Source organism: Campylobacter sp. (genome assembly GCF_052170435.1).
Taxonomy (GTDB): Bacteria; Campylobacterota; Campylobacteria; order Campylobacterales; family Campylobacteraceae; genus Campylobacter_A.
The window spans coordinates 1-49783 of record NZ_JBQNAN010000016.1; the positions used below are offsets into that span (position 1 = coordinate 1).

Annotated in this window: 42 protein-coding genes and 1 pseudogene; 17 read left to right on the forward strand and 26 right to left on the reverse strand. The window is 43.5% G+C overall.

Annotated elements, in window-relative coordinates:
* Window positions 1–63: 63 nt before the first annotated feature.
* Window positions 64–801, reverse strand: coding sequence for a YaaA family protein (locus tag ACTTJF_RS07215; RefSeq protein WP_442551366.1), 738 nt, complete (start codon window positions 799–801; stop codon window positions 64–66).
* A gap of 126 nt (window positions 802–927) precedes the next feature.
* Between ACTTJF_RS07215 and ACTTJF_RS07220 the strand changes: the two genes are divergently transcribed.
* Window positions 928–3186: a flagellin N-terminal helical domain-containing protein gene (locus ACTTJF_RS07220; RefSeq protein WP_442551367.1), complete on the forward strand. Its 2259-nt coding sequence runs from the start codon at window positions 928–930 to the stop codon at window positions 3184–3186.
* An 823-nt stretch (window positions 3187–4009) separates the two neighbouring features.
* Window positions 4010–5473: pseudogene (locus ACTTJF_RS07225) on the forward strand (DNA translocase FtsK); the annotation flags it as partial.
* 208 nt (window positions 5474–5681) lie between these two features.
* On the opposite strand, the gene ACTTJF_RS07230 reads toward ACTTJF_RS07225, so the two are convergent.
* The 8 genes from ACTTJF_RS07230 to glmU all read right to left on the reverse strand — a co-directional run bounded on the left by ACTTJF_RS07230 (window position 5682) and on the right by glmU (window position 13624).
* Window positions 5682–6626: a DUF3137 domain-containing protein gene (locus tag ACTTJF_RS07230; RefSeq protein ID WP_442551368.1), complete on the reverse strand. Its 945-nt coding sequence runs from the start codon at window positions 6624–6626 to the stop codon at window positions 5682–5684.
* The gene (gene truA, locus ACTTJF_RS07235; RefSeq protein WP_442551369.1) at window positions 6626–7579 is read right to left on the reverse strand and encodes a tRNA pseudouridine(38-40) synthase TruA; all 954 of its coding nucleotides are present in this window, start codon (window positions 7577–7579) and stop codon (window positions 6626–6628) included. The genes ACTTJF_RS07230 and truA overlap by 1 nt, the downstream gene beginning before the upstream one ends.
* The gene (locus ACTTJF_RS07240) at window positions 7580–8605 is read right to left on the reverse strand and encodes an LptF/LptG family permease (protein WP_442551370.1); all 1026 of its coding nucleotides are present in this window, start codon (window positions 8603–8605) and stop codon (window positions 7580–7582) included.
* On the reverse strand, window positions 8598–9404 hold the full coding sequence (locus tag ACTTJF_RS07245; protein ID WP_442551371.1) for a prepilin peptidase: 807 nt from the start codon (window positions 9402–9404) through the stop codon (window positions 8598–8600). Before ACTTJF_RS07245 ends, ACTTJF_RS07240 begins: the two co-directional genes overlap by 8 nt.
* Window positions 9405–9762: 358 nt before the next feature.
* On the reverse strand, window positions 9763–10464 hold the full coding sequence (gene uppS, locus ACTTJF_RS07250) for a polyprenyl diphosphate synthase (protein ID WP_442551372.1): 702 nt from the start codon (window positions 10462–10464) through the stop codon (window positions 9763–9765).
* A 1-nt stretch (window position 10465) separates the two neighbouring features.
* Window positions 10466–11146 carry a hypothetical protein gene (locus tag ACTTJF_RS07255; protein ID WP_442551373.1) on the reverse strand — a complete coding sequence of 227 codons (681 nt, stop codon included), beginning with the start codon at window positions 11144–11146 and terminating at the stop codon, window positions 10466–10468.
* Complete coding sequence (coaBC, locus tag ACTTJF_RS07260; RefSeq protein ID WP_442551374.1) at window positions 11143–12318, reverse strand: bifunctional phosphopantothenoylcysteine decarboxylase/phosphopantothenate--cysteine ligase CoaBC; 1176 nt, start codon at window positions 12316–12318, stop codon at window positions 11143–11145. The genes ACTTJF_RS07255 and coaBC overlap by 4 nt, the downstream gene beginning before the upstream one ends.
* Window positions 12305–13624: a bifunctional UDP-N-acetylglucosamine diphosphorylase/glucosamine-1-phosphate N-acetyltransferase GlmU gene (gene glmU / locus ACTTJF_RS07265; protein ID WP_442551375.1), complete on the reverse strand. Its 1320-nt coding sequence runs from the start codon at window positions 13622–13624 to the stop codon at window positions 12305–12307. Before glmU ends, coaBC begins: the two co-directional genes overlap by 14 nt.
* A gap of 148 nt (window positions 13625–13772) precedes the next feature.
* Here glmU and ACTTJF_RS07270 point away from each other — a divergent pair, with 148 nt between their 5' ends.
* The 10 genes from ACTTJF_RS07270 to ACTTJF_RS07315 all read left to right on the forward strand — a co-directional run bounded on the left by ACTTJF_RS07270 (window position 13773) and on the right by ACTTJF_RS07315 (window position 27571).
* Window positions 13773–14921 carry a PepSY-associated TM helix domain-containing protein gene (locus tag ACTTJF_RS07270; protein ID WP_442551376.1) on the forward strand — a complete coding sequence of 383 codons (1149 nt, stop codon included), beginning with the start codon at window positions 13773–13775 and terminating at the stop codon, window positions 14919–14921.
* 262 nt (window positions 14922–15183) lie between these two features.
* Complete coding sequence (locus tag ACTTJF_RS07275; protein WP_002950161.1) at window positions 15184–15951, forward strand: motility protein A; 768 nt, start codon at window positions 15184–15186, stop codon at window positions 15949–15951.
* A 5-nt stretch (window positions 15952–15956) separates the two neighbouring features.
* A complete protein-coding gene (locus tag ACTTJF_RS07280; protein WP_314089458.1) occupies window positions 15957–16727 on the forward strand; it encodes a flagellar motor protein MotB in 771 nt (256 codons plus the stop codon).
* An 11-nt stretch (window positions 16728–16738) separates the two neighbouring features.
* Entirely contained in the window at window positions 16739–17470 is a 732-nt protein-coding gene (gene fliP, locus ACTTJF_RS07285) for a flagellar type III secretion system pore protein FliP (RefSeq protein ID WP_376826371.1), read from the forward strand.
* A gap of 142 nt (window positions 17471–17612) precedes the next feature.
* Entirely contained in the window at window positions 17613–18929 is a 1317-nt protein-coding gene (locus ACTTJF_RS07290; RefSeq protein WP_442551377.1) for a TolC family protein, read from the forward strand.
* Window positions 18926–20095, forward strand: a complete 1170-nt coding sequence (locus ACTTJF_RS07295; RefSeq protein ID WP_442551378.1) for an efflux RND transporter periplasmic adaptor subunit — start codon at window positions 18926–18928, stop codon at window positions 20093–20095. The genes ACTTJF_RS07290 and ACTTJF_RS07295 overlap by 4 nt, the downstream gene beginning before the upstream one ends.
* Complete coding sequence (locus ACTTJF_RS07300) at window positions 20088–23108, forward strand: efflux RND transporter permease subunit (protein ID WP_442551379.1); 3021 nt, start codon at window positions 20088–20090, stop codon at window positions 23106–23108. Before ACTTJF_RS07295 ends, ACTTJF_RS07300 begins: the two co-directional genes overlap by 8 nt.
* A 339-nt stretch (window positions 23109–23447) precedes the next feature.
* A complete protein-coding gene (locus ACTTJF_RS07305; RefSeq protein WP_442551380.1) occupies window positions 23448–24521 on the forward strand; it encodes a PepSY-associated TM helix domain-containing protein in 1074 nt (357 codons plus the stop codon).
* Entirely contained in the window at window positions 24518–26656 is a 2139-nt protein-coding gene (locus ACTTJF_RS07310) for a TonB-dependent siderophore receptor (RefSeq protein ID WP_442551381.1), read from the forward strand. Before ACTTJF_RS07305 ends, ACTTJF_RS07310 begins: the two co-directional genes overlap by 4 nt.
* Before the next feature lie 297 nt (window positions 26657–26953).
* On the forward strand, window positions 26954–27571 hold the full coding sequence (locus ACTTJF_RS07315; protein ID WP_442551382.1) for a tetratricopeptide repeat protein: 618 nt from the start codon (window positions 26954–26956) through the stop codon (window positions 27569–27571).
* A 222-nt stretch (window positions 27572–27793) separates the two neighbouring features.
* Here the strand turns inward: ACTTJF_RS07315 and ACTTJF_RS07320 are convergent, their stop codons facing one another.
* Window positions 27794–29338, reverse strand: a complete 1545-nt coding sequence (locus ACTTJF_RS07320) for an inorganic phosphate transporter (protein ID WP_442551383.1) — start codon at window positions 29336–29338, stop codon at window positions 27794–27796.
* A gap of 130 nt (window positions 29339–29468) precedes the next feature.
* Between ACTTJF_RS07320 and ACTTJF_RS07325 the strand changes: the two genes are divergently transcribed.
* Window positions 29469–29906: a GatB/YqeY domain-containing protein gene (locus ACTTJF_RS07325; protein ID WP_442551384.1), complete on the forward strand. Its 438-nt coding sequence runs from the start codon at window positions 29469–29471 to the stop codon at window positions 29904–29906.
* Window positions 29907–30338: 432 nt separating this feature from the next.
* Here the strand turns inward: ACTTJF_RS07325 and ACTTJF_RS07330 are convergent, their stop codons facing one another.
* The 15 genes from ACTTJF_RS07330 to ACTTJF_RS07400 form a co-directional block, all read right to left on the reverse strand.
* Window positions 30339–31601 (reverse strand): methyl-accepting chemotaxis protein, encoded by a 1263-nt coding sequence (locus tag ACTTJF_RS07330; protein ID WP_442551385.1) that lies wholly within the window; start codon window positions 31599–31601, stop codon window positions 30339–30341.
* Between the two features lie 10 nt (window positions 31602–31611).
* Window positions 31612–32115: a PAS domain-containing protein gene (locus ACTTJF_RS07335; RefSeq protein WP_442551386.1), complete on the reverse strand. Its 504-nt coding sequence runs from the start codon at window positions 32113–32115 to the stop codon at window positions 31612–31614.
* Between the two features lie 20 nt (window positions 32116–32135).
* Window positions 32136–33386, reverse strand: a complete 1251-nt coding sequence (locus ACTTJF_RS07340; protein WP_442551387.1) for a type II secretion system F family protein — start codon at window positions 33384–33386, stop codon at window positions 32136–32138.
* Window positions 33383–35140 (reverse strand): GspE/PulE family protein, encoded by a 1758-nt coding sequence (locus tag ACTTJF_RS07345; protein ID WP_442551388.1) that lies wholly within the window; start codon window positions 35138–35140, stop codon window positions 33383–33385. The genes ACTTJF_RS07340 and ACTTJF_RS07345 overlap by 4 nt, the downstream gene beginning before the upstream one ends.
* Before the next feature lie 109 nt (window positions 35141–35249).
* Entirely contained in the window at window positions 35250–36155 is a 906-nt protein-coding gene (locus ACTTJF_RS07350; protein WP_442551389.1) for a transformation system protein, read from the reverse strand.
* Window positions 36148–36969: an AAA family ATPase gene (locus ACTTJF_RS07355; RefSeq protein ID WP_442551390.1), complete on the reverse strand. Its 822-nt coding sequence runs from the start codon at window positions 36967–36969 to the stop codon at window positions 36148–36150. Before ACTTJF_RS07355 ends, ACTTJF_RS07350 begins: the two co-directional genes overlap by 8 nt.
* Window positions 36959–38560 (reverse strand): pilus (MSHA type) biogenesis protein MshL, encoded by a 1602-nt coding sequence (gene mshL, locus ACTTJF_RS07360; protein ID WP_442551391.1) that lies wholly within the window; start codon window positions 38558–38560, stop codon window positions 36959–36961. The genes ACTTJF_RS07355 and mshL overlap by 11 nt, the downstream gene beginning before the upstream one ends.
* Window positions 38538–38960, reverse strand: coding sequence for a hypothetical protein (locus ACTTJF_RS07365; RefSeq protein WP_442551392.1), 423 nt, complete (start codon window positions 38958–38960; stop codon window positions 38538–38540). The genes mshL and ACTTJF_RS07365 overlap by 23 nt, the downstream gene beginning before the upstream one ends.
* The gene (gene pilO, locus ACTTJF_RS07370; RefSeq protein WP_442551393.1) at window positions 38939–39601 is read right to left on the reverse strand and encodes a type 4a pilus biogenesis protein PilO; all 663 of its coding nucleotides are present in this window, start codon (window positions 39599–39601) and stop codon (window positions 38939–38941) included. Before pilO ends, ACTTJF_RS07365 begins: the two co-directional genes overlap by 22 nt.
* Window positions 39601–41112 (reverse strand): hypothetical protein, encoded by a 1512-nt coding sequence (locus ACTTJF_RS07375; protein WP_442551394.1) that lies wholly within the window; start codon window positions 41110–41112, stop codon window positions 39601–39603. Before ACTTJF_RS07375 ends, pilO begins: the two co-directional genes overlap by 1 nt.
* Before the next feature lie 109 nt (window positions 41113–41221).
* Window positions 41222–42091 carry a GTPase Era gene (era, locus tag ACTTJF_RS07380; RefSeq protein WP_442551395.1) on the reverse strand — a complete coding sequence of 290 codons (870 nt, stop codon included), beginning with the start codon at window positions 42089–42091 and terminating at the stop codon, window positions 41222–41224.
* On the reverse strand, window positions 42088–43410 hold the full coding sequence (gene hslU, locus ACTTJF_RS07385) for an HslU--HslV peptidase ATPase subunit (RefSeq protein ID WP_314889679.1): 1323 nt from the start codon (window positions 43408–43410) through the stop codon (window positions 42088–42090). Before hslU ends, era begins: the two co-directional genes overlap by 4 nt.
* A 7-nt stretch (window positions 43411–43417) precedes the next feature.
* Window positions 43418–43951, reverse strand: a complete 534-nt coding sequence (hslV, locus tag ACTTJF_RS07390; RefSeq protein ID WP_002947707.1) for an ATP-dependent protease subunit HslV — start codon at window positions 43949–43951, stop codon at window positions 43418–43420.
* Window positions 43952–44398, reverse strand: a complete 447-nt coding sequence (gene rplI / locus ACTTJF_RS07395; protein WP_442551396.1) for a 50S ribosomal protein L9 — start codon at window positions 44396–44398, stop codon at window positions 43952–43954. It lies immediately after the preceding gene.
* 13 nt (window positions 44399–44411) lie between these two features.
* Window positions 44412–45635, reverse strand: coding sequence for an argininosuccinate synthase (locus ACTTJF_RS07400; protein ID WP_009494474.1), 1224 nt, complete (start codon window positions 45633–45635; stop codon window positions 44412–44414).
* A 166-nt stretch (window positions 45636–45801) separates the two neighbouring features.
* Between ACTTJF_RS07400 and ACTTJF_RS07405 the strand changes: the two genes are divergently transcribed.
* The 4 genes from ACTTJF_RS07405 to ACTTJF_RS07420 are packed head-to-tail and all read left to right on the forward strand — an operon-like array spanning window position 45802 to window position 48428.
* On the forward strand, window positions 45802–46047 hold the full coding sequence (locus ACTTJF_RS07405) for an RNA-binding S4 domain-containing protein (RefSeq protein ID WP_442551397.1): 246 nt from the start codon (window positions 45802–45804) through the stop codon (window positions 46045–46047).
* Window positions 46044–46445, forward strand: coding sequence for a tRNA (adenosine(37)-N6)-threonylcarbamoyltransferase complex ATPase subunit type 1 TsaE (gene tsaE, locus ACTTJF_RS07410; RefSeq protein WP_442551398.1), 402 nt, complete (start codon window positions 46044–46046; stop codon window positions 46443–46445). The genes ACTTJF_RS07405 and tsaE overlap by 4 nt, the downstream gene beginning before the upstream one ends.
* On the forward strand, window positions 46438–47166 hold the full coding sequence (lptB, locus tag ACTTJF_RS07415; protein WP_002945224.1) for an LPS export ABC transporter ATP-binding protein: 729 nt from the start codon (window positions 46438–46440) through the stop codon (window positions 47164–47166). The genes tsaE and lptB overlap by 8 nt, the downstream gene beginning before the upstream one ends.
* Window positions 47166–48428: an RNA polymerase factor sigma-54 gene (locus ACTTJF_RS07420; RefSeq protein WP_442551399.1), complete on the forward strand. Its 1263-nt coding sequence runs from the start codon at window positions 47166–47168 to the stop codon at window positions 48426–48428. Before lptB ends, ACTTJF_RS07420 begins: the two co-directional genes overlap by 1 nt.
* An 18-nt stretch (window positions 48429–48446) precedes the next feature.
* Here the strand turns inward: ACTTJF_RS07420 and ACTTJF_RS07425 are convergent, their stop codons facing one another.
* Window positions 48447–49676 (reverse strand): hypothetical protein, encoded by a 1230-nt coding sequence (locus ACTTJF_RS07425; protein ID WP_442551400.1) that lies wholly within the window; start codon window positions 49674–49676, stop codon window positions 48447–48449.
* Between the last annotated feature and the right edge of the window lie 107 nt (window positions 49677–49783).

Consider the following 49783-nt stretch of genomic DNA (forward strand, 5'->3'; position numbering starts at 1 on the left):
TACAATAGTTTTTAGCCGAAAATTTAACGAATTTCACGCAAATTTGACAAAAAATGGCGAATTTTAGACGATTTGCACCAAAAACTCGCTTTTTAACCCCGTTTTTTTGACGTCTATGAGGCGAAAATTTTCTATATCCATTTTGTAAAGCTCGCCGAAATTTTTCACTCCGTTTTGCGCAACCTGCCTCAAAACTATCCCGCGGTAAGCTTTGGCGTAGTGACTGACGACTTTACCGTTTTTTAGAAATTTAAAGGTCGCAAACGGTTTTCGTATGCGGTAAAATTTCTCGTAAAACTCAGCCCTAAGGTCTAAAATATCGTCATCCCCCAGCCACTCATCTATCTCGTCACTAAAATTTTGCCTATAAAATTCCTCCAAATTTAGCCCGTTTATGCGCTCGCCTTGCTTTAGTTTGTATTCGGGCAGCATATCCGCTGCAGTCACGGGGCCGAATAAATTTGAAAAAATTAGCGTATTTTTATCTATAAACTCCTGCGGCGCGCTATCAAGGCTGCCGTAGTCAAGGTGCTTGTATGCTACTCCGTCGTAGCGCAGGATGGCTTTTACCGCGCCTTTTTTAAAAAGACTTTCGCGCAAGCTCGGCTCGTCGGTCAAATTTTTTACGCCGAAAAGTTTTGAGATTTTCTCAACGGTAGCCGTTTGTAAAAAATCATCGTAAGTTTTTAAAATTTCGCACCGCTTTTCATATAAATTAGGAAAAACAAAGTCCTTCCTATCTATAAATTTATTTGGACTTACGGCGGTTTTGGCTTCGCTCGGCGAAAAGAGGATTTTCATTTATACTCCTTAAATTTGGCAAAATCATATCTAAAACTAAATAAATTTTGAAATTTGACGATATAGCGAGTGGAACTTTATTTGCTTGTAAGAGCTTGATTAAATTTAAGGAAAAACTCAATGAGAATGACGAATCAGTTGATGAAATTTATGAACAACTACGACTATCAGACTAATATGAAAGCGCTTTACAAGCTAAATAACCAAATGTCAACCGGTTTAAAAATCCAAAATTCTTTCGAGGACAGCAGCGTCTATAACGACGGCATGAGGCTTGATTACGAGGTTGCGACGCTTGAGCAGGTGCAAACGGCGACTTCAAAAGCGCAGCACTTTTCAAAAAATACCGACAAGGCTTTGGGCGAATTTAAGCAGCAGCTTGAGAGTTTTAAAACAAAGCTGGTTCAAGGCGCCAATGAAATCCACTCCAAAACATCGCGCGAAGCCATCGCAAACGACCTTCAAGGCATTAAAAATCACCTAGTAAATATCGCAAACACCTCGATCAACGGGCAGTTTTTATTTTCTGGAAGCGCGATAAATACAAAGCCTATAAACGGCGATACGAACGAGTATTATGGTAATGCGCAAGCGATGAAAACGGTAGGCGGAGCTCAGGTAAATTTGACCTACAACCAAAACGGGCAGGAGCTGTTTTTGGGTAAGGACGGCGATTATAATAAAAAAGTTACATCCAATACGATGCTAAAAGCGCAAAATTTAGACGATAGAAACAAGACCGTTTATATCGATAGCGAGCATAAAATGCGCGATTTAATCGGTTTTAAATACGTAAAAGACGAAAAAACTCTAACCAATCAAGATTTCACGGGTACGGGCGTGAGGCGGTTTCAGGACACGACGTTTTTCTTGCAGGGTAAAAAGCCAAACGGCACTAGCTTTACGAGTAAATTTAAGATGACGTCGGACGCCTCGATAAACGACTTGCTAGAAAAAATCGGCACCGAATACGGCAACACTCCGACCAATAAAGTCGTCGAAGTAACGATAAACAACCAAGGTCAAATCAACGTAAAAGATCTAAGTAAAGGCAATCAGGTTATTGATTTTCACATGATAGCGGCGACGAAAAAGGTGGCAAATGCAGGAGATTTGACTTCGGCAAATATAAATGCAGCCTCAAATGCATTTAATAACATTACGAATCTCACGGGCGGCAATCCTGCAAATTCGCTCGAAGCTAAGGTGCGGTTAAACCCTGATGACTATGAAATCACGGAATTTGTTAAAAGCAAATACGAAGACCTAGGCGGAGCTACCACAAATGCCTACGACTACGACAAGATTAACTTTAAGCAAGAGGGTAGAAATTTAATAGGTACAGTATCGCAAGTAGAACGCGGTAGCGGTAAATTTGCCGACGATAACACGACGTTAAGTCAAGTCGTCGGAGCCAAAAATTTATATGAGGGCGAACGAGAAAAATATAATATAAACGGCCAAGAGCTACAAATGCAAATAAAATCAAAAAGCGGATCTACCTATGATGTGTTCATTAAATTTGGTGCACCTACGCCTCCGGCCACATCGGGAAATGCCACGGTTAATATAGCGCAAGTAACTGATAACAACGGCAATCCAATCGCACCCGTAACTCATTATAACGGACCGGTTTGGGATAGTTTTTATAACGACACCACAAACCCGCCGACGACCGAGGGCAGAGAAACGCAGTCAAAAGATATGACCTTTAGGCAGTTAAACGATATCATCGGTATGGTTGCTAGCGATAGTATGCCCGCCGGTAATACATTTAACGCCTATAAACAAGCCATCGCAAATTCGCAAGGCAGCGTCGAGGCAAATATGGACCATAGGGGCCGAATAAAAGTAACCGACAAACAAAACGCCGTCACTCCGATAAAAGTCGGAATTTACGACAACAGAAATGTCGATAAATTTGCGGGCGACAGCACCGGTACGACTCCTGCAACAAAGCAAGGAGAAGGTTCGCTGTGGAGCTTTTCTGCAAACAACGGTATCGAGATAGATAGCCCGAGCGTGGATATTTTTGATGACTTAGATAGGATGATAGAGGCCGTTAGGAGCGGTCAGTACCGCGCCGATAGCGAGGGCGAGCATCCGCGTAACTCAGGCATCCAAGGCGCGATCGAGAGGATAGATCACATCGCCGATCACGTGAGCAAAATCCACACCAAGGTAGGCGCTCAAAGCGCGGCGCTAGCGGACACCAACACTCGCGCTAGTATCATGGAGGTAAACGTAAAAACCGTCAAAGCCGACATCACAAATGCCGACTACGGCGAGACCTATATGAATCTCATGCAAAAAATGATGTCGTATCAGGCGATGTTGCAGTCCGTGGCGAAGATAAATCAGCTCTCGTTATTAAACTATATGTAAAAACTCGCTATAATCTACCGTTTTATTAAAGTTTCGTTATCAAAGCGTACGGAGCGAAAATGGAGTCAAATTTGATAAATTCGGCTCTAAAATTCGCTCTACCGCAAATTTAAATTTACTAAATTTAAAAGGACGCGCCATTTTAAGAGAATCGGTTTTAGTCGTAGTCGTTTGTTTTTTGATATTTTTCGGGATCGCTACCATAGCGCCTGCGGCAAATTTCGTCGGCAGCTTCGGCAATGCGATCGGGCTTTGGAACTTCAAGCTTTTCGGCTTTATCGCTTATGTTTATCCATTCATTTTCATATTTTTTGCGTATTATATTTACAAATACTTTAACGGCTTTAATGCCGAATTTGCCCAGACGACGCTTGGTGCGACGCTACTGTTTTTGGCGTTTTTGATGTTTCAATCAGGCGCGGACGTTAATTACGGCGGACTGATTGCAAATAGCGCAAACGAGGCGCTAAAAGACGTCGCGGGCGTAATAGGCATGTGGGTCTTTATCGTGATGCTTTTCGTGCTGAGCTTTGGCCTCATCGCGCAGGATAACATCCTAGCTATCCTAAAAAAGGCCTTCGTCGAGCCTAGCGCCAACGAAGATAGGTTTCAAAACGCGGGCGAGATTAAGCCTAAAACGCAAAAAAAGCCTAGGCAAATCAAAAAGCCTAAAGCTCAAAGCGAGTCAAATTTGAGCGAGGAAAACGGTGAAGAGCTAGAGGACGAAGATAGCCAAGACGATGAAGACGAAGCGCAGGATGAGGTCGGGTTAAATTTAGAAGAAAAAAGTACGGTCACGATAAACGGCGTCGAGATCCTAAACGAAGTCGCCGAAAACAAAAAACTACTCGAACAAATGGAAAAAGGCAAGGTCGAAAAGCCTAAGGATTTTGCGTTGCCGCCGCTTAAATTTTTAGCCGATCCGCCTAAAAGATCAAACAGCGTAAACGAAGCCGAGATCGATCAAAAGATCTCCGATCTGCTCGATAAACTGCGCAAATTTAAAATAGACGGCGACGTCGTGCGAACATATACGGGTCCGATCGTTACGACGTTTGAGTTTCGTCAGGCGCCGCATATCAAGGTGAGTAAAATTTTAACCCTGCAAGACGACCTCGCGATGGCTCTGCGCGCTCAGACTATCCGCATCCAGGCGCCGATACCGGGCAAAGACGTCGTAGGTATCGAGGTTCCGAACAAAAACATCGAGACCGTATACCTAAAAGAAATTTTAGATAGCGAAGTTTTTAAAAACTCGAGCAGTCCGCTAACTATCGCGCTAGGCAAGGACATCGTCGGCGCGCCCTTTGTCACCGATTTAAAAAAGCTGCCTCACTTGCTAATCGCGGGCACGACGGGCTCGGGTAAGAGCGTAGGTATAAACGCGATGCTACTAAGCCTGCTATATCGCAACAGCCCGCAGACGCTGCGCCTGATGATGATAGATCCAAAGATGCTTGAGTTTAGCATCTATAACGACATCCCGCATCTACTCACGCCCGTTATCACGCAGGCTAAGCAGGCCATCACGGCGTTATCAAACATGGTCGCCGAGATGGAGCGCCGCTACAAAATCATGAGCCACACGCGTACCAAAAACATCGAAAGCTACAACGAAAAGATGAAAGAAGAAGGCGGCGAGCAGTTTCCCTACATCGTCGTGATCATCGACGAGCTAGCCGATCTCATGATGACTAGCGGCAAGGACGTGGAGCTATACATCGGGCGTCTAGCTCAGATGGCCAGAGCTAGCGGCATACATCTCATCGTAGCCACCCAGCGCCCGAGCGTGGACGTCGTGACGGGGCTAATCAAGGCAAATTTACCTAGCCGCATCAGCTACCGCGTCGGTCAGCGCATCGATAGCAAGGTAATCCTAGATCAAATGGGCGCAGAGAGTCTGCTAGGACGCGGCGATATGCTATTTACGCCTCCGGGAAGCCCCGGCGTCATCAGACTGCACGCGCCGTTTGCTAGCGAAAAAGAGATCGACACGATAGTAAATTTCCTAAAAGCGCAGCAAGAGGTGGTCTATGACGAGAGATTTCTAGCCGAGGATGGTGCTAGCGGAGGTGCTGGCACAGGCTCCGGCGCCGTAGCGGGCGAGCTAGACGAGCTCTATGAAGAGGCCAAAGAGATCGTTTTAAGCGAGCAAAAAACCTCGATCAGCTATCTACAACGTCGTCTAAAAATCGGCTATAACCGCGCTGCTACGATCATCGAACAGATGGAGCAAATGGGCGTACTAAGCCCGATGAACGCAAAAGGACAAAGGGATATTTTGTAATTTGCTCAAATTTACGAGCGAATGCCGGCTGTATTTATTTTTAGGTTAGCGCCGTTAAATTTGAAAATAGGCTTCGCTACGAGCGACCGGCTTTGTGCGGTGCTGTGAAGTTTTGCGCGTTTAGCTAAAATCTATGTTTAAATTTACCGACTGAATTTATGGTTAAATTTTAAGCCCATAGTTAGCTAAATTTACTGCCGAAGCAAAATTATTTATAAACGTCAAGGCTCAAATTTAACTCGTCTATGACGCGTAACAGCCGCAATATCTCGTCTTTTATGGCCTGCGCGTCAGAAAGGCTTAGCGGCGGGTCCAATAGCGAACTTTCAAAACGGTCCTTTGCACCGTTTAAAAAGAGGTAAAATTTATCGTCCATAAATGCCGCGCTTAGCGATACGGCACTGTCAAAACCCTGCTTAACCTCGCGTAGGCGTTGCATAAAACCGGGGCTTAAAAGATAGCGCGCTTCTATTTTGTCGTCGGTAAATACGCGAAATTCGTTGTTAAACTCCGTATCATCAAGTATCTCTTTTTCGCCAGATATTTTCGTATTTAGCACCTTTTTGTCGGCTAGTATCGTTTGTCCTTTGAAATTTTTATAAAACTCGCAGACTAGTACTGTACCGTTAAAGTCCATGTATTCGTCGTATATGACTTTGCTTACTCTCAAAAGCGCCAGATAAGGGTTTTTTGAGCCGTTTGAGTCATATGTTTTTTCTACTTTTATAGCCTCGCTTAATTGAAATTTGACATTAGCGTAAGTACCGCTTATTTGGTCTTCGCCGTAAAAATTTACGCGCCTGTATATTCCGCTTTTATAAAATTCGTTTGCGCTGATGCCTTTTTGAGGCTCGTATGTAAAATTGCTATCTATATCGGCAATTACCGTGCTAACAAAAACATTTTTGTAGAAGCTTCTATACTCTTCCAGCGTTTTTTCTACTTTTGGAATCCTCGGCGTGACGTATATTGGGATGACTGCAAATAAAAGAAAGAATATTTCAAAGCGTCGCTCCATAATAATAAAAATTAGTATTGGTGCGACAAATGTCGTTATAGTCATAAATGTAGCGTATTTTTTGACTATTTTTTTACACTCATTTTGCTTTTGCGTTACGGCGACGATGGCTTCTTCGATTTTTGGATTTCTCATTAGTAAAAAACTCGGTTTAGATAAAGACCGTTTGGCGGCGCGGGGATACGCGTGAGCGGCTTTTGCTCGTAGATAGCCTGGCGCAAAAGCTCTTTTGCTTTTAGGAAATTTTCGTCGCGGCAGTTGTTTGCGACTCCGTTTAAATTTGAGTTTTTGGCGTCAAATTTTGAAGCGACGCACTCGGCTTGTTCGGCGGCCAAATTTACGCTTTCGTGGCTTTTCGTTAGGATATTATCGCGGCTGTTTTTGTTTAAATTTGCGTCCAAATTTACCGCCTCTGTGCACTCAAATTTAAACTCCTGCACCTGCCTTTGTCTAAATTTACCGCTTTTGGCAAGCTCAAGCGCCTTTAAAACGCTAGCGACCATGAGGCGAACCTGGGCGCGCAAAAAGCCGTTTGCTTTAAAAACGATGATTGTTCGCTCGCCGCGCGCGTAACAAAACGCTTTTTTGATGCGCCGCACGGGGCTTTTGACGTCGCTGCCAAGCTTCATAAACGCGCTAAAATCATGCTCTCCGACAAAAAGCGCAAGCAGTTCGTTTGCTAAATTTAGGTCAAATCTCGGCAAAAAAGTCTCGTAGGGCGCCAAAAAAGGCGAAAACTCGCCGTGATTTATGACGTAGCGGTAGGCTCTAGCCGTAGCGTCGTAGCGCGGGTGAAAGCAGTCCTGCGCGCGGCTTATAAATTTAACGTGAACGGCTGGGTGGGCGTGGCGATTGATGAGAGCTTTTAGGCGCGTAAAGTCGCTAAAATGCTCGCCGCACTCGACGCAGGCTACTTGGTTGTTTGCATGCACGCCCTTATCGGTACGCGAGCTAGAGATTATTTTGCTAAAAATGCCCACATGCGCTAGAGCCGCGCCCAGAGCGTCCTCGACGCCGTTTTCGTGTGGCTGAGTCTGCGAGCCTTGAAATTTAGACCCGTCGTAGCTAAAAACGAGTTTAAGGCGCACTTAGTATCTTTTTAAAATTTTAGCCCTAAAGCTAAAAATCGAGGCGATAAAAAATAGCGAAAATATCGCTGCAATCGCGACAAAAACACGCGAGCTAAAGAGCATAATGAGCGTAAAATAGCCAAAAAGTACGCCAAATATCCCAAAATACACAAAGCCCTTTTCGTAGCGGTAGGTCACGATGCCCAGGCTCAAAGCAAAAAGCGTCGTTGCTAGCGGAAAAAGCGCGATGAGAACGTAGGTTGCAAAGTCTTTGGCGCGCTTTTTATCCTCGCTCATCATTTGCCAATACTGCACAAAGGACTTCGTCTGCGCTACGCTGTCCTCTTGGGCGGTACTGATTTTCATGGTACCAAAGTCCGTTTTGTGCCACGAGGCATCCCTGATATCGTAAATTTTGCCGTCTGATAGCGTGAACTCAAGCACGGCGTTGCTGTTTGTTAGGCGAGCGTTTTTAGCTAGAACGAATCTGTGTGCGCCTTCTTTTGGCGAATAAAGCGTCACGCCCTCGTAAAGAGTGCCGTTTTCGTCACTCTTTTCGTTTTGGATAAAGACCATCCAGTCGGAAAATTTTTGTCCGAATTCGGTCGTCTTTAAATTTAGCTTGGCGACGGTTTTTTTGTATGAGACGAAATTCGCGTTTAGCTCCGCAGCCGTAGGGATCAGTACTATCGCGGTAACAATGAGAAAGGCTGAAACGGCGCCGCTAACGATGAGGAAAAAATTAGCGATCCTAACGGGCGAATATCCGAGCGTAAAAAGCACGATACTCTCGTTTTCGCGTGAAAGCCTGAAAAACATAAGCGCAAGCGATGCAAAAAATGCGATCGGCACGGTAAAAAGCAGTACTCTAGGCAGCATAAACATATAGAGTTTAAAAAGCTCTATAAAGGTAATCTCGATGTATGAGGTGATACGCGCGATCTGAATAAAAAACACGATCGACATGATGAGAAAAAGCGTCGCAAATAGCGATGCAAACGTACCTAGGAAGTTTGAAAAAAGATAGCGCGCCGTCCTATCCATAAATCAGCCCCAAGATGTAGATAAACTGCTCCTTAAACGCGTAAACGATGAGTGTAGCAAGGCTCAAAAACGGCACGAAAGGCAGCTCGTATCCTCGTTTTCGCACGATGACGTATGCCGGCAGCGTCAGCAGCGCCGAAACATAGATCGCCATGAGGCCAAGCTTGATACCCAAAATCGCGCCCATAACGCCCGCGATAAAGATGTCCGCAGAGCCCATAGCTTCGCGCTTAAGGGCTAGGCTAACGACCGCGCGCAGTAGCCAAAAGGCAAGCATAAAAATCGCAGCGTTTATAAACGAATCAAAGGCGCGCAAAAGCTCATCAGAGTCAAAAGAGGCGGGAAGATTAAATCCGTAAAGCAGCGAAAATGCGACGCTGGCAAAAAGCAGCGGATCGGGAACGGCTTTGTAGCGAAAATCAATGAGGCTAAGCGCTAGCAGCAAGATAAAGCAGACACCAAGCATCGCCGCCTTAAAAATCGCGGCGTAAAAGCCGTCTGTAAAAGGCTCTAGTCCGTGCGTCTCAATGCAATACGCAAGCACGCAAAGTAGGGCGCTAGCAAGCTCAACGAGCGGATACTGAAAGCTGATTTTTTCGCCGCAAAACGCGCATTTACCGCGCAAAAACAACCACGCGAAAATCGGGACGTTGTGATACGGCTTTAGCGGAGTTTTGCAGCTTTGGCAGTGCGAGGCGGGGAAATTTATGCTCTCGCCGCGCGGCATGCGGTAGATTAAGACGTTGCTAAAGCTGCCGATTGCGGCGCCCAATATAAAAAATAAAATGGCGAAAATCATAACTCTCCTACTTAAATTTATTCTGTTTTTGCGTGTTTATCTAAAATTCTCGGCTTTTTAAACCAAATCGCGACGTTTCAAAAGATAATCTTTTCGTAAAATTGCCGATTTATCGCGTTAATTTAATCTAAAATTTGCCTTGTCATTTGCGCCGCAAAAATATAAAAATGTAAAAATTTAAAGGCGATTTTAGCGAAATATTGCCTTGAATGCTTTTAAATTTAAAGATTTGGGTTAAAAACTTATGCAAAACGGCGCTGCGACAAGGCTTTTGGCTCGTAAAATTTAAAAGCCTTTTTTGCGAGCGGGTAAAATAAAAAGACGTAAATTTAAAAGATGGAGGCAGTCAAAAGCTCAATTAAAGTCCGCCAAACCTTCTATCTTTTTTCTTAAATTTGGCCGCTATCTGAGCTAACTCCTCGCGCGTAAAATCAGGCCAAAGCGTGGGCGTAAAGGCAAACTCGGCGTAGCTAGCCTGCCAAAGCATAAAATTTGACAGCCTCTGCTCGCCGCCCGTGCGCACGAGAAGGTCGATGGGCGCGGGCTCATCGAGGCAGGCTTGCAGGCTACCTTCATTTAAATTTAGAGCTAGATTTTGGGCGTCAAATTCGCCGCCGTTTTTTTCGCAAAATCTTTTAAAAGCTCTTAAAATTTCATCTTTAGCGCCGTAGTTTAGCGCCAAATTTAGCTTTAGCCTAGAGTTTTGCGCGGTTGCGTTTTTGATCTCATTTATCTCGTTTTTTAGCTTGTCACTTAGCGGACTTTCGTCGCCGATAACGTTAAATTTGATGCCGTTTTTGATAAAACTCTCGCGTTTTGAGAGCAAAAATTTATGCAAAAGCTCCATCAAAAACGCCACTTCGCTCTTTGGGCGCTTCCAGTTTTCGGTGCTAAATGCGTATAGGCTCAGTACCGCCACGCCCTCGTCGATGCAAAACTCGCACATCTGCTCCACGACGTTCGCGCCCGTTTCGTGCCCTTTGGTGCGTAGCAAACCGCGGCGCTTGGCCCATCTGCCGTTGCCATCCATTATGATCGCGAGGTGATTTAGCTCGTTCATTTTAGCCCTTAAAATCAATTATTTTGCCGCTAGGATCAAAAAAAGCGGCGATGTTTTGCGTCGTTTGAGTTTCGCAGTCAAATTCATTTCGCAAGAGCCTAGCTACCTTGTCAAACGGCGTCTGCGCGCTGATTATTCTGGTGCCTTTTAGCGTAAAAATAATCGGAGCGAAATTTGAAAAAATAAGGTAAATTTGACTCATCCGGGCTCCGTCAAATTTCATCTGAAAAACGCCTTTTGCGCCGTTATAAACAAACGAAATATTAATGATATTTTTTTGTAGTGCAAGCAGCATTTGAGCTAGATTTTCAAATGATTCCCGCGAGTCCGCCGCGCTAAGACCGTTAAATATATATTCATAAAACCAGTTTAGATCGGGCTCACTTATTAGCCTTTCTATTAGCGCGAGCCCGTCAGGTGCGGCGTAGGCTAAATTTGGCTTTTTAAAGAGATTTCTTATTACGACATTTTCGGTGCCGCTTGCGATCTCGCCCCAGTATTCGCAGTCCACGTCGAGGCTTTTCATGCTTTTCGTGCTTAGAATTTTGTTGCCCATTTTGAGATTGTAGCGATTATAGCCCGTCTTTTCGGCGACTTTGATACTGATGGGCAGGCTCGCGTTTAGAGCCGTGCCGGCGCCGCCGCTTGCGATTTTTTGCACTCGTGAGACGGGATTTATCATAGCTTGGTTGCTAAATTTACGATTTGCCGCGCCGCGTCCTCTTTGGACGTTAGCGCGATATTTTGCGCGCCGCGATGCGTTATAAAGGTGATTTGCGTGCTATCCGAGCCGAAATTTATATCGCCGCCCAGCACGTTTAGGCAAACGGCGTCGAGGCTCTTTTTTTCAAGCATATTTTTTGCATTTTGCATGGCGTTTGAGGCGTCAGTTTCCATTTTAAAGCCGATTTTTTTGACGTTTTTGAAATCCGTCAAAGAGCCTAAAACGTCGTCATTTTGCGCTAGCTCTAGCGTCCAAATTTCGCCCAAGCTTTGCTTTTTTAGCTTGCCTTCAAATTTGGTTTTTGGAGCGTAGTCGCTAACCGCAGCCGCCATCGCGAGCAAATTTGCGTCCGTCAAATTTGCGCGTAGCAGCTCTTTTAGCTCCGCCGAGCTTTGAAATTTGAGCGTTTTATAGGGCGCGTTCGCCGTTTCAAAGCTAGCTATCAGCGTCACGTCCGCACCCGCGTAGTAAAAGGCGTCCGCCAGCGCTTTTGCCATCTTGCCGCTAGATAGATTCGTCACGGCTCTTACGTCGTCGATCTTTTCGCTCGTGGCGCCGCCCGTTACGACCACCTTTTGTCCTTTAAATTTTGGCTCCGTTAGCATTCTTTTGGTTTCGTAGATGATCGTAGAAACGTCTGCCAGTGCGCCTTTGCCCGTATCGCCGCAGGCTAGGGTTTTTTCTACCGGTTCGATAAATCTCGCGCCGTTTGCCGCTAAAAACTCGAAATTTTTGCGCGTGGCAAAGTGATTTATCATTTTGTCGTTGGCTGCGGGCGCGATGAGTAGGGGAGCCGGGCTAGCGATCAGAGTCTGCATGAAGACGTTATCGCAAATGCCGCTTGCAAGCTTGTTTATCGTATTTACGCTCGCGGGTGCGATCAAGATAAGATCGGTTTTGGCGTAGGCGATGTGATTTAGTCCGTCCTGCCAACTCTCCGTGCGCGAGGTTAAAATTTTATGCTCGCACAGCGCCTCAAAGCCCGCTTCCGAGCAAAATTTAAGCGCCCCTTCGCTAAGCATAACGCGCACGTCCGCGCCCTCTTTTTTTAGCGCGGATAAAATTTCATAAGCCTTATAAAACGCGATACTGCCGCAAACCGCGAGCAAAATTTTTTTATTTTTTAGCATTTTCTTCGCTTTTCGCGTCGTTAAAAAATTTATAGAAAAAGCCTTCTTTGTTTACCTGCTTCGTGCGGCTGATGGCTAGCGCGCCGCTTGGTACGTCGCTAGTTACGGTGCTGCCCGCGGCGATTAGCACGTCGTCGCCGACTTTTACGGGTGCGACCAGTTGCGTATCGGAGCCGATAAAGACGTTTTTGCCGATGATCGTTTTGTGCTTGGCTTTGCCGTCGTAGTTGCACGTGATCGTGCCGCAGCCTACGTTTGTGCCGCTACCTATCTCGCAGTCGCCTAGATAGCTTAAGTGGCCTGCTTTGACGCCGTTTAGCCTGGCTGCCTTTAGCTCAACGAAATTTCCGATGTGAGTGTTTTTGATTTCGCATTTTGGGCGCAGGTGCGCTAGAGGGCCGACGTCCGAGTCCTCTATGGCGGAGCTTTCTATGACCGAGCCGCTTTTGATGACGGAGTTTTTGATGAGGCACTCTCCGATGATGCTTACGTTTTCTTCGATGACGCATTCGCCTTCAAATTTTGCTCTAGAGTCGATATAAACGCTGTTTGGTAGCCGCATTAGCACGCCGCTTTTCATCAAATTTTTCTTGATTTCGTCCTGCATCAAATTTTCTGCTATGCTGAGCTGAAATTTATCGTTTATACCCATGAAATTTTGCTCTTCGACGCTGATGGCCCAGCACTTTAGACCGCGCTCGTTTGCGATTTTTATCGCGTCGGTTAGGTAGAATTCTTTCTGCGAGTTTTCGTTGCCGATGAGTGGCAAAATCTCGCGCAAAACTTCGCTTTTAAAGCAGTAGCAGCCGGCGTTTGCGCTTTTTATCATTTTTTGCGTTTCGGTCGCGTCTTTTTGCTCGACGATGGCCTCTACTTTGCCGTTATTTATGATGACGCGGCCATATCCGTAGGGGTCTGCCGCCTCAAAAACGCTTAACGCAACGTCTGAGTTTCCCGCGCTTAGACGGATTAGGTCGTTGGTTTTGATAAGTGGCATATCTCCGCACAAAATCAGCGTTTTTTCGCTATTTAACGGTATGTTTTTTAGCGCGCCCGCAGTGCCCGGGAACTCTTTTAAATTTTGTTCGTAAATTTTAGTTTGAGGGAAAATTTCTTTGATTTTGGCTCCCACTAGCTCTTTTTGATAGCTCAAAACCACGCTCACGTCGCTACTGATCTCATAAGCCTTGCGCAAAATATGGATAATCATCGGCTCTCCGCAAAGCTCGAAAAGCACCTTTGGCCTGCTTGATTTCATCCTCGTGCCAAGCCCCGCGGCAAGCACCACTACGCCGATATCGCTCATCTTTTTTCCTTGTTTAAAATTTGAGCGATTTTATCTCAAATTTGCTAAATGCGGGATTAAGGTTTTTTGGACTTAACAATTTCTTAAGCATTAACTTATATAATCACGGCCTTTGAATATAATCAAAATCAAATTTAAAGGATGCAACTTGCTTTTATTTTTAAAAAAGGCTTTAAGAAGAAATCAGTTTTTGTTTAATCTCCACCTGATTTTATCGATTATTTTTGCCGTTCCGCTACTCGTTATCGGCGTTACGGGCGCGATTTTGTCGTATCAGCATGAGCTTGATGATCTCATAAATTTAAACGCTCCCAAGGTAGAAAAAACGGGCGAAGTGCTAAGTGCGGAAAAAATCCTGCAAAGCTTTAGCGAGCAAACGGGCGTTAAACAGCCGGCAAGGCTCGTGCTACCCAAAAGCGAAAACGAAGCGGTCAAAATTTATGCTAGCGGTAGCGATGCCTATCTGGTCGATCCGTATACCGCGCAGATCATCGGCAAGGACTACGGAGTCGCCTTCATACGTACCGTAATGTCGCTGCACCGAAATTTAGGCTTTGCGCTAACGGGCAACAAAACCGCTGGCGAGGTCGGTAAGCAGATCGTAGGCGCTAGTACGGTCGTGATGATAGTGCTCGTGATAAGCGGCGTTTGGCTGCATTTCCCAAGGATAAAACGCAAATTTGCCGAGGCGATAAAGCCGAATTTTAAACTCAAAAAATACGCCCTTTTTCACAACCTACACACGAGTTTAGGCGCCTTAAGCGCGGTGATTTATCTCGTCGTCTGTCTAACCGGACTCATGTGGTCGTACCGCTGGTATAACGGTGCGGTGACTGAGCTTTTCGTTAGCGCGCAAAATTTGCCTAAAGAGACCGAGCGCAAAGAGGGCGCGCCCGCAAAAGCAGAGGGCAAAAAGAGCGCCGAGTATAAATTTAGCGATGTGCAGAGGGCTTACGAGATATTTAAATCAAGCGGCATAGAGTATAAAGAATTTAGCCTGATGCTCGCGGCCGGAGATAAGATAAACGTCAGATACTACGAACCGGACGCGCCTAGCACCGCTCGTCCGAAAATGACCTCCGTAAACGTAAAAGAGGGCAAGATGGCGGAGCAAAAGCAAACCGAGGGCATAACCGTAGGTATGGTAAAGAGTACGAACTATCAGCTGCATACGGGGTACTTTTTCGGGATTGTTGGTAAAATTTTGTGGTCGGTAGTTTCGCTTTTGATGGCGCTTTTTATCTTTAGCGGCTTTTATATGACGGCAAAAAGGGCGTTTAAGCCAAAAAGACCTTAGCTAAATTTGCCTTTTGCTAAGCATTGATAGCGTGCGAGCGATAAATTCGTCAAATTTACGCTCGCGGCAAAACGCTATCTCTTGCTCTCGTTTAAAATTTTGATTCGTTTTTAAATCAAATTTTGACAAAAATATAAAATTTTGAAAAAATTTTATGCCGCTTTGGAACGGCTTTTGCAAAAAAGCTAACCTAAATTTAACTGTATTTTCAACTAAAAAAAACTAAAATACAAACCAAATTTACAATATAGAAAGTTGCAAGATGGATTTAGGTAGCCTCGTCGGTTGGATAGTTATTATGGTGCTTTTGCTTGGTTCCATGCAGATGGGCGTCGGAATCGGAGCTTACATCGATATTCCCTCGGTTTTGATCGTTTTCGGCGGTACGATTTGCGCGCTGATGATCGGCTTTAAGATGGAGCAGATAAAAAAGCTAGGAACGTTTTACGGCATCGCGGTAAAGCCAAAAACCTACAATCTCCCAGAAATCGTAAAAAAAATGGTCGAATACTCTACAAAAGCTCGTCGCGACGGTATCTTGGCGCTTGAGAGCGATGCAAATAACGAAACAGATCCGTTTCTAAAAAAGGGCCTATCTATGGCTGTTGACGGCAACGAGCCAGACGCCATCAGAACGCTGCTTGAGATAGATATGGAGCAGGCTAGCTCGCGTCACGGCGATAATATCAAAATTTTCGAACAAATCGCGGGCTTTGCGGGCTCGATGGGTATGATCGGTACGCTAATCGGTCTGGTCGCGATGCTTATGAACATGTCTGATCCTTCGGCTATCGGTCCTTCGATGGCGGTCGCGCTTATCACGACGCTTTACGGCGCGATGATAGGAAACATCCTGGGCTCGCCCGTGGCAAACATCCTAAGCATCCGCGATAAGGACGAAGGCACGGCAAAGGTGCTGATGCTAGAGGGCATAATGGCGATCCAAGCGGGCGACAACCCTAGGACGCTCGAGATGAAGCTACTATCGTTTTTGCCGCCTAAAGACCGCGTTAGTCAGTTTGATAAGTAGAAAAAATGGCTAAAAAGTTAATCGATCCGGGTGACTGCCCCAAATGCTTACCCGAGTGGCTCGCGGCGTTTGGCGACTTGATGTCGCTTCTGCTTTGCTTTTTCGTACTGCTTCTTTCTATGAGTACGATGGACGCAAAGAAGCTAGAAGCGGCGATCGGCTCGCTAAGCGGGGCTTTGGGCGTGCTTGAGGGCGGCGCGAAACCCGACGTCAGCGCCGAGCAAAACCAAGACGATCACGCCACCTCAAACAAAGAGCGCACGGGAGTGAAGTCGAATTTCGAGCAGACTCTGCGCTCTATCAACGAACTTTTGCACGCTAGCGGCTCGCCTGAGGTTACGTTTGAGGAGAGCGAGAGCGGATTTGTGATTAGATTGCCGGCAAATTTACTCTTTGCTAAAGACAGCGCCCAGCTGCAAAACGACGATGCTTTGCTGTTTTTAAAACGTATAGCGATGGTGATAGCCAAGCTACCGCCCGACGTCGTAGCAAACGTGATCGGACATACCGACAGCGAGCAGCCGGGCTCTGCCGAGTTTAAAGACAACTGGCAGCTATCGTCGGCTAGAGCTATCAGCGTGGTTAGCGAACTCATCAAAGACGGCGTCGATCCTAAAAAGCTAACCGCGTCTGCAAAGGCCGAATTTGAGCCCTTTGCGACGAATTTTACCGAGCAGGGCAGGGAGAAAAACCGCAGAGTCGAGATACATTTCGTTTCGTTAAATTTAGACGACAAAGCCAAAACGCAAAAAAGCATACTGGACGCGCAGGAGTAAATTTGAAAAAACTGACGTTTTTGCTGTTTTTTATCTTTGCGGCGGTCGCGATCGGCGAGGATAACGTCACTATCCCGACCGTAAATCTCAGCCTAAGCGCGCCCACTACGCCAACCCAGCTAGTTAGCTCTCTAAACGTCCTACTCGTCCTTACCGTCCTCACGCTCGCCCCTTCGCTAGTTTTTATGATGACGAGCTTTTTGCGGCTCATTATCGTTTTTTCGTTTTTGCGACAGGCGATGGGCACGCAGCAGATGCCGCCGTCTACGGTGCTTATTAGCCTTGCGATGGTGCTTACGTTTTTTATCATGGAGCCTGTAGGCAAGCAAGCCTACGAAGCGGGCGTGCAGCCCTATCTAAGCGAGCAAATCGGCTATCAAGAGGCCTTTGAGCGCGGCGTGAAGCCGTTTCGCGAGTTTATGATAAAAAATACGCGCGAAAAGGATCTGGCGCTGTTTTTGCGTATCAGAAACATGCCAAACCCGCAAAGCTTCGACGATATCCCGCTCACGGTCGTGATGAGCGCATTTATGATCAGCGAGATGAAAACGGCGTTTGAGATAGCCTTTTTGCTCTATCTGCCGTTTTTGGTCATAGATATGGTCGTTAGCTCCGTGCTCATGGCGATGGGTATGATGATGCTGCCGCCGACGATGATTTCACTGCCGTTTAAGCTGCTTATTTTCGTGCTCGTCGACGGGTGGAATTTGCTCGTCATGAACCTCGTTAAAAGCTTTCATTAGGTTTTTTATCGCTATAATCTTAAAAAAGCTCCGCGCGCCGCTTAAATTTTCATTTTATTTTACCTACGGCGCCAGACTTCAGACGGCGCAAACCTGCTCAAATTTAGCCCGCGCCGCCCAGAGCTAACAGAGAAGGGTTTAGATGAAAAAAATTTATATTTTTTTGAGTTTTTGCGTTTTTTTAGTCGCTTCGGAGGTTAAATTTGACGGAAATTTGCCCGAGCTGATTTTAGCCGCACAGAGCTCAAATTTGGCTCAAATTTCAAACTACGAACCGCAAAAAGCGCAGCTACAAAAGGACGCAGTGAAAAGTGCGTATATGCCAAGCCTTACGATCGACGGCGGATACAGCTTTTTAAGCGGCGATATAAACGTCCTGCGCCCGCAAAGAGCCGCCACGGCAAGGGCGATTTTGGAGCTTGCCGTTTATGACGGCGGCAAGCGCGAGGCTCTGCTAAGTTCGCTTTCGCACCTTAGCGCGGCTGAAATTTTAAAAAACGAGGAGTATCAAAACCTGCTTGCGTTTAACGCGACCAAGCTTTATTTTGGCTTTTTGTCGCTGGGCGAGCTCGCGCTGGCAAAAGAGGGCGAGATAAACTACCTAAAAAACGCGCTAAATAGACTGGAAAAATACTACCGCGCTGGGCTTAGCGACGAGAGCGAGTATGAAGCGGTAAACGCTAGATACGCCATGGCGCTAGCCGAACGCCTAGAGATCTCGCAAAATCAAAACGAGATAAAAAATCAAATTTACGCGCTAACGGGTAGGGATATCGAGCCTGTGGCGGGCTCTAGGATCGCGCTTGCTGATGAGGACTTCGCGCCGCAAAAAGGCGAAAAGCCCGAGCTTGAGGCGCTTAGGCTAAATTTCGCCGCGGCTTTGGAGGACGAAAAGATAACCGCGTCCGAGACGAACCCGCAAATTTTCATCAAAAACACCTACACTTTTATGCGCACGCATTACGATAGAAATTTACTGCCCGCACAGTATAGAAGCGTGCTGGAGCCCTATTTTGACGACTTTTTTAAGCCGAATTTAAACACCAACGAGCTGATTTTGGGCTTTAGCTGGAAGGCGTTTGATTTTGGCGCAAACAAAAAGCAGCGCGAGATAAAGCGCATAAGCGCGCTGCAAGCGAAGCTAAATTTAGATCAAAAGCGCTTGCAAAACGAGCTAAATTTGACGAATATCAAAAACGACCTAAAGACGCTCGAGCAAAAGATCGCCGCCGGCGAAAGCGCGCTAAACTCGGCGCAAACCTCGCTAAATGCCGTTAGTAAAAAGTATGAGGCGGGGCTGCTTGGGTACGTAGAGTTTTTAAACGCGACCGCGCAGAGCTTTAGCGCAGGCAGCGCGCTGGAGCTAAGCAAGAGTAAATTTGAGATCAAAAAGGCGGAGTATCTATACGAGCGCGGCGGCAAAATCGCCGAAAATATCGAAAAAACGGAGCGCAAATGAATAAAATTTTACTTTTTTTACTGAGCGCGGCGGTTGCGCTTTGTGCACAGGAGAGGATCTACGCGAGCTTTGACGTCGCGCCCGCAAAAGACGCGCAGCTCGCGCTAAAAGCCGTCGGTATCGTAAAGACCGTAAATGTAGAAATCGGCTCTGCGGTAAAGCGCGGCGACGTGCTGCTCGAGCTTGAAAACGAGAGCGAAAAGCTAGCAGTAAAGCTCGCGCAAAACGACCTAGAAAGCGCGCAGACGGCAAAAGCCCACGCAAAAAGCGTGCTGGATAAATTTAAGCTCGTTCAAAGCGTGAGCTCGAAGCAGGCTTTTGAAAATGCGGAATTTGATTTTAAAAACGCGGCGCTAGCCGAAAACAGAGCGCATCTGGCGCTAAATTTGGCGCAAAAGAGGCTCGAGGATACGAGGCTGCTAGCGCCTTTTAGCGGGACGATATCTGGCAAGAGTATCGAGGTCGGCGAGGGCGTTGGCGGCGTAGCGCAAAAGCTGATGTCGATTTTTTCGTACCCAGACGTGAAGCTCAAGCTTAGCTTTGATGAAAAATTTAAAGACCGCGTGAAAATCGGCAGCGAATTTATCTATAAACTAGACGGCCAAAACGAGGAAAGACGCGGCGAGATTAGCCTCATCTATCCGACTATCGATACGAAAAACGGCAAAATTTACGCCGAAGTACGGGCGCAAAATTTGACGCCGGGGCTTTTTGGCGAGGGATATATCGTTTCCGTCGCGCAGGACGGGGATGCAACGAGCGATGAAAATGCCGCCGAGCCTAAAAACAAGGACGAAAATAAAACATTTGGGCTTAAATTTGAAGGCTTGAAAAACGGCGGGCATGCCGCTGCGGGCGCGAAATTTGACGATGAAAAAGCTAGCTTCGGCGCGGCTAGGTTTTTAAATTTGAGGGCGCAAACAAAAAGCGGCGCAAATTTGAACTCAATTTCTGCGTGCGGTGTTAAATTTGACTCCGCCGCGAAAAATGCAAATTTGACGAGCATGTCAAATTTATCGCATAAACAAGGCGGCATAAATTTAAACGCCGAATTTGACGCGGCGCAAATTTTACTAGCCGCTAAACGCCAAATGCTTTTTGCGGGGCTGGGAGGCCGGGCAAATTCGCCGCAAAAGCTCGTTTTAGCGAAGGCGCGAAATGTATAAACTAGCCATAAATCGCCCGATTACGACGCTGATGTTTTTCGTCGCGCTCGTATTTTTCGGCGCGATGTCGCTTTTTAGGATGCCGGTAAATCTCTTTCCCGAGGTCGTCATCCCGCTGGTTAAGATCACGACCTACGCGCCGGGCGATATGAGCCTCATCGAGAGCAGGGTCACTAAAAAGATCGAGGACGAGGTCTCGACGATAGACGGTATCAAAAAGATCAGGTCATATACATTTAACAACCTCAGCATCGTTTTGGTCGAGTTTAATCTCAAGAAAAACATCGACATCGCCGCAAACGACGTGCGCGATAAGGTCGCAAAGGCAAAGCTGGACGCCCAGCCCGAGATAGAGAAAATCAACAGCGATAGCGGCAAGGTGGCGAGCTTTTTCGTTAGCCGCAAGGACGAAAATTTAACCGCGCTCATGCAAGCGGTCAAAGACGAGGCAAAGCCGTTTTTGCAGCGGGTAAAAGGCGTGGGCAAGGTCGATGACAAGGGCTTTTTGGAGCCCGAGATTAAAATTTACCTTGATCCGTTTAAACTCGATAAATACGCCCTAACCGCAGCCTCTGTCATAAATATAATCAAATCGCAAAATTTAAAAGCGCCGCTTGGCAAGCTGGAAAACAGCGAATTCGAGATATTTTTAAAGAGTGAATTCGACGCTAAAAGCGTGCGCGAGCTAGAGGAGATCCGCCTGCAAAAAGACGTGTTTTTAAAGGACGTCGCGCGCGTGGAGCTATCTCATCACGACACCGACGCCGTAGCGATGTATAACGGCAAGCGCGGAGTGTTGCTTGACGCTATAAAAGTAAGCGGCGCAAACACGATCGAGACGATAGACGCGCTCAAGGCTAAAACGGGCGAACTAGCGGCGAGGCTGGGCGAGAACTACGAAGTAGAGAGGGTTTACGAAAAGAGCGAAAGCATCCTAAAGCACATAAATCAGGTCAAATTCGACATGATGCTGGGCGTCGCGCTCACCGTCGTCATCGTCTTTTTCTTTTTGCGAAGCTTTAGCGCGACTATCATCGCCGCGCTTGCGATACCTGCTAGTATCGTGGGGACGTTTTTTATCATCGACGTTTTGGGCTTTGATCTAAACCGCCTGACGCTACTGGCTCTAACGCTTGGTATCGGTATATTTATTGACGATGCGATCGTGGTCGTAGAAAATATCTCCAAAAAGATGCAAGAAGGCGAGAGCAATCCGCTAAAAGCGAGCTTTGAGGGCGTGCGCGAGATAGCCTTTAGCGTGCTTAGCATTAGCGCGGTGCTGCTTTGCGTGTTTGTGCCGATTGCTTTTATGGAGGGCATCGTCGGGCAGTATTTCAACTCCTTCGGTATGAGCGTGAGCGGCGGTATCGTGGTGTCGTTTTTGGTTTGCATTATGCTGATACCTAGCCTGGCGGCAAGGTTTTTGAGTGAGGGCGAGAGTAAATTTTACCGCGTGACGGAGCCTGTATTTGAGGCGCTTGAGAGCGGTTACGAGCGGCTTTTGAAGCTTATTTTGAGGTTTAAAACCGCGTTTGTTATACTTACTTTGGGCGTGCTGGCTCTTTGCATGAGCCTAGCGGGCAAGGTCGGTATGGACTTTTTGCCCGTCGAGGACGAGGGGCAGTTTGAGATATTTTTAAAGGCAAACCCCGGCATCTCGGTCGAGGCTATGAGCGCTAAAGCCGGCGAGGTCGTACGCGCCGTAGATAGCGATCCGCGCGTCGAGTACTCCTATATGATCGCGGGCTACACGGACTCAAAAGACGCATACAAGGCTAAAATTTACGTCCGCCTAAAAGGCTTTGAGTCGCGAAAAGAGCGCCAAACGCAGATAATGGACGAGTATAGAAAGAAGCTTAAATTTGAAGGTCTCAGCGTCAAAGTCCTGCAGATACCATACGTCGATACGGGCAGCGACAGCGAGCCGGTGCAGCTAACGATCACGGGCGATAGTTTAGAAAAGCTAGATGAAATTTTGCCTAAAGCCATAGCGATGGTGCGCGCTATCGAGGGCACGACGGATGTGGGCAGCGATAACGAGGACAAGATAAACGAGCTGCAAATCAGCGTAAATAAAGACAAAGCCAAACGCCTAAACGTCGATCCTAGCGCGGTCGCGCAGGTGATATATGCGTCGTTTGGGCAAAATAGGCTAGGTAGCTTTGATAACGGCGACGCGCAGTACGATATGATACTGAGGTTTGACGACGAGTACCGCAAGGACACGCAGGCGCTGCAAAAGCTAAAGATCAAAAACGCGCAGGGCGAGAGTATAAGCCTAAGCGCGGTGGCGGAGTTTAAGACGAGCAAGACATTTTCCGTGATAAACCGCTTTAACAAACAGCGCCAGATCAGGATCGTGGCAAACGTGGATAACGTCCCGCTAGGCGCCGTGCAAAAAGGTATCGACGAAAATATCGGTCAAATTTTGCCCGCGGGCTATGATTACGTGATGACGGGCTTTATCGAGATGATGAACGACACGAACGCGGCCTTTGTGTTTACGATCAGCCTTAGCGTCGTGCTCATCTATATGATCCTGGCCGCGCTTTACGAGAGTTTTATTTTGCCGATCATCATCATGATCTCGATGCCGCTGGCGTTTGGCGGCGTGGCGGTCGGGCTGTATCTTAGCGGCAACTCCTTTAGCTTGTTCGTCATGGTCGGCGCGATATTGCTTTTCGGTATGGTGGGTAAAAATGCGATTTTGGTCGTGGATTTCGCCAATCGCTACGCAAACGAGGGCACGCCGCTAAACGAAGCCATCGTACGCGCTGGCGTTAAGAGGCTGCGAGCGATACTGATGACTACTTTTGCGATGATATTTGCTATGCTGCCGCTTGCTCTTAGCAGGGGTGCTGGATACGAGGGCAACTCTCCCATGGCGATCTCGGTGATCTCGGGACTCATTAGCTCGACGCTGCTAACGCTACTAGTCGTGCCCGCACTCTTTGGCGCGGTGTATAAGATAGATAAATTTGTGAGTAAAATTTATAAAAGAGAGGAAATTTAGGGCTTAAATTTAAGCTTGCTTTAGGCGAGACCTGCATCAAATTTGCGCTTGACGTTTGCTCTACCGTTGGGCGCTGATTTTGTTTAAACTAAAAAGCCGATTTTGCTTTGAGACCACATTAAATTGATTTCCGTAATTTAACGTAACAAATTTGCCGTTTTGCATTCGTCTGCCTCTGCTAAACCCTGTTTTTAAATATTCAGCACAAAATATAGATTACTTATTTATCTGATAACGGTTTTAGAAATTATTAATTTTTAAAATGCTAAAATCCGCGCCGATTTAAAGCAAATTTTAAAAGGGCAAATTTTAAACGTGAATATATTTAGCAAAAAGATTATGTATAAGATTCACACTTACGCTTCGCTTATATTTTGCATTCCTTTAGTTATCGCGTGTTTTACGGGTTCGATTTTGGTTTATAAAGACGAGATAAATAATTTATTAATGCCGGGTGTCATATACGTTGCAAAAAATAGCGACGAAAACGAGCAAAAAGGTAGATTAAAATTTGACGAGCTAAGAGAAAAAATAGAAAAAAAGTATCCAAGGCACGAGATCGTAGGTTGGAATATCGACGTAGATCCCCAAAAAACGGACAAAATTTGGCTACTGCCTCACGGTGCGGGCCAAAAAGAGTGGGCGTGCGTGTATTTAGATGCATTTAGCGGAGAGATAAAAAGCGACCTCGTGCCGCATGATAGCGGATTTATCGGGGTTATCACCGAGCTTCACGAAAATTTACTCCTTAAAAAAAGCGGTCAAATTTTACTCGGTCTGACGGCTATTTTTGCCTTTATTATTTCGATTAGCGGCTTTATCGTTTACCGAAATTTTTGGACGAATTTACTGCGCCTTCGGTTTGCGAGAATGGCGGTTTTTATGAGCGATTCGCACAAATTTATCGGCGTTTTTTCGACGCCCGTTATCTTTGCGGTCGCGCTTAGCGGTGCTTGGTGGGAGCTTAGGTTTATGTTTATGCCGCCTTTTGATAACTCTAAATTCGTAATCGGTCCGCAAATTTACGATAAAAATATCTCAATCGACGCCCTCGTGCAAAGAGCGGCCGCCCATATGCCGGGATTTGAGACGCATTACGTTAGCTTTCCGTTTTTTGATGGCGCAAATATCACGCTTTACGGACAAAAACCGCAGCAAAGCTTCCTGCATAGCCAGTACTCAAGCACCGTTTCTTACGATAAAAACAGCGCAAATTTAATCGATGTAAAAGATATCGAGCTAGCAAGCAAAACGGATAAATTTTTATCGACGTTTAGGCGCGCTCACTACGGCGATTATAACCCTGCGACTAGATTTTTTTGGTTTTTGTGCGGGCTAGCTCCGCTTGCGCTTAGCGTTTCGGGCATTTATTTATGGATAAAAAGATCAAATTTTAAAAGGAGAAAGAGATGAAAAATAAAATTTTGTTTTCGGTTGCGGCGATAAATTTGCTAGCATCCGTTCAAATTTTAGCCGCCCAAAACGGCGAGAACGCAGCGGGCAAAGAGACGCTGCAGGCCGTCGAGGTCACTAGCGAGCAAAGGCGCGACGACGTCAAATACAACGCCAAAGAGCTTGTAAAAAGCACCACGAGGCTAGACCTTACCTCGCGCCAAACGCCTCAATCACTTACCGTCATCACCGAAGCTAGGTTAAAGGATCAAAATATCAACGACTATCAGGTGCTTTTGCGAAATATTCCCGGCGTCACGCTTAGCAAGTGGGATGAGCGCGTATATCCTACGGCTAGAGGCTTTAAGATAGATTATTATTTACTTGATTCGATGCCAAGCTTTGGCGGATTTAGCCTGGGCGCAAACGATATGAGCATGTTGCCGTATGAACGCGTCGAAGTCGTAAAGGGCGCAAACGGCCTGCTAGCCGGTGCCGGCAATCCGGCTGCTAGCTTAAATTTCATCCGAAAAAGAGCAAATTCAAAAGAATTGACGGGAAATTTTAAACTAAGCGCGGGCTCGTACGATAGATACGGGGTATCTGGCGACGTGCAGACTCCTGTGACTGCTGACGGCAGCGTGCGGGCTAGAGCGTCTTTTATGCACGAGAAGTCTCGCTCGTATATGGACTACTATAACCGTAAAAACACCGCTATCTACGGCGTAGTGGACGCTGATATCATGGATAGTTCGTGGCTTAGCCTGGGCGCATTTTATCAGGAGCTAAAGCGTCACGGCGTACGCTGGGGAGGGATGCCCGCGTTTTACAAAAACGACGTTAGGCGCGAGTTTGGTAAAAACGAAATTTTTTCGCAGCCGTGGACTAGGTGGGATATCAAGACTTTTGACGTTTATACCGATTTTAGGCACTACTTTGAAAACGAAGCCGGCCTAAATCTCTCCTACTCCTTCCGCCGAGCAAACACGGACTCAAATCTACTCTACTATGGCGGTAAGGTAAATTTAGACGGCACGGGCGACATCGGCGGACTTAGCGTCTACGCAAATAAACGCGAAGAAAATATTCACAACGTAGACGCCTACGTAAACGTGCCGTACGAAGCGTTTGACTTGTCTCACGAGGCGGTTTTCGGCGCTATGTATAACAACTATAAAAAAAGCTCCGACAACGTCAGTAGCTACTGGAATAGCCGCACGACTCCGGCGGGCCTAGCCTATGCGGCGCGTACTAGGATAGACTTTAAAAACCTGCACCTAGACGATCCAAATCTACCTTACGCCGATCAAAACAACGCCGATAAGACGGTGCAAAAGGCCGTATATTTGGCTAACAAATTCTCAATCACGGACGAGCTAAAGTTTTTGCTGGGAGCTAGGATGAGCTACTATAAGTACCGCATCGCGGGCGGCAACGGCAATAGAAACTTTACGCAAGAAATCACGCCGTATCTAGGTATAACGTACGATATCGGCGAAAATCACACTCTTTATGCTAGCTACACGAGTATCTTTAAACCTCAAACCGTAAAGGATATCAACGGCAAATACTTAGATCCGATCCAAGGCAAAGACTATGAGCTGGGTATAAAGGGCGATTATTTTGACGGAGCGCTTTCGGCCTCTTTTGGCGTATTTAAGGTCGTGCAAGATAAGCTAGGCGCAAAAACCGGACAAAAGATCCCCGGCACTACGACTGACGCATACGAAGCTAAAAAAGGCGTAACGAGCAAGGGCTTTGAGGTGGACGTAAACGGCGAGATAAATCAAAATTTAAGCCTAGGTCTTGGGCTTACTCACTTTAACGCCAAGGACGCCGACGGCAAGAAATTTGATACCGAAAGCTCGCGCACTACGGCAAATCTCTTTGCCAAATACTCTATAGCGGACTTTAGAGCGGGTGCGGGAGTGCAGTATAAAAGCAAAATTTACGTCGGTAGCGGCGCAAACGAAATCACGCAAAAGGCCTACACGCTGGCAAATTTGATGTTTGGCTATAAGATAAGCAAAAATTTCGACATTCAGCTAAATATCGACAACGTGTTTAATAAAAAATACTTCGAGGGCATCGGCAACAACAAGATGGTTTACGGCGACCCGCGAACGTTTAATCTAGGCTTTACGTATAGTTTTTAAGCCCTTTAGATTTTTTGCCGCGTAGCTTTGTTTGCTAGTGCGGTTATCTAGATTATAAATTCGGCGCTTTTTGTCGGTATTAAATTTGTAAATTTACGAATGACGATAGGCGCCAAATTTAGATATAAAATTAAGCGTAAATTTGTCTTAACGTGCTAGAAATACTCTTTTAATGAGCAATAAATTTGTTACAAACTCGGCTATGTTTGATTGTAATTGAGTTTTTAAAGTTTATTTTAAGCATTATTTTGGCGAACGTAAGGTAAGATTAAGGCAAATTTTTCTTAAGGCTAAATTTTGAAACGCGCTCTTGTTCAAGCTATCTCGCACGTTGTCGTTTTTGCGCTGGTTGCGGCGTTTGCTAGCGGTTGCGCCGCTCAAAAAAAGGCGACTCCCGCACCCCCAAAGCCGGTTACGCAAGCTGAAGTTAAGCACATCTGCGACGATAAAACCCCAAAAGAATGTAACAACACGGGCGTGAAATTTGAAAACGACAAAGACTACGAGCGCGCAAAGCTCTGCTATCAAAAGGCCTGCGACGATAATGAGGGTATCGCCTGCTCAAATCTAGGCTCGCTACACCAAAAGCTAAAAAGTAAGGATGAGAGCGAGATCTTGACGATATTTGCAAAGTCCTGCACGCTTGGCAACAAATACGGCTGTTATAACGCAGCTAACTTTTACCGCCTCGGGCGCGGTACGGAGCATGATTTTGCCGCGGCGCGTAGACTGTACGAAAAGTCATGCTTGCAGCTAGAACATGCGCAAAGCTGCTCAAATCTAGGCGGTATGCATCAGTTTTCGCTAGGCGTTAAAACCGCAGACTTGGAAGCGGCAAAGAAATTTTATAAAATGGGCTGTGAGATGGGCGATGAGATCGGCTGTAGAAATCTCTCACTGATAAACAACGAGTAAAATTTACTTTTATGTTTGCCTCGCACCGCTAGCTCTGACTTCTAAAATCTACTTAAGTTACCGCTAAATACGGGCTATTTTCGACATATGGATTTTGAGCGTTAAATTTGATGAAACGACAAAGCCGTGTCTAAATTTACCTCAAATTTGTCACGTATAAAAGCTAAATTTGTAAATTTAAGTATATAAAATGCTGCGAGCCGTAGCTCGCAAGAGTCAAATTTAAAGACCTAGCATAGTCTTAAGAAGCATGTAGATTAGCGCTGCCGAGCCGCCTGCGATCGGTAGGGTGATGACCCATGCAAGTACGATAGGTTTGACCATTTTCCAGTTGGCGTCGCGGTTTAGGATACCGATGCCGAGCACCGCGCCGATAAGGATGTGCGTCGAGGAGACCGGTATGCCGAGCTTTGTAGCTAGCAGGATAACGGTACTAGCGGCTAGTTCGGCGCTAAATCCTGTCGTAGGTAGGATCTCGGCTAGCTTGCTGCCTATCGTGGTGATGACTTCTTTACCTAAAAACCAAAGCCCCACCACGAGCGAGATGCCAAATGTCACCATCGCAATGCCCGGCACCGGAGCGGTGGCGTTTATCGAGCCTGTTTTTAGCACGTCTAGGATCGCGGCAAATGGACCTACTGCGTTTGCTATGTCGTTGGCGCCGTGAGAGAATGCAAACGAGGAGGCGGTAAATATCTGAAACCACGAGAAAATGCGGTTCGTGCTCTTTTCTGCGTTATCTTTTTTCATGACGTTTATCATCGCAAGCGTGGCGAGATATGTGACGATACCGATGACGCAGATGATCCAGATCGTGCCAATGAATCCGATGTCGAGATTTAGGTGTGCTAGGCCTTTAAATAGCATCATTGAGGAGATGATGATCGCGCCGATGCCGGCCACCATCGGGATGTGTTTGCGCATAGCTTTTGACGTATCTAACTCTTTTTCGCGCTCTTTCATGGCTTTGATGGCGAGTTTGTATTCGCTGCGTTCACCGCTTTCGACGTCGTCCTCGTCAAGGACCGCGATCTTGCTTAGTATCCTTATTTGTTCGCTTTCCGGTTTTGTTTTTAGCTCTTGCAGATAGCGCTCTTTGTAGGCTTTACGCTCGCGTTTTAGTACCTTTAGCTCTAGGGTAAATTTGCGAGTCGGGATCAAAATTTTAGATTTTATGTAGCCGTAAATGAAGTAAGAAAGGATGCCTCCTAGCAGCGGCGAGATCACCCAGCTGACAGCAATCCTGCCTATCTCGCTCCAGGAAACCATGGCTAGCGCTTTATCTCCGCCCATCGTCGTAAAGCCCATCGTAAGCCCGGCGCCAACGATGCCGCCTACGATCGAGTGCGTCGTGGAGATGGGTAGACCCTTTTTAGACGCGATAAATAGCCAAATGCCCGAGCTTAAAAGCGCCGACATCATAATCAGCACGAAAAGCATCGGCTCCGTACCCTCCTGCGGGAAGCTAACGATGCCTTCGCGGATGGTTTTGGTCACCTCACCGCCGGCGAATATCGCGCCGCTAAGCTCGAAAATAGCGGCTATAACTAGGGCTTGCTTTATCGTGACGGTCTTGGCGCCTACGCTCGTGCCAAAGGAGTTTGCGACGTCGTTGCCGCCGATGTTAAACGCCATAAAGATACCGAAAATACTAGCGATACTGAAAAGCAAAAAGTGATGAGTCGGGATGTACTGATAGCCCCAAACGAAAAATCCAAACGCGGTAATGGCGAAGATCGCAAAGGCAAAAAGATTGTCGCTTCTCAAGCAAGTCCTTTTAAAAATGAATGGTTAATTATAGCTATATTTTTCTTAAGCAAGCCAAATTTAGGCGGTTTTATTAGCTTTAAATTTTAGCTTCGTTATAATTTGCCCACTTAAATTTAAAGGAGAAAAAGTGACTATCAGGGAGAAAATTTTAGACGATATCAAGACTGCGATGAAAGAAAAAGATAACTTTCGCCGCGACACGCTAAGGCTCATAAACTCGGTAATCAAACAAGTCGAAGTCGATGAGCGCGCCGAAATGACCGACGAAAAGGTGCTACCTATCCTACAAACCCAGATCAAACGCCGCATGGACTCTATCGAGCAGTATAAAAACGGCGGCAGGGACGATCTGGCGCAAAACGAGCAAAAAGAGATCGACATCATAAACGGCTATCTACCTAAACAACTAAGCGCAGACGAACTAGAGGCCCAGATAAAAGCGATAATCGCCGGACTAGGCGAGGGCGCAAATATCGGCGCCGTAATGAAAGCAGCCAAAGAAAAAATCGGCGCTAGAAGCGACGGCAAGAGCATAAGCGAGTGCGCAAAGAGGTTACTGGGCTAAATTTGTATTTAAATTTGACCGAATTTGTTTTGGAATTTGGTCAAATTTGAGAGAAGGCAAGCTTGCTTTAGACAAGGTTGCCTTTTATGAAATTTAAAGCGATACGGAGAGTGACTGGTGCGCTTTTTGGTTAAATTTGTTGAATTTGCGACATGCGGTTTTTGATTGTCGCGGAACAAATTTGCTAATTTTGAAATTTACAAGGATGTTTTACGCCTCTTGCAAAAGAGTGTAAATTTATGCCTACAAGTTTTAAACAAACCCTAGATATTTTTTATTGCTCTCAGGCATGGTTTGTACTATTTTGATGCGGCTATGCATTCTAAGATTTTTGCTTTTGTAGACTTGCTTTAGATTGATTTTTTGAGGTAGCATGAGAGGGTTCAAATTTGAGCCAAATGTTTTAAATTTGGCTCAAATTTTCATATAACATTACTTTACGCTTTCTTCGATCGTTGCGTCTATTATCTTAAATATCTCGCCGCTTGCTTGTTTGACTTTAGCAAATCTGTCGACGAATTTTTGGATATCGTTCATATTGTAACCATTTTTTGAGTCGTCTAGGTTAGCTTTTACTAGATCGCTTATTTGTTTTGCGGGAGCGCTTGCTTTCTCGAAGCTTTTTGAATTTGCAAAATACGCCGCCGCGCTCTCATACCATGCATTTAAATTTTGCATTTGTTTTTGCATATTTTCGTCGTCGCCTCTTTCGTTGATAACGTTTCCGTATGCGGTCTGCAGATACGTCACTCGGTTAATCTTACCGATGATGCCGATTGTTTTGTTTTCGACGTATTTTGAGATTTTTGCGCTTTGTGTCGCACCCTGGCTAAATACGTTCACGGCATCCCTAAATTTAGACACGCTTACGTTTGCGACTTGCGCTATTTGCGTAATTTTATTGGAATTATCGTTTAGATCGTTTGTTTGTTGTTGTAAAGTTTGGATATTTATACCGATTTCGCTTGTAGCTTTTTGCGTATTTTCGGCTAGCTTCCGTACTTCGTCCGCGACTACGGCAAAGCCTCGTCCATGCTCGCCGGCGCGTGCCGCTTCTATGGCTGCGTTAAGAGCGAGCAGGTTTGTTTGCTCGGCGATATCTTTGATTAAATTTACTACCGATGAGATTTCTTCGGTTCTGTGAGTTAAATTTTTAATGGCTTCGGTCGACTCTGTGATCAGGTGTTCTAGGTTGCCCATATTTTGGCTGAGTTCGCTTACGGCCGACATGCTTTCGCTAGCCTTTACTGAAGTGTCTTGCGCCATGGTTGAAATTTGAGTTAAATTTTTAATGCTCTGATTGAGGTCGTTTTGTACTTCTAAAATACCGTCGTTTCCGTTGCCAAGCTCGCTAAATTTTTCGGAGAGTATGCCTCTGGTTTTACCTTTTTGCCCGGCTTTTATACCCTCGACACCCTCGCTCATGGATATGGCGTTGGTTCTAAAAAGACCGCGAAAGCCCTCTGTGAAGATATTTCTATAAGTTATCCCGCTTTCGGCAGATTTTACGCAAGTATTCATCTCTCTTTGCAGGGCCTCGACTTGATCGAGTAAGTCGTTGATGCCAAGTGCTATTTTACCGATTTGCGAATTTGGATCGATTTGTAAAATCCTAGGTTCCAAAAAACCGTTTCTAGCCTGTTCGACTACATTTAAAATTTCATCATAACTTACTTTTTCTTTTTTAAAAAACATAATTTTCCTTTTATAATCTTTGCAAATCGTTCATTAGCTCGTCATAGCTTTTGTTTTTTTCTTTTAAAATACTTTCAAGCAGCTTTGACGATGCCTCTATACCGCCGCTTTTTTCGATCTCCAGTAGTTGCTTGTAAAGCGGAATAATGATTTCTAAAGCTTTTGGATTTGGTTTGCGTCTGACGGAATAGTAACCGATAATATTACCGTTTTGATCAAGTGAAGCCGTCACGTTTGCAAATACCCAGTAAAATGAACCGTCAAAGCTTTTGTTTTTAACGTAGGCAAAAACCTCTTTTTTATTTTTTACGTGCTCCCATAAAATTTTAAAAACAATGCGTGGCATATCGGGATGCCTTACGATATTGTGCGGCTTTCCGATAAGCTCATTGCCTTTTGCTCCGACTATTTGGGTAAAAGGGATATTACAATAGGTTATTTTGCCCTTTGTGTCTGTTTTTGAAACCAAAAACGCATCGGCGCTAACTTGACGCTCAACTAAACTGTTTTGCATTTATTTCCTTAAATTCCTATTTATTGTCGCCCTTGAACGGCATTTCCAAGATCCCACATAGGCATAAAAATACCAAGCGCTAAAAGTATAACCATACCAGCCATAAATAAAAGCATGATTGGTTCGACATAACTTGAGATGTTATCGACTAGATCGCTAAATTTAGCTTTGTAATAATCGGTTATCTTTTCAAGCATCGCATCTATCGCGCCACCCTTTTCGCCAGCGCTTAGCATCTGTATAAGCATGCTTTCGTAAAGCTGAGTATCTCTGAAAGCCTCAGTTAAAGATACGCCTCTTGAAACCGCGATCTTGATCGTAGCTAGCTTGTCGTGTATATCTTGGTTTTCTACCGTTAAAGTCGCTGTTTCAAGAGCGTCGGCGATAGGGATACCTGCCCTTACAAGCTCTGTAAAAATAAGATTAAATCTGCTCATGGTTGAGTAAAATATAACCTTATTGATTAAATAAACTTTTAGCATAAATTTATCAAATTTGTATTTAAAATCATCATTGCTTTTGTATAAGTGCTTGATGGCATATATTGTGGCTATAAAACCGGCTAAGATATATAGGCCGTAATTACTTAATGCGCTCTCTATGGAAAGAAGAATTATTGTAGGAAGAGGCAGTCTTGCTCCAAGCTGTTCAAATATCTCCCTAAACTGGGGGACAACAAATAACATCAAAATAACAAAAGCTATAGCCATAGCAGACATTACTATAATCGGATATCTGAGGGCTTTTTTAAATTTTCTCTGGTTTTCCCAAACTTCTTGTAAAATTTCAGACAGTTTATGTAGCGACTCAGACATATTGCCTGTGCTTTCGCCAAGTTTTACCATAGCTACAACTACATCACCAAGCTCGTTCTTAAATTTAGTTATAGCATCGGTTAGACTTTGGCCTTGGTTAAGGTCGTCGTTTAAGGTTGCAAATATAGCCTTAAGTCTCTTGTCTTCCGTAGATTTTGAAACTTCTTTGATGCTATCATGGATTGAAATTCCGGCATTGGTCATAACGCTTAGCTGCCTAAAAGCAGCAATTAGGTTATTGATTTTTATTTTTGAACCACCGAGAAAAGTTGATACTTTACTAATTAGATCGGCGAATTGTTCTTCTATAGGAACATTTTTTGTTTCACCGACTTTTACTATTATGCCAGCATTTTTATTTTTTGCTATAGCCTGCGCTTCGCTTCTATTGTTTGCTTTTAAGGTCATCTTTTGGCGACGACCATTAGCCATATATTCAACTTCAAAAAATTTCATACCTTAGCCACCCTAAATACTTCATCTATTGTTGTAATGCCTCTTGCAGCTCTTATAACGCCATCCTTAAACATGTCTATAAAATGCTCTTCGAGCGCCACTTTTTTTATTTCTTCTTTTGTGGTTCCGTTTGCTATCATTGCCGCGATCTTATCGCTTATCGGTAAAACTTCACTTATCATCTCTCGTCCTACATAGCCTGTTTGCGAACACTGATCGCATCCAACGTGCTTATAGAATTGATGGTCTTGAGGTAAGAAATCCTTAAACTGTTCTTGTAAATTTGACGGTAAAACTGTTTTTTGTTTGCAGTTTGGACATAGTTTTCTAACAAGTCTTTGAGCTTCTATCGCCACCAATGCGCCGCTAATTAAATACGGCTCGATCCCCATATCGGCGATTCTTGTTACTGCGCTTATTGCGTCATTTGTGTGAAGTGTTGAAAACACTAGGTGACCGGTAAGTGCGGCTTGAACAGCTATGCGTAGAGTTTCTTGGTCTCTGATCTCACCTATCATTATGATATCTGGGTCTTGTCTTAAAATAGAGCGAAGAGCTGAAGCAAAAGTGAGTCCAACCTTTTCATTTACGTGAACTTGCTGGATCATATTTAGCTGATACTCTACAGGATCTTCAACTGTTATTATTTTTGTCTCAACGCTTTTTATATCGTTTAATGCAGCGTAAAGAGTGGTTGTTTTGCCGGAGCCGGTCGGTCCGGTAACTAATATAATGCCATAAGGGGCTTTCATTGCTTTATTAAATTTATCAAAGGTGTTTGGATGCATGCCTAAATTTTCAAGGCTAATTAGGACCTTTGATTTATCTAAAATACGCAAAACTATGCTCTCGCCGTGAAGTATCGGCAAAGTAGAAATACGAAAATCGTACTCTTTGCCGGCTACTTGAGCAGAAAAGCGCCCGTCTTGAGGTTTTCTGCGTTCAGCTATATCCATATTTGATAGCAGCTTCATGCGCGATACCAAAGGCGGAAAAAGGTCTTTGTCAAAAATAAAAAGCTCAGCTAGCATACCGTCAATCCTGCCTCGCACTACACAGTTTGTTGCTGTAGCTTCAATGTGTATATCGCTTGCGCGGCTTACTATAGAAGTTCGTAAAATAACTTCGATCAATTTTAATATGCCGGAGCTATTTTCGTTAGCGTTACCGCCTATCACCGTTGTTGATGAGAGCTCTTTTCTAATTTCGGCAACTATACCTTTGACACTGTCGTTTAATTCAACTTTGCTTAGATACTTGTCAATCTTTGACGGATCTGCAATAACGGGCTTTAGTAGCTTCCTATTAAATACAGCCTGAAGTCTATCTTGCCCAGACATATCAAAAGGATTTTTAAATGCAACATATACGGCGATCTCATCTTCTTTTATGGGTAGCGCCTGGTATGTTTTTAGTTGATTTAGCGGGACTTTTTCGCAAAGCTTGTAATCTATATCAATACCATCTAAATCGATATATTCAAGTTTAAATTTGCTTGCTACTGATTTTAAAAAATCTTTTAAATTTACGGCAAAATTTTCTACGATATCATCGATCGTGATGCGTTGTCTTTTGTAGAGTTCGCCTAGTGTATCATAAATAGAGTCATTTTGTAAATTTGGCGCTTCCTTGTGAAAAACTGATTCAAAATCTTTTTTTTCTTTTAGGGCAGTCTCGATATTGATATATTGTGTTTGTGTTATTAGGTTGTTTTTCAAAATGTCAGTTAAAAATATTTCATAAATTTTCTTCACTAGGATACCTTTTTAAAATTTTTAGGAGGATAAGACATGAGAGCACAATTGGTTAAAACTGTTCTCTAAATATTTAACATAGCTCCCATGCTTGATAAAATGATACTTATTATAAAGCAGTATCGTCCTCTATTTGTCTCATAAGGTCTTCAATATTTGCAGAATTTGCTTTATCGTTGTATATTCTAAGAACGCTTATTGCATCATCTTTTTGTTTTAGATTATACTTCGACTTTGCAAATATTATCCAGCTCTCTTCATTGTTGCTATCAAGCTCATTTGCTATTAGCGCCCATTTTTCACTATTTTTATAATCTTTGATGTCATAGTATCTTCTTGCAATCAGCACTGCAATATCAGAACTATTTGACTTTTCAAATTTAGCGGTTAGCTCATCGACTGAAACATCTGAGCCGGAAGATTGAATTTGGAATTTACTTAGATTTTGAGAACTGCTCATGCCTTTTGCGACAATAGGCTTTTCAGAATCAAAATTTATCATTTCTTCTGTTGGTGTTTTTACTGCAACTTGTCTGCCGCCAATGCTTTTACGCATATTGTCTACCGGTGCCGGCTGTATATCTTGTGGTATATCGTTTGCGTTTACCCAGCCGTGCTGCTGAATTTCAGTATTGATATTGTCTGATGCATCTTCGTTTGCGATACTGTTGTTTTGAGAATTTGATATATTGTCGGTTCCGCCAAAATTATCAGAATTTAACAAAGTATTATTACTTGGATCAATTTTTTGCTCAGGCTCAATATTTTCAGACTGTCTTATAGTATCTTTATTGCTTTCCTTGATATCTTTACTAATTGTTGTGCTACTAACATTATTTACTAGCGAGTCCTTTAGTAGGTAAAAAGTAAGCGAAGATACGGAAACCGATATAGCCAAAACAGCTGAAATGGCGTATATGTAGTTCTTTTTATCTGAAAACTTAAACTCTTTTCTCTTTTTGTCGTAGGCTCTCCATCGCCTTTCTAGCTCCAATATCTCATATGTTTCAAGCATCTATAAGCTCCGATTTGATGGCTGCCATCTCTAAAATTTTCGTTACCATTTTGTCACCGCCTATTATGGTTGGTTGATTTGCATCAAAATATTCGTAGAGCTCAAAAATATTAAACATAAGCTTGTTTAACATCCTTAAATTTCCACGACTCAATTCGTTTAAAAGCCTAAATTGCTCTTCAGTAAATTTTAAAAATATATAGAAAAATTGACTATTCTGAAGTTTATTTTCTAGATAGACTTTCATCTCCTCTGTGTCAACAGAGCCCATTTCTATACTTTCCCATACTCTTGATTTAAAATAATCCCTTGATAGTACATCTTTATCAACGTTTTCATGCGTAGCAAATAAAAATTTAAAAAGACCGCTATCGGACATTATGCGAATTTTCTCCAGTAAAATCTCAGGATAAAGTTGTGATTCGTCAAGAATAACTATTATTGGCTTTTTATCTTGACTATTTTCAATTTTAGCTTCATATATTTTTATAAACTGCTCATAAGTTTCGATTTTTTCTTGAGACTCTTTTTTAAAAATCCCTTCATATAATGATTTTACAAATTCCGATTCATTAAAAAATGGGTACGGAAAAAATAAAATATCGTCGCGATCTTTGAGATCGCTGACGATTTTTTTTAGCAAAAATGTTTTTCCACAACCAGGCTTGCCATAAAATAAAATCAACTTTGCCGGTTTTTGAAACAAATCCAAAATCTTTTTATACGCGATAATGGATTTATCTAAATTTATATAGTCATTTTCTTGTGCAATATCAATAAATATATTTTTAAGAGTAGTATATTTATTGCTCATATATTGACCTCGAAAAACCCAAATCTTTAAGAGATTGATTGATTGGGGCAGCATTTGATACATCCACTATTCTTGGCGTTATTATAAACACAAGCTCTGTTGTCCTAATATTATCCTTTGTGCTTTTGAATGCATGTCCAAGCACAGGAATGTCTCCTAAAAGAGGAACCTTGGTATTCTCCTTGCCTTTGGACTGAGCTATCAGTCCGCCCAGAACTATCGTGTCGCCACTATTTACTTGAACAACTGTAGAAAGTTTCTTTTGAATAGTGTCGGGCGCTATTTCTCTTATTGTCGTGCTTTGCCTTACATCATCTTCATTATACTTAAAACTACTAAGAGATGGGTTGATGCGCAACATAATCTTATTATCGTCTGAAACTTCCGGTAAAATATTGAGTAATATTCCTATAAAAACGGAATATTGTTTATAAGTTATAGTGGTTTTACCATTTAGCGCATTATTGTTTTGACTTTCTTCCTGAACGCGGTAATTTACGTTATCACCTACTGAAATTAGAGCTTGCTGGTTATTTAATGTTGTGATTTTGGGGCTTGAGATAACCTTTGTTTTTCCGTTTGTTTCAAGAAAATTTAAAACACCATCTAAATTAAAGTTAAATCCAGCAATTAGATTCATACTTTGAGAAAAACCTCCTCCAAGACCATTTCCTCTATTTGACCAAAACAAATCATTTGCAGGGATTAGACTGTATGTGTTGGTTCTAGTTGTTATAGGATTGCCGTTAGCGTCTTGCGAGATTGATTCTGTTATGCCGCTTACTATCGGCCTACTGTACAAACCAGTTTTAAAACCGATATTAAATTTGCTCCAGTCAACACCCTTTGTGTAACTATTGGCAAGCTCTACTGATATTATGGATACATCTATAACAACTTGTTTTTTAAGTCTTTCTTGGATATCTTTAATATATTCGGAAACTCTTTTTAGCTGAGTTGCTGTACCGGTTACCGTAACCAATCCGGCATTGGCGTTAATGATAGGATCTGGCGCAACGATACTTTCTGTGGTATTGTTTAGTATCGCCTTAATTTCGGTATCTAGTTTTTCCCAAAAATCAAATTTTTCAACAGTTCTTATAATATTATCAAGCTTGCCACCACCTTTGGTGATATCTTTTTCGCCACCATCTTCTTTTTCATCACCAACTTCGATAGGAGCTGAGTCAACGGAGGCTTTTGTAATAGCAGTTCCTTCTCTAACAGATGTTATATAGTCAATTTTAAAAGTTTTAGTTTGGAGGGATGAAATTTTTAATATATCTTGAGAAAAGGTATAACTCATGTCTTTTTCAGATAGTAAAAGGCTAAAAATTTCATTTAGCGTTTTGTCTTTTATGTTGATTCCAAAAAGCGGTTCACTTATAGCGTCTTTAGCGAATTGATCTTTTGTGACAACACTAAAATGACACATATCTGACAGTTGCGTTAAAATCTCTTGAACGGAAACTTGCTCATTAATTTTAAGGTTAAAAACTCTTTTTTCGCAACTATTGGCATTTGCTGTAGTTAGCGACAAAGCAGTTATAATGGATATGGTAAAAATTCTATTTAATTTTGATAACGACATTTTTATTTGCCCCTTTTGTTAAATTTAAATCGATTTTTTCATCTTTATTTATTAATGTAACACTCTTGGATTTAATGCTTGCAAGCTCATACTCGCCAACATTATCCTTTGCTTGATACCACTTACCATTTATTTTAGCTTTGTTGTTAAAAATAGCTTGCAGATCAAATGTTTCATCCAGAGACCCATTGTTGTCATGATTTGTAGTTTTAATTTTTAAAAAAGGATCAGAGAGGCTTTTTAGCTCTGATTCGCTTAAGCCCTTTCGTTGTTCATTGATTGCACTAAAAAGTTGATCATAGTGCTCCATTTCTGCTTGAGAATTGTTAGCCAAAGATACAGAGCAAAGTATTAATATAAAAAATAAGACTCTATTTTTCATTGATATTTCATCCCCCATATATAAATTCCCATATTTCCTTTTAATTTGCCATCAGTAGAATTTATATCTATTCCATTGACGTCTACTACTAGTTTTGATTCTTCAATAGCATTGATGTAGCCTATGATATCTTTATAATTACCATCGACTGAAACGTTAATATCAAGTATTTGCTCTATTTTTTGTGCATTAGGCTCTTTAAAGGTATTTACGATTTTTGTTATTTTTACATTATTTTTATTTGCTAAAAGAGCCAAACTATCTAAGAAATCAGCCCAGCTTTGCTCATTAAAAATTAGATATGACAATTCTCGAAGCTTATTGTCAAAATATTGATTCATATTTTTGGCATCAGCAAGTTCGTTTTGCCTTTGTTTTAGCTTATTTTGCTTTTGATTTATTTTAAAATTTCTATCATTGTTTCTGTCATTATTTTGACTTACGCTATCTAGATAAGCATTTACCTTATTTAATTGGTCTGTTGTTTGACTGTTGGTTGACATTGAATTATCGTAATAGTCTTGCGCATATTGTATAACAGCATAATATGCAATAACGCCAGACAACACAAGCGCCATAATTAACATCAATGTAACTTCGCTTGGCTTTTTCCCGTCAAAATAGTTATCGATTTTTACAAGTGTATTATCTTTTTTCATTATTTAATCTTTATAGTGACATTTGTTTCATATGATGGTGCTCCATAATTTTTATCGAGTAAAATTTCTCTAGTTAATATGGAGTATCTTTCAGAATTGCTTACGTTTTGTATAAGCTCCGTTAATTTCTTTTCATCTTTGCTGACGAGTGTAACTGTCATATTTCTGTCTGAGTTATTAATTTTTGCAGTCTGTATGTCTTTATTGTTTATCAGATTACTAAGCTCAAACAACACGATGCCTTTCATAGGATAATTAACTTTTTTGTCATAAATTTCATTGATGGTATTTTTTCTAAAATTAATTCTTTCTTGTTCGGCCTCAATTAACTTTGAAGTATCTAAAATTTGTTGATCGGCAGCCGCCAAGGCCGACTCTATTCTTATTTTGTCTGCATTGTTGATTTCATATTCACTCTTTTTATCTGCAGTGTCTATATCGGTTATGATTCCTGATACATAAAGATATAATGGATGTAATAAGCCGAGTGATAAGCCAACTAGCACATACATAATAAGCTTACCGCTGTTGCGTTGAAATAGCGGCAACGGGCGCAAGAAATTTGAGAAGTTAAAATCATTTTCATGAGTTTCTTTGTAGTATTGTGCATTAACCACCATAATATTATGGATGTTGCTTATCTCTATTTCTTTTGAATTTATTGCGATATTTAGCTCAAGATTTTTGGTTGGTATATTTAGTTTTTCTTGCATAAATTCTGCAAAATCACCCATTATTGCATCAGCTACTATATATATGCTTGAAATACTTGACCCATTAAACCTGCTAAGACTGTTTACGATATCGCCTATATAATAGGCTATCTCATCAAAAATTTCCGTTATGAAATTTTTATTTTTATCATCGGGCGTATTTGTTCCGTGTTTAAGTATATTTAAAAACGCGCTATCGTTTAATTTATCTCCGCTTAAAGTAGCAAATTTTTCGCTAATATTTTTTATAGAATACCTAAGCGGTCGTGACTGAATATACTCTCCATTGTAGTAAACTGCTATAAAAGCGTCATCCTCTTGTATTACTATAAAGGCTTCTGTATCTTGAGTAGAAAGTATGTTCTTTTTGTATAACGCATCAAACGCCAATGGAGCAGGAACTACGTAGTCTATAAATGGAATCTTCTTTATTGCTAAAGAGTACAATTTATCTGTAGACAAAACGTCAGATATGAATACATTAAAAATTTTAGTTTCGGACGAGATATTTGGAACCTCATTATATACGATCTTGTATTCAGTTGCCGGATCTAGGTTAAACTGCTCATAAGCTTTTATGGTTATTAGGTTTGATGTATCGTCTTCTTCGGTAGATATCGGAATTTCCACGCTTCCTACCGTGATATCTTTATATTTGACATACGATATGAAAAAGCTATTTTTATTAGCTTTGCTTAATTCCGTTGGAAAAATTTTATTATTAGAAAAAGCATAAGAGGTTTGCAGATACGGATCGTATGTTACTATGCTTCCTGTATCGCCTTTGTTTTTTGCCATAGTTTAAATTTCCTCCAAACAAATAATCAATTGTATGATTGCAAAAAATAATAGAACCCACAACCAATAGCGTTATTATAGCACAAAAATTAGGCAACTTAATAATTATTTATAAAATATTCAAGCTTTTTATAGTTTTTTCGTCTTTGCGCCAGTCTTTTTTAACGACTACAACGAGCTTTACGAGGATTTTTTGTCCGGTAAAATTTGATATTAACTTTCTTGAATTTATCCCGATTCTTTTGATGGTTTGCCCGTTTTTTCCGATAATCATAGATTTATGTATCTCGCGTTCGGTGATTATGGTGGCATAAATTTCAGTTATATCTGGTTTTTCTTTGACTTTGTCTATGAGCACGTCGGTAGAGTAGGGGATCTCGTCGCTTAGATTATCGTATAGTGCCTCAAGAATAAATTCACGAAAAATTTCCTTTTCATTTGTTGGCGTTAAGAATTCCGGATCGTAAAAATACTCGTGTTCTGGCAAAAGCTTGCAAATTTCATCCAAAAGCGGCTTTTTGTAGGTTTGCTTTTTGACGCTAAAAGGCAAAAGCGCTGTAAATTTATCTTGGAATTTTTGATATTGTGCGATTTTTTCCAACACCTTAGCGTTTGAGACTTCGTCAACCTTGGTGAGCACCAAGATATGTGGTTTTTGTGGATTTAAATTTAGAAATTTGACGTAGTCGTCTACGTCGTCGTGAATAGGCGCCAAAAACACGATTGCATCGCAGTCGCCCATTGATTTTATTGCTTCGTTTATCATGAGCTTATTTAGCGTCTTGTTGCTTTCGTGAAGCCCCGGCGTATCGGTAAAAACGATCTGATCTTCACCATTCATCACGATGCCGCTGATTTTTCGCCTCGTAGCGTTTTGCTTGTGCGAGACGATGGTGATCTTCGCATCAAGCAAAAAATTTAAAAGCGAGCTTTTGCCTGCATTCGTACGGCCTATGATGCTAACAAAGCCTGATTTCATAAGATATATCTCGCCAGATCTTGATCCTCGACGACGTCTGAGAGGCGCTTTTCTACGAGGGCTTTGTCCACTTCTACCGTCTCGCCGCCGTGCTCGTTAGCTTCAAAGCTGATATCTTCGATCACGCGCTCGATCACGGTATGCAGGCGTCTAGCTCCGATATCTTCCATTTTTTCGTTGGCGTTTTGAGCGATTTTTGCGATAGCTTTTATAGCGTCATCCGTAAATTTAAGCTCCACGTTTTCGGTTTTTAAAAGCGCTTCGTACTGTTTGAGTAGCGAATTTTTAGGCTGAGTTAAAATTTGATACAGCGCGTTTTCATCTAGGCTATCAAGCTCTACTCGCAGCGGAAAACGCCCTTGAAGCTCCGGAATTAGATCGCTTGGTTTGCTGATGTGAAAGGCGCCGGCGGCGATAAAAAGTATATGGTCGGTCTTTATGGCGCCAAATTTGGTCGTCACCGTCGAGCCCTCCACGATAGGTAGCAAGTCACGCTGTACGCCTTCTTTACTCGGATCTTGTCTGCCTGAGTTTCCGGAGCTCACCGCGACTTTATCGATCTCGTCGATAAAGATTATGCCCTCGTTTTCGGCTCTTCGCACGGCTTCTGTTTTGATGCTCTCCATATCTAAAATTTTATCGCTAGCTTCGTTTTTGAGCGCCTCTTTGGCGTCTTTTACCTTCATCTCTTTTTTGACGGTTTTGTTGCTTAGGCCGATGATTTTGACGAAGCTCTCTTGCATTTGCGCCATATCGGGCGGCACGTTCGCACCCGCGTCAAAGCTATTTTGCACGACTTCTATCTCGATGCTTAGATCATCCAGATCGCCGTTTTCGAGCCTACTCATCATCTTTTCGTAGCTTTTTTCGTAGTCGGCTTTTTTCTCTTCGCTCGCACCTGTCGGTAGAGGCGGTAGGAGCTTTTTTATTATCTTATCTTTTACGTATTCGTCGATTTTTTCGCGATTTTTCTCGCGCTGCTCGGCTTTGACCAAATTTACCGACGCAGCCGCCAGGTCGCGCACCATGCTTTCTACGTCGCGTCCGACGAAGCCCACTTCGGTGTATTTGCTAGCTTCTACTTTGATAAACGGCAATCCCATCATCTTTGACAAGCGCCTTGCGATCTCGGTTTTACCCACGCCCGTCGAGCCTATCATCAGGATGTTTTTTGGCATTATGTCGTCTTGCATCGTTTTATCTAGTTTCATCCTACGGTAGCGGTTTCGTAGCGCGATGGCGATGATCTTTTTGGCGTCCTTTTGCCCGATGACGTAATCGTCTAAAAATTTCACTATCTCTTTTGGGGTTAAATTCATCTTTTCTCTATTCTAAAACGTAGGTTTTTATGTTCGTGTTCGTGTAAATGCAAATTTCGCCCGCGATCTTTAGGCTCTCTTTTACGAGCTCTTCTTCGTCGATCTGGGCAAATTTATCCAGAGCTCTGGCTGCTGATAGGGCGTAGTTGCCGCCGCTTCCGATGGCGGCTATCTTGCCGTCTTCTGGTTCTACGACGTCGCCCGTTCCGCTTAAAAGGAAAATTTTCTCTCGGTCAAGCACCAGCATCATAGCTTCTAGCTTGCGCAGATATTTATCCTTGCGCCACTCTTTGCTAAATTCGATCACCGCTTTTAGCAGGTCGCCTTTGGCGTGCTCGAGGTTGTTTTCAAACATATCAAAGAGATTAAACGCATCGGCGGTGCTGCCGGCAAAGCCCGCTAGGACCTTGCCGCCGTGGATTTTGCGGATTTTTACCGCGTTGCCTTTTAGCACCGTGTTGCCAAAGCTCACTTGTCCGTCGCCGCCGATGACTGATTTGTTCTTGCCTTTGTAGGCTAAAATGGTAGTCGCGTGAAACACTTATTCGCCCTCGACGTCTAGTTTTAGCGTGGCGCGCACGGCGTGGCCGAGCTTGACGTCTACTTCATAGATACCTGTCGCTTTTATCGTATGCGCGAAGTCGAACGCCTTTTTATCTACGACTAGATGATGGTTTTTTTCTAAAGCTTCTGAAATTTCATCCTTCGTTACCGCGCCAAATAGCGCACCGTTTGCTCCGAGCGGCTTTTTAACCTTGAGCGTGATTTTTTCGATTTCGGATTTTAGCTTTTCTATATTTGCGATCTCGTATTTTAGCTCCTCGGCCTTGCGTTTTTGCTCGGCTTCGTACTGGCGCAAAACATCGGGGGTCGCAGCTCTAGCAAAGCCTTTGCCGATTAGGAAGTTATTTCCGTAGCCTTCTTTTACCTCTTTGATTTCGCCGGCTTTTCCGAGCGATTTTACGTCTTTTATTAGTAGTACTTTCATTTTTATCCTTTATTTAGTTAAATTTGCGTCCGTTTTTGCGTCCGATGATAAATCTTAGCGCGTTTAGCTTGATAAATCCATTCGCGTCTTTTTGATCAAACACGCTATCCTCTTCAAACGTGCAAAATGCCTCGCTAAAGAGATTGTCCGTCTTGCTGTCGCGTCCTAGCACGATGACGTTGCCTTTGTAGAGCTCGACTTTGACCGTGCCATTTACGTTCTCTTGGCTCTTATCGATGAGCGCTTGTAGCATGATACGCTCAGGCGACCACCAGTAGCCGTTATAGATGAGCTCTGCGTAGCGAGGCATTAGCTCGTCTTTTAGGTGCGCTGCGCCGCGGTCTAGCGTGATGCTCTCGATCGCGCGGTGAGCTTTTAGCATTATTGTGCCGCCAGGGGTTTCGTAGCAGCCGCGGCTTTTCATGCCTACGGAGCGGTTTTCTACGAGGTCGAGTCTGCCGATACCGTGTTTTGCGCCTAGGCGGTTTAGCTCGGCTAGCAGCGCCGCCGGGCTCATTTTTTTGCCGTTTATGCTAACCGGATCGCCTTTTTCGTAGCCGATTTCTATTATCTCGCTTTCGTTTGGCGCGTCTTTTGGGCTTACCGTCCAGCGCCACATATCGGCTTCCGGAGCGTGAGCAGGGTTTTCAAGTACTAAGCCCTCGTAGCTGATATGGAGTAAATTTGCGTCCATAGAGTAGGGGCTTTTGCCCGGTTTTTTTTCTATTTTGATACCGTTTTTTTCGGCGTATTTTAGTAGCTTTTCGCGGCTGTTTAGATCCCACTCGCGCCAAGGAGCGATGATGGTTAGGTTATCTCCCAGCGCATAGTAGCCTAGCTCAAAGCGCACTTGGTCGTTGCCTTTGCCGGTCGCTCCGTGGCTCACGCCGTCGGCGCCTACTTTGGCGGCGATTTCGGCTTGCTTTTTAGCTATTAGCGGGCGAGCTATCGAGGTGCCCAGTAGATATTCGCCCTCGTAAACGGCGTTTGCTCTAAACATCGGAAATACGAAATCTCGCGCAAATTCTTCTTTTAAATCCTCTATAAATATATTTTCGGGTTTTATACCGAGCTCCAGCGCTTTTTGGCGTGCGGGTTCTAGCTCCTCGCCCTGACCGATATCGGCGGTAAAGGTCACCACTTCGCATTTATACTCGTCTTGCAGCCATTTTAAAATAATGCTCGTATCAAGTCCGCCCGAATAGGCGAGAACGACTTTTTTCACGTCTTTTTTCATTCTCTATCCTTTATATTGAGATGACGCGTATTTTAGCCAAATTTGATTAATTTGTTATAAATATTTCCGCTAAAATCGCGTGTGCTAAACGTCAAATTTACATTAAATTTAATATGTAGCGGCGAGGAATTAAAAATTTAAGCCAAATTTGGCTAAAATCGCCGCCATGAGAGTAGATAAGTTTTTAAATACCGTAAATATAACAAAAAGGCGCGCAGTCAGCGAAGACATGTGCAAAAGCGGCGTCGTGAGCGTAAACGGCGTCATAGCCAAACCAGCCAAAGAGGTTAAAATCGGCGACGTGATAACGATCAAATTTCTAGCCAAAGAGGCGCGCTACGAGGTGCTAGCGATCCCAGAGACCAAAAGTATCCCAAAATCAGCCCAAGCGCTATACGTAAAAGAGCTATGATAGAGCTAAATTTGGGGCTTGGCGAGCTTGGCGAGGTGGTAAAAATTTTACCCCAAAGCGGCGTCGTTATCTTGCAGGGAAATTTGGCTAGCGGCAAAACGACGCTAGTTAAAGCCATCGTAAAAGCTCGCGGCATCGATGCGGAGGTTACTTCGCCCACGTTTTCGGTCATGCAAAACTACGGAGATAAAATTTATCACTACGATATCTATCAAAACGGACTTGACGCGATTTTACAAAACGGACTTTTTGAAAATTTGCTAGAGGAGGGGCTTCATCTAGTAGAGTGGGGCGACGAGCGACTGGAAAAGGCGCTAGAAAATTTGGGCGAAAAATGCGTCAAGGTAGTCATCTCGCCTAGCCAAAAAGGGCGAAAATACGAGGTTTACGGTGCATAAATTAGAAGTTAAAGATTTACAAAAAACGATCAAAAAAACAAACATTATAAAAGGCATCTCGCTAGAGGTCAAAAGCGGCGAGGTAGTAGGGCTGCTGGGCCCAAACGGCGCGGGCAAAACGACGACGTTTTATATGATCTGCGGGCTCATCTCGCCAACTAGTGGCAGCGTGTTTTTAGACGGTGCAGACGTGACGAAGGTGCCTCTGCATAAGCGCGCGCATATGGGTATCGGCTATCTGCCGCAAGAATCAAGTATATTTAAAGACCTCTCCGTTGAGGAAAATTTACTACTCGGCGCCGAGATCCTATATAAAGACGAGGCCGTCCGCGAGAAAAAAGTAAACGAGATGCTAAATTTGCTAAATATCGAGCCGATACGCCTGCGAAAGGGCGTGAGCCTAAGCGGCGGCGAGCGCAGACGCTGCGAGATCGCTAGAAGCCTCATCATTACGCCTAAATTTTTGCTTCTGGATGAGCCCTTTGCCGGCGTCGATCCGATCGCCGTTAGCGATATACAAAGCATCGTCCGAGATCTAAAAAAGCTCGGCATCGGCGTGCTCATCACCGACCACAACGTCCGCGAGACGCTAGCTATCTGCGACCGCGCCTACGTGATCAAGGACGGTAGCCTGCTAGCTAGCGGCAGCGCGAACGAAGTCGCGAACAACAAACTCGTGCGCACCCACTATCTGGGCGAAGAGTTTAAATTTGTAGAATAATGCTAAAGCAAGCTCAAGCTCCCAAAAATAAGCTCTCGCACACGTTGCGTTCGTGGCTGCCGATACTAAGCAGCAGCGTCGAGGAGCTAAAGGAGACGCTTGAGCCGTTTTTAGCGGATAATCCGTTTGCTAGCGTGCAGCAGCGAAATTTAAGCGAGCTACCCAGCGCCGAACCATCCAAAAAAGATAAAAATTTCTTCAAAGAAATATCAAAAAACAGCGTAACAGACAATATCGAAAGCTTTAGCGTGGCTAAAACAGGGCTTTACGACAAGCTAATCGAGCAGATAGATAAGCCTCTTTTTCCGACCGAAAAGTCCCAAAAAATCGCGATGAAAATCATCGAGTACATAAACGAGGAGGGCTACTACGAGCCTGAAGTCTTTGACGAATTTAGCGAGGCGGAGATCGAGTCGGTGCGAAAGCGCTTTGCCTACCTTGAGCCTGCAGGCATCGGCGCAAAGGACTACAAAGAGAGCTTTTTGTTTCAGCTTGAGGAGCTAAATTTGGACGAAAAGCTCTTTGAAAGCGCTAAAAAGCTTGCGTTAAATTTCGAAAATCTCTCCCAAATGCGTAAAATCCCGCTCTACAACGAAGCGCTCGCCGTCATCAAGAGACTAAAAAATCCGCCCGCTATCGAGTATATGAGCGAGGCTGCGGCGATCATCCCCGACATCGTCATAGACACGAGTTCGGGCGGTATCGAGGTGCGCATCAACGACGACTTTTATCCCGAGATCGTCATCGACGTCGAGGGGCTGGACGAAAAAGAGAGCTTCGTCGCCTCGCGCGTAAAAGAGGCAAAAGACCTCATAGACGCGCTTGATATGCGAAAAGCCACGCTGAGAAAGATCGCCCTAATGCTAGTGGAGTATCAGTATGATTATTTTTTTGGCGGCGACATCAAGCCTATGCGCCTAAAGGACATCGCCGAGGATCTGGGGCGAAACCCGTCGACCATCTCGCGCGGCATCTCAAACAAATACCTAGAGTGCTCGCGCGGGCTCGTGCCTATAAAGAGCTTTTTCTCCGCCGCGATCGACGAGGACGTCTCAAACAAGGCCATCAAGGACTTCGTGGCAAATCTCGTCCGAAACGAAAACCCCGCCAAGCCGCTTAGCGATCTAAAAATTTTGGAGTTTATAAAGAAGGAATTTAACGTCGAGGTCGTCCGCCGCACGATAACCAAATATCGCCTCGCGCTAAATATCGGCAGCTCTAGCGAACGCAAAAAGACCTATCTGCTGCAATCCGGTAAGTAAAATTTGAATTTATAAATTTTAATATGATTTTTGTGCATCTTCAACTAACTCATATAGTTCTTTAATGGTTTTGATATTGGAAAATCTTTCATCGTTTAGCAAAACCCTAATAGCGGCTTTTATCATATTGTTAAATTCTTTATAGCTATCATTTGTTTCTCTGCTGCCACCATGAACCAAAGTGGATCTTAATCCATAAAATTTCTTTATTGCTTTTTTAGTTTTTAGTCTATGTTCCTTGTTTTTGCAAACTAAAAAAACTGCGATATCCGATATTTTGTCTGCTATACTTTTTTGAAAAAGACCAGCCTCATCAAATGAAAACAATGTTTCTAAAGCCATACAAGTATAAATAATCGAGCTTTTGATGTCTTGACTAGATAAAGATTCACCTATGCATAATGCTGCATTTATTATTCTTTGCTCCATCTCATTGAGTGTATCTGAGGCATATAAGTCCCATAGTTTATTGAAATCCGGATTATTACAAAAAAAGTCTTCGTCTATAACGATTTTATGTGCAGTATTATATATGTCACCATATGCGGAAAGTTGCTTTTCAGGCTCATTTTGTTCATTTAATATTACGTATGAATATGTTTTGATGTGTATTTCGTCTTGTCCATAATCTTCATATACGGGTAACCCAATTTTGATATGCACATCCCCATAAAAGTTACCATCCAAAAATGTTATTAGTCTTACAAAATCTAAAAACATATTTTCTGCTTTTTCTACGGCAAATGAGTTATCGTAAATATTTTTTATTTTAACGCCAATATAGTATTTACATTTATCTATCGGCATTGACTTTATGAGTTGAGCTAACCCTATTTTAAAATTTCCTATTTCAATTTCAAAATTATTTTTTAAAGTTATCCCTGATATTGGTACTGCTATAAAACCATTATATGGGTTTATTTCTTTTTTTAATTTGTAATTAAATGGGCTTATTTCTCCTTTTGATATTTTCTCAAAAAACATATTTATATCAGAATCAAAAACTTTATCAGTTATTTTATATTCTAGCACTAGGTCTTTTATTAGACGGTATATTGTTTTTCTTGAAAACATTGTATTTAGTTTTTTGTTTTTGTATATATCATCAATTATTTCTTCAAAAATTCTATCATCTGCACACGATAGCCAAATTTTTCTATTTTTAATAAAAAACGTTTTATAGGCATTATTGTTGTCACCTTCTTGCAGCAAAGATAAAAGTTTATTTAATAAATCTTTTAAACACATTTTTTACTCCGCTCCCGACTCAAGCCCCTTAAAATACGGCTTCAAGCTCTCGTAGGCGTTTTGGATACGCTGAAACTGCGTTTTGCACTCGTCCAAAAGCTCGGGGC

What these genes read in the sequence shown, in the direction of transcription:
- ACTTJF_RS07420 (WP_442551399.1), top strand. Translation starts at nt 47,166, where the DNA reads ATGCTAAAGCAAGCTCAAGCTCCCAAAAATAAGCTCTCGCACACGTTG.
- ACTTJF_RS07425 (WP_442551400.1), bottom strand. Translation starts at nt 49,676, where the DNA reads ATGTGTTTAAAAGATTTATTAAATAAACTTTTATCTTTGCTGCAAGAA.
- ACTTJF_RS07290 (WP_442551377.1), top strand. Translation starts at nt 17,613, where the DNA reads ATGAAAAAAATTTATATTTTTTTGAGTTTTTGCGTTTTTTTAGTCGCT.
- tsaE (WP_442551398.1), top strand. Translation starts at nt 46,044, where the DNA reads ATGATAGAGCTAAATTTGGGGCTTGGCGAGCTTGGCGAGGTGGTAAAA.
- ACTTJF_RS07405 (WP_442551397.1), top strand. Translation starts at nt 45,802, where the DNA reads ATGAGAGTAGATAAGTTTTTAAATACCGTAAATATAACAAAAAGGCGC.
- ACTTJF_RS07215 (WP_442551366.1), bottom strand. Translation starts at nt 801, where the DNA reads ATGAAAATCCTCTTTTCGCCGAGCGAAGCCAAAACCGCCGTAAGTCCA.
- ACTTJF_RS07240 (WP_442551370.1), bottom strand. Translation starts at nt 8,605, where the DNA reads ATGGATAGGACGGCGCGCTATCTTTTTTCAAACTTCCTAGGTACGTTT.
- rplI (WP_442551396.1), bottom strand. Translation starts at nt 44,398, where the DNA reads ATGAAAGTACTACTAATAAAAGACGTAAAATCGCTCGGAAAAGCCGGC.
- ACTTJF_RS07220 (WP_442551367.1), top strand. Translation starts at nt 928, where the DNA reads ATGACGAATCAGTTGATGAAATTTATGAACAACTACGACTATCAGACT.
- ACTTJF_RS07340 (WP_442551387.1), bottom strand. Translation starts at nt 33,386, where the DNA reads ATGAAATTTTTTGAAGTTGAATATATGGCTAATGGTCGTCGCCAAAAG.
- mshL (WP_442551391.1), bottom strand. Translation starts at nt 38,560, where the DNA reads ATGTCGTTATCAAAATTAAATAGAATTTTTACCATATCCATTATAACT.
- ACTTJF_RS07300 (WP_442551379.1), top strand. Translation starts at nt 20,088, where the DNA reads ATGTATAAACTAGCCATAAATCGCCCGATTACGACGCTGATGTTTTTC.
- glmU (WP_442551375.1), bottom strand. Translation starts at nt 13,624, where the DNA reads ATGAGCGATATCGGCGTAGTGGTGCTTGCCGCGGGGCTTGGCACGAGG.
- pilO (WP_442551393.1), bottom strand. Translation starts at nt 39,601, where the DNA reads ATGAAAAAAGATAATACACTTGTAAAAATCGATAACTATTTTGACGGG.
- ACTTJF_RS07280 (WP_314089458.1), top strand. Translation starts at nt 15,957, where the DNA reads ATGGCTAAAAAGTTAATCGATCCGGGTGACTGCCCCAAATGCTTACCC.
- ACTTJF_RS07255 (WP_442551373.1), bottom strand. Translation starts at nt 11,146, where the DNA reads ATGATAAATCCCGTCTCACGAGTGCAAAAAATCGCAAGCGGCGGCGCC.
- ACTTJF_RS07330 (WP_442551385.1), bottom strand. Translation starts at nt 31,601, where the DNA reads ATGTTTTTTAAAAAAGAAAAAGTAAGTTATGATGAAATTTTAAATGTA.
- ACTTJF_RS07245 (WP_442551371.1), bottom strand. Translation starts at nt 9,404, where the DNA reads ATGATTTTCGCCATTTTATTTTTTATATTGGGCGCCGCAATCGGCAGC.
- ACTTJF_RS07230 (WP_442551368.1), bottom strand. Translation starts at nt 6,626, where the DNA reads ATGAGAAATCCAAAAATCGAAGAAGCCATCGTCGCCGTAACGCAAAAG.
- uppS (WP_442551372.1), bottom strand. Translation starts at nt 10,464, where the DNA reads ATGAACGAGCTAAATCACCTCGCGATCATAATGGATGGCAACGGCAGA.
- ACTTJF_RS07310 (WP_442551381.1), top strand. Translation starts at nt 24,518, where the DNA reads ATGAAAAATAAAATTTTGTTTTCGGTTGCGGCGATAAATTTGCTAGCA.
- era (WP_442551395.1), bottom strand. Translation starts at nt 42,091, where the DNA reads ATGAAATCAGGCTTTGTTAGCATCATAGGCCGTACGAATGCAGGCAAA.
- coaBC (WP_442551374.1), bottom strand. Translation starts at nt 12,318, where the DNA reads ATGCTAAAAAATAAAAAAATTTTGCTCGCGGTTTGCGGCAGTATCGCG.
- ACTTJF_RS07350 (WP_442551389.1), bottom strand. Translation starts at nt 36,155, where the DNA reads ATGCTTGAAACATATGAGATATTGGAGCTAGAAAGGCGATGGAGAGCC.
- ACTTJF_RS07305 (WP_442551380.1), top strand. Translation starts at nt 23,448, where the DNA reads ATGTATAAGATTCACACTTACGCTTCGCTTATATTTTGCATTCCTTTA.
- ACTTJF_RS07275 (WP_002950161.1), top strand. Translation starts at nt 15,184, where the DNA reads ATGGATTTAGGTAGCCTCGTCGGTTGGATAGTTATTATGGTGCTTTTG.
- ACTTJF_RS07375 (WP_442551394.1), bottom strand. Translation starts at nt 41,112, where the DNA reads ATGGCAAAAAACAAAGGCGATACAGGAAGCATAGTAACATACGATCCG.
- ACTTJF_RS07355 (WP_442551390.1), bottom strand. Translation starts at nt 36,969, where the DNA reads ATGAGCAATAAATATACTACTCTTAAAAATATATTTATTGATATTGCA.
- hslU (WP_314889679.1), bottom strand. Translation starts at nt 43,410, where the DNA reads ATGAATTTAACCCCAAAAGAGATAGTGAAATTTTTAGACGATTACGTC.
- ACTTJF_RS07295 (WP_442551378.1), top strand. Translation starts at nt 18,926, where the DNA reads ATGAATAAAATTTTACTTTTTTTACTGAGCGCGGCGGTTGCGCTTTGT.
- ACTTJF_RS07400 (WP_009494474.1), bottom strand. Translation starts at nt 45,635, where the DNA reads ATGAAAAAAGACGTGAAAAAAGTCGTTCTCGCCTATTCGGGCGGACTT.
- ACTTJF_RS07335 (WP_442551386.1), bottom strand. Translation starts at nt 32,115, where the DNA reads ATGCAAAACAGTTTAGTTGAGCGTCAAGTTAGCGCCGATGCGTTTTTG.
- ACTTJF_RS07365 (WP_442551392.1), bottom strand. Translation starts at nt 38,960, where the DNA reads ATGGGGGATGAAATATCAATGAAAAATAGAGTCTTATTTTTTATATTA.